Here is a 57,671-nt window from a genome sequence, read left to right on the forward strand (position 1 = left end):
GTTACAAGTGTGATTGAAAGTATTACGGATGGATTTTTTACTTTGAATAATACATGGGAATTCACGTACGTAAATAAGCATCAATATTTTCCACAAAGAAAAACAGCAAAAGATGTATTAGGCAAGAATATATGGGAGATTTTCCCGAGTAGCGTTGAAGAAGTTATGTATAAGGAACTTCATCGTGCAATGTCAGAGCGAACTACAGTTTATTTTGAATTTTTTTCTACCTCTGATGAATATTGGCACGAAGTTATTGCATACCCGTATGATGATGGTATTTGTTGTATTTTTAAAAACATAACGGAAAAAAAGCAATATGAGCAGGAATTGAAAAGGTTATCGAACATAGATTTAATAGGGCAAATGGCAGCAGGTATCAGCCATGAGATTAGAAATCCAATGACAACAGTACGAGGGTTTTTGCAGTTATTAAAAGAAGAGCACACCTATGAGAAACATAATAAGTACTTTAATTTAATGATTGAAGAACTTGACCGTGCCAATTCTATTATTACTGAATTTCTCTCAATGGGTAATACAAAGAAATTGGATTTGCAGATGTTAGATTTAAATTCAATTATCCACGATATTATTCCTTTAATAAAGATTGATACGTATAATCAAAATAAATATATTCAAGTCGATACAAATGACATTCCGGAATTACTTTTAAATCGTAATGAGATACGGCAATTATTAATAAACCTATACCGTAATGGCTTAGAAGCGATGAGCACAGGGAAAGTTCTAACCATTAGCACCTACAAGGAAGGTCAAAATTGTGTGGTGCTTGCAGTGCGGGATCAAGGAAAAGGTATCAGGCCTGAAGTATTTGAGAAACTGGGTACTCCATTTTACACGACCAAAGATAATGGAACTGGATTGGGGTTAGGCATATGTTATGCCATTGCTGCCCGTCATAATGCAAAAATAGAAATTCAAACAGGATCGGAAGGCACTACCTTTTTTGTTAAATTTAATTATGAAAATAATGAATAATAACCTCATTTAGATTAGTTATGGTGAACTGTACCACAAATAAAAAGGAAAACCTAAGTAAACACAATCAATATATTTCACCTGAATTTTGCGTAACATTCATGTTTGAGTTGCCCACTAAATTAGAGTTGCATAAAAAGAAATGGACTAACCTATATCAGGTTAGTCCATTTTCAAGTGTGTTAATTAATAGTAAATCCCCATCCCATATTAAATCTAGTATCATTATAATTTAATTGGGTTAAAATGGATAATTTTAAGTACCTAGACAATATATGTTGCTGTTTTAGAATCACCCCAACAAGCATTAATCCACCGAAGACTACAAAACCTCCCTCTAAAATGTTAAAGTAGTAACTTAACGACATTAATTTACACATGCTAAAAGCATTACTATAATCAACATTTCAGGAGGACAAACAATGGCTATAAGTAATAATGATATATTAATTCGAGTAAGATATGCTCTGGATATAAAAGATACAGATATGGTGGAGATATTTAAACTTGGTGGCGTTGAAGTAACAAAAGAAGAAGTGCGAAAGATACTGACAAAATTAAAAAACAGTTACTATGATGAAGTTGATGATATTGATGTAGTTGAATATGATTACGAAATAAAATGCAATAATGTTATGTTAGAGTCATTTTTGAATGGTTTTATTACTTTTAAAAGAGGAAAACAAGATCCAAAACCAGGGCAATCGGATAGACAAGCGATGTCTTTAAAGAGTAATGGAAGTGTTAATAATCTCGTTCTAAAAAAATTGAAGATAGCACTATCATTAACAAGTGAAGATATGCTTGATATATTAGAAGACGTAGGAGTCATTGTAACAAAAGGAGAATTAAGCGCTCTATTAAGAAAAGAAGGCCATAAGAATTACAAAGAGTGCGGTGATAGATACGCAAGGAATTTCTTAAAGGGATTAGCTGTAAGCTATAGAGGATAAGAAATAAGCATTGTAACATTTATGATAAAACAGTAAATGATATAATAGGTAGAGTAGGACGTTAGTAGCCTGCTCTTTTTTATTTGTAAAAATAATTATGAACGAATACGTTAGGTGATGAAATGGTACATACATATTTAGGTGAGACAATTAATTTTCATATAACTTATAAGAAGAAAAAATCAGTACGTCTTTTTGTAGATTCTTACGGAAATGTTGAGGTGCAAGCCCCGAAAGGTACACCTGTTGAATACTTAGTCCAATTGTTAGAGGAGAAATGGGATTGGATTCAGGCAACACGTAAGGAAATGCAGGAGCGAGCGCTTGGACCACAGGAAAAAGATTATGATCAAGGAGAGGGTTTTCTGTATTTAGGAAACACATATCCGATACAGGTTTCTCAAGATGTAAGTATTACGCAAGACAATGCAGTGTTTGAAGGGGATAAGCTACATATTTATGTGAAAGAGCTTAAGGATGAGAAAATCCAGCAAGCTTTGAAGCGATTTTATTATAAGCAGTGTAAGGCGGTAGTGGAAAAGAGTATTAAAGCGCATCAAAGCAACTTTAAAACAAAACCGCGTTCTATTCGTATTACAGATAGTAGTCGTACGTGGGGAACTTGTGATTCAAATCTACAACTAACATTCAATTGGAAACTAGCAATGGCACCACAGCGGGTAATTGACTATGTAGTTGTTCATGAAATGTGTCATATGGTCCATTTAAATCATGATCGATCTTTTTGGCGACTTGTCGGGAAGATAATGCCTGATTATAAGGAAATGGAGAACTGGTTAGCGTTATCTAGTTGGAAGATGACGGTTTAGGAATGAGATGTATTTTGAGCTTATTCTAAATAACTTAATGCTTTATATCCGTATTCTATTAATAGAGAATAGGTTTTACGAATGAAAAATATTTTAGGGAATTAATATTTTTTTCTCAACTCAACAAAAGTTTAGTAAAATTTATATATAATTCTGCTAAATGTAGAGGGAATATTGGAGGATATGGAAATGCAAGAACCATTTATTCAAATTGTAAGCTTGACTTTGTTATTTTGCATAATTTTCGGTATGATTTTTGGCATAATCTGTATTGCTTTAATTGGTAATGTGATTGATGGCATCGCAAAGATATTTATAGACAAATTTATAGTTGATTGGACAGCAGAAAAGGATTGGAAAACTAGGATTTGGACACTTGTTTTAGCTATGTTTTTTATGGGAAGTATCTTTCTTACAATGGGTGGTATAGATAATTTTATTACTGATAAACCTGTTTTTAAAGAAACAACAAACATCGTTACGGTAGGGCTAACCTTGACGGGTCTGTTCGATTTGTTTATCCGAGGCAAAAGAGGCAGAGACTTTAGTGTTGGAGAATTCTTTGCTTATGCAGGCACAACAATTCTTGTTTTAATTGTTTTAAGTTATTGCTTAAGCGATAACTATAATCTTGTCACGAAGAACCTAAAAGATGTATATCTTCTATTAACCATATCTTTTGTGATATTAACAAAATTAGCGACTAAATATTATGATAAAAGGGATAAAGAAGAAAATTTAACTAAATAACAAGAAATAAAATAATTAGGAAGTTTGGTTAAAAGAAGGACAGTGGTAGAAAGTCATGATGAAAAATCAATAAAACAAAAAATCTAGGGTTGATAGTATAACTCTAGATTTTTTATATTAATACTTATTTACGTTAACTATTTTTCTTTTAGCTAAACAAAGTATTTAATTCAGTTGTTAATAATTTAGGGAAATGCTTGTATAGAAAGATCCTTTAAGTTTGGTATGTAATAAGTAAAGTTACTAGAAGAAGTTATATGAATAATTGAATAGTAACGGTTTAATAATTGTACTACTGTATGAGATAACTAATGAACGAATTTATAGGATATATATAGGATTAGGGAAACATAATATTTGCAGGAGGAGAATGAATATGAAGTATAGGGTGATTGAATTATTTGCTGGGATAGGTGGAATGACTAAAGCCTTTATAGAAGAAGGATTTCAAGTTATCTGGGCAAATGACATAAGGCATGATGCTTGTGAAATTTTTCGACATAATAATGTTGCAGTAGAAATTGTTGAAGATGATATAAATGAAATAGAATTAAAAAATATTCCTAATTTTGATGTTTTAACTTCAAGTTTTCTCCTTCACACTAAATCATTTGCGGATAATAATTTAATGAAGAAAGTTGTGGAGATTATTGCAGAAAAGCAGCCTAAGGCTATTCTGTTAGAAGGTATAAAGTGGAATTTAAGAGTAAATAATGGTGAAACATTTAATCAGTTTATAAAAGTTCTTAATGAACTAGGGTATCAGGTGGCTTATAAGGTATTAAATGTTAAAGAGTATGGGGGGGAGCCTCATAATAAGGAGAGAGTATATATAGTTGGATTTAGAGATGAAAGAAATTTTGAAGTGTTTTCTTTTCCAGAACCTCAACCTTTAAAGAAGGGGGTGCATGAAATTATAAATGTTTTTGATAGAAAAGAAGATTGTTATTATTATAGTGAAAAGAAGCACCTTTATCCTGTTCTTAAGGAAAATATTAAGAATCAGCATTTGATTTATTCTGTGCAAATGGTCCCAGGAACAAGAGAAATTAAATTTCGGCATAGTGATATATGTCCAACACTCAGTAATAGATGGAGGAATTATTTTGTTAGAGATAACTATGGGATTAGGAATCTAACTATTGAAGAGTACCTTGATTTTCATGGTCTATTGGAACTGAAACTAGAGAGTATATCTAAAGAAAAAATATATCAATTAGTTAGTAATGTGTCTATAGTATCAATTATAAAGTCAATTGCTAATCGAATTGGACAAGTGTTAGCTCGAAATGAATGCAGATATGATATGGATTTAATAGAGTATGAACAACGAAGTTCAAGATATCAGAAAAAAGTTGAAAAGGAAAATTTAGATATTGGGTATTTTAATAAGCAGATTAATAATAAGCAGAATATAGTAAATCTGAAAAACGATATATTAATAAGCGATCAGAATAGTTTTGAAAATTTAATTCGAATTGTTGAAAATGAGGGTAATTCTCAAAAAAAAGGAAGAGCCTTAGAGTGTCTAATAAAGAAATTTTTTGAGCAAGTAGAAGGTTTTAAGGCTGTTGCAAACGAAAAAACTCAAACTGAAGAAATTGATATATATATTACTAATGAATCAAAGAGTGAAATTTGGCGTAAAGAGTCACAAATCTTCATATGTGAGTGCAAGAATTGGGATAAAAAGATAGGTAAAAATGAACTTATTATATTTAAAAGTAAAATAGAGAATAGGAGAAAAAGAGCTAAATTGGGTTTTTTTATTGCTTGGAAGGGATTTGCTAAAACATTTACTTTAGAGAGTTTAAGGGGATCACAAGGAGATATAGTAATTGTTCCAATAGAGGGATGGCAAATTAAAGAAGCCATTAAAAGTAATAGAATTGAAGATTATTTAAAAGATTGGTATTTCAAAGCAGCTATGTTGTAATTTTATAAATACTTTTGAGTAGATAGGAAGGAAATTTTTTGTTTGCTAATTTCCTAATAAAAAAAGTAGTGTTTGGGAGGATTTTACTCCCAAACACAAATGGAGCACTAGGTTTAAATATATCATGTTATTTTCTGAAATTTATGATATAAACTCCATTAGAATGCTCCATCTCATATCCACGATACCCCTCTGAAAGCAACGCCTGCTGTCCACTAGCATCACTCATAGGAACGCTTTTAACATCGGTCCAATCTCTTTCTATATCTTTACGCAATTCCTTCACAAAAACATACCGCATACTACCGCCATATTTCTCCTTCAATACAGCAATTTCCATACCTTGCGCGAATTTATCCTTTAAACTAGGAATGTTAAAAGGTGCAACGGTGCAGCAAACATAGTCGTACTGGCTGTCTTCTTTTTGTAATTCATCCATGATGAATGTGGCTAATATTTTTTGCATGCCATTTCCTCGGCAGTTTGGATGAACGTTTGAGATTTCTTGATAGATGACGCGGTGTAGCTGACTTTCTGGTAGACCAATATCAAGCCCTAAATGTTCATCGTCGATAGGAGGGACTAGTAGGGCACGAAATGCGATGAGCTCGTTTTGTATAAACGCACCGATCATCATGCCATTTCCTTCTAGAATGTATTGAAATTCTTCTAGCGAGAGTGGTTGTAAACGACCTTTATCTTCTAGCGCTTCAACTACAACGTTTTGTAATGATAAAATTTGTTCCATATGTTCTAAAGATAGTAATGTAACGTGAAATGGATCGTTGTTTTGTTTTAATTTTCCTTCGTAAAGAGTCGTCATGTGTTAGTCCTCCTTTAGCGTACAACGTCTTGAAAGACGGTTAATTCTTGTAATGTATTTTCGTTTATTTCAATGCCGAGTCCCGGCTTTTCGTTTAAGCGAATAAATGGTACGTCGTAATGTAAGTTTCCGATGTCTTTCGTGAATTTTAATGGTCCCGTTAGCTCGACGCTAGTAATGATTTTTTTTGAGAAAGCGACATGGAATCCTGCGGAAGAGGCAACAGATGATTCGACCATGGATCCAACTTGGCATTCAATGCCTGCCATTTCAGCTTGATGAGCGAGTTTTACAGCTGGATATATGCCGCCGCATTTCATTAGTTTTATATTCACTTTATCAGCTGCGTCTAATTTAATAATTTGGCGCATTTCACGAGAGCCTTTTAGTCCTTCATCAATCATAAGCGGAAGATCTGTTTTCGAACGAATGTGAGCCATTGCGTCAATATCGTCTGCGACAACAGGTTGCTCAATCCAATCGATGTTTAAATGACCTAATGAACGAAGTGCCGTTAATGTGTTGGCGCTATTTTTCCATCCTTGGTTTACATCAACGCGAATCGCAATATCATTTCCTACACGTTCACGTACCGCTTCAATTCTTTTTACATCTTCTTTTACATTCGTACCGACTTTCATTTTGAAAGATTGGTAACCTTTTTGAATCATGGAAGCAGCTTCTTCAGCCATGTCTTCTGGATCGGCGATACTTAAGACGTGAGTGACAGGAAAGTCTTCATGGTAGCGTCCTCCAATTAATTGATATACAGGTTGATTTAGTTTTTTACCCAGTATATCAAAACAAGCGATATCAATCGCAGCTTTCGCAGTAGGAATACCGTAAATTGTATTGTCCATCATATCGTGTATTTTTTCGATATTCATTGGATTTTTCCCAATTAGAGCAGGAGCTAGTGTATGTTTTAAAACATGGAAAGTACTTTCCCATGATTCACCTGTAACGTGATCATCAGCAACGCCTTCACCGTAACCGATAATGCCTTCATCTGTTTCCATTTTGACGATAATAGAAGGCATATCAGAATAAGAACCATAACTAATAACAAACGGATCGCGAAGTGGTAAACGAATTGCGTAAAGATGAATAGCTGTAATTTTCATTGAATAAAGACCCCTTCCTGTTTACAATGGTTTTGTACATTTGATATAGTTGACGTTAAATAGTCGTTAATTAATGATAAGGAGTTAGAGAAAATGATGATAAAAATTGCAGTTGTCGGTTCAAAAGAGTTTATGGAGAATCTTTTACCTATTGCTCATAAACTAGAAGAAATAGAGATTGATCCATATATTTACCTTCATCCGGCAGAATCTTCTGAACTATTAAAGCGTTTAAAACCTTGTGATGCTATCTTTTTCTCGGGTGCCCTACCTTATTATATGGCAAAAGAAATAAGAGAACAATTACCAATTCCAAGTGTATATTTGCAGCAAGACGAGACAACTGTCGCATCTTCACTCCTTTCTATAATATACCATCAAAGTATTCAACCTCATAAAATTTCAATTGATTTAGTAGATCGTTCGTTTATTACAAATGTGTTCCATGACATCGGTCTGAAAGAAACGCCGCAAGTGATGGATTATGAAAATATGTTATGGAGTAATGATGAAATTAAGAGAATCATTGATTTTCATTTAGCTAAATATCAATCTGGAGAGGTTGATTTAGCTTTAACTAGTATTCACGCTGTCTACGATGAACTTCAAAAAATAGGGATTCCTTCAGAGCGTATGATAGATCCAACGCAATCAATTATACATGGGTTAAAAGATGCAAAAATAAAAGCTGAGTTAGCAAAAAGCCATTCAGCTACTGTTGGTGCTTGTATTATATCCTTTATAGAGTTACAAGAAAGCTCGCTTGAACAATTAAATGTAATTTCAAAAGAATTACGTGGTTCATTTAAACAAGTTGATGAAATGACTTTTATTTTGTATACAACTCGTGGTGATATTGAATTGAGTATAAAAACAAATACGATAGATCGTTTATTTATGAATATAGAAGGCGCAGTATCTATTGGATTTGGTTACGGAAAAACAGTAAATGAAGCGGAACAAAATGCAAAAATTGCTCGAGGTTTCGCAAAGAATAATCCGATAGAAAGCTGCTTTTATATACTAACAAGTGATAAAGAATTATTTGGTCCGTTCCCGAAAGAACAGAGAGTACAAAGTTTAAAAAACGATAATCCTGAATTAATGAAAATAGCGAAGGAAACGAAGCTTAGTCCTGCAAACTTGTCAAAAATCATTCAATTTAGTCAATCGCATCCATCATTGAAATTTACAGCGGCGGATCTTTCTGAGTACTTACAAGTGACTCGGCGATCGACGGAAAGGCTGTTAAAGAAATTAGTTGATTACAGATATGCCAATATTTGCGGCGAGGAAATGCCCTATCAACAAGGGCGCCCTCGTGCAATATATGAGCTAAATTTACCGTTGTATTCGTTTCAAAAATTTTAAGCTTCTAGTTGTGCTTTTTGTTTTTTTAGTAGGTCTGCTTTTTCAATATCAGATAGCTTCGTAATTGTGAAGCCAGTTATACCATAAATGATTGAGATAATAGGTACGATGAAATTCAATATAGCATAAGGAGCATATTCGAATGCACCGACTCCAAGTGTTGCGAGTATAAATACACCACATGTATTCCAAGGTACGAAAACAGAAGTTAATGTTCCACCATCTTCTAATGCTCTGGATAAATTTTTAGAATGTAGTCCTTTTTCTGTGTACGCATTTGCATACATTCTTGAAGGAACAACAATCGAAATATATTGTTCAGAGCAAGTAAGATTCGTTGCAAAGCAAGATGCGATGGTAGAAGCGATAAGTCCTTTTGATGATGTCGCTAATTTTAAAATTTGATTTACAATTGAGCGAAGAATGCCAGTATGTTCTAGTACTCCGCCGAAAGTCATAGCGACAATTGTCATAGAAACTGTATTCATCATAGAGCTTAAGCCACCACGGTTAAATAGTTCATCTACTAGCTTGTTTCCAGTGTCTATGACAAATCCACTTTGGAGTGCACCGACAGCTGATGAGACAGAGCCACCTTGAATAAAGACTTGTGATAAGAATCCTAAAATAACACCTACGAGAATAGCTGGTATGGCAGGGACTTTTTTAGCGACCAATACCATAACGACTACGGGTATAATTAATAGGAAAGGCGAAATAACAAAGTTTTGTTGCAATACTTGTAACGTTTGATCGATGCTTTTTGCATCGATATTGTTATCGCCGAAGCTTCTTCCTAAGAAAGCATAGACGATAAGAGTAATAATTAAACCTGGAATTGTAGTAAATAACATATGACGAATATGTGTGAATAAATCTGTATTTGTTAATCCCGCTGCTAAGTTTGTCGTGTCTGAAAGCGGTGACATTTTATCGCCAAAATAAGAACCGGAAATTATAGCGCCAGCAACCATTGGAGCTGGGATTCCCATACTTAGGCCAATTCCCATTCCAGCAACACCGATTGTTCCCATTGTAGACCAAGAGCTACCGATTGCTAATGCAACGATAGAACAAATAATTGTAATTGAAACTAAAAATAGTGATGGAGTTAAAAGTTTTAAGCCGTAATAAATCATAGTAGCGACGATTCCGCCGCCAATCCAAGCACCGATCGTTAAACCTACAAGAATAATGATAACGATAGCGGGTAATGCAAGGCGAATTCCTTTATACATCGATTCTTCAATGTCATTCCATTTGTAACCGTATCGCCAAGCGACGATCGAAGCAACGGTTGTACCGATAATAAGTGGGACGTGAGGGCTTTGTTCTAATACAACAATTGTAACCATCATAACTGCAACTGTAATGATAATAGGGATTATTGCTATGCCAAAAGGTATTTCTCTTTTCATAAACTGCCTCCTCATTATGTATGTTTGTATTTTTAGAATTGTCGCAAAATAGACGTTATTAAGTTATAATAACTAAAAATAGATGTAAGCGTCAATATAAAAACAGAAAATATCGAATCTTCTATTTGTATGGATATCTTTATAAGATGAGTTGAAATCGGGTATTAACGGTATTGAAAAATAAACAATTGACTTTTTTCTTAAAATTCAATATGTTCATAAAAACATCTGTTTTTCATAAGTATAATTAATCTGAATGGTTTGTAATTAGGGGAAGGAGAATGAAGCTTTGAAAACATTAGAACTACAAGAGCGTTTAACTGAAATTTTTCAGCATTTACATGAAAACCCTGAAGTAAGCTGGAAGGAATATGAAACGACAGCTTATATTACTAACTTTCTAAAAGAAGAAGGAATTTCATATAAAATATTTGATGATTGCCCTGGCGTGATTGCTGAAATCGGAAGAGGGAATCCAGTTATCGCGATTCGTGCTGATATGGATGCACTATGGCAAGAAGTAGACGGAGAATTTAAAGCGAATCACTCGTGCGGCCACGATGCTCATATGACAATTGTAATGGGCCTTATTTTACAATTGAAAAATATGAGATGGGATAGTGGTACTGTTAGATTTATTTTTCAGCCGGCAGAGGAAAAAGGAAATGGTTCCTTAAAGATGGTAGAGAAGGGCGCCGTGGATGATGCTGATTTCTTATTTGGTGTTCATTTAAGGCCGATTGAAGAACTGCCTTTGAAACAAGCAGCCCCATCTATTCGTCACGGAGCTGCAGCATTTTTAGAAGGGATGATTCATGGAGATGATGCACACGGGGCACGCCCACATCAAGGTATAAATGCAATTGATGTCATTTCGATGATCAATATTGGATTGAAAAATATATGGTTACCGCCGCAGACGTCTTATTCTGTTAAGATGACGAGATGCCAAGCTGGTGGTGATAATCTAAATATTATTCCAGGTAACGGGCACTTTAGTTTAGATGTAAGAGCAGAAAATAACATATTACTAGATGAATTGAAGCGAAAAATAGAGCAAGTAATTCAGTCAGCTGAATCAATGGGATCTAAACTTTCTTATGAGTGGATTGATCTCGCACCAGGAGCTGAAGTGTCAGAAGAAGCTGAGCGTTTCATGCGGAAAGGCATTCTTGAAGTGTACGGGGAAGAGGGATGTACTGGACCACTGTATACGACAGGAAGCGATGATTTCCATTACTATACAGTGAAAAGACCCCATTTAAAAGCTGTCATGCTTGGACTAGGGGCGAACTTACAACCTGGATTACACCATCCGTATATGAAGTTTGATCATAGCTGTATAATGGATGGAGTAGAAATATTGAAACAAACTGTATTGAAAGTATTAGAAGACAGGGGCTAGAAAGCTCCTGTTTTTTTGGTAGGAATTTGTTGTTAAGTCGATATATTCGATTTCGCGATAATATAATTTCATGTACCAATTAATTTGATAAAAATGAGAATTCAGTACGTGGTGTATAATAATAGTAATATATTCTTAATAGGAGCAAACGAATGAACGAACAATATTACGATGCTGTATTAAATATAAAAACTGTCGGTGAGCAAAAAGGATTTAATAAGTCTATGCATTATCACCGTTATGAACCGACGCCATATAGCGGATTAGATGAGTTATTGAATCAATATGAAATAACAAGTAGCGATCGAATTGTAGACTTTGGGTGCGGAAAAGGGAGATTGAATTTTTACATGCACCATAAGTGTGGTGCTTCGGCCGTTGGGATTGAAATGAATGAAGAGTTTTATAAAGAAGCAATGGATAATCGTGATCGTTATGCGCGAAAAGTGAGAAACAGTAAAGATAAAATTCGGTTTGAATGTTGTTTAGCGCAGGAATATGAGATTGATCCGCGTGATAACCGGTTTTATTTCTTCAATCCATTTTCTGTACAAGTGTTTATGAACGTAGTAAATAACATTTTGCTTTCAGTAGAAGCGGTGGAGAGAGAAATTGATATTATTTTATACTACCCTTCTGAAGATTATATTTTCTTCTTGGAGAATCAGACTGCATTTGAATTGAAGAAGGAAATAAGATTACCGGGTGCTTATGAGAAGAATGGGAATGAGAGATTTTTAGTTTATACATTAGGATTATAAAAAAAGCAGGTGCCTTGGCACCTGCTTTTTTAAAACTCACGTTTATATAATTAGTTACGGATTAAGTAATCAAATGCACCTAAAGCTGCATTCGCACCTGAACCCATAGAGATGATGATTTGTTTGTACGGATTATTTGTACAGTCACCTGCACCAAACACTCCTGGTACGTTTGTAGCGCCGTGCTTGTCTGTTACGATTTCACCGCGAACGCGTTCAACTGTTTCGCCTAACCAGTCTGTGTTTGGCACAAGACCGATTTGAACGAATACACCTTGTAATTCAACATGGTGTACTTCTTCAGTTTCACGATCGATGTAAGAAATACCGTTTACTTTGTCAGTACCAGTAATTTCCTTCGTTTGAACGTTTTTCAGAACAGTTACGTTAGGTAAGCTGTTAAGACGTTCTTGTAATACAGCATCAGCTTTTAATTCTGGCATGAATTCAAGAACAGTTACGTGCTTAACAATACCTGCTAAGTCAATAGCTGCTTCAATACCAGAGTTACCACCGCCGATAACCGCTACATCTTTTCCGATGAATAATGGACCGTCACAGTGTGGGCAGTATGCTACACCTTTGTTTTTGAACTCAGCTTCACCCGGTACACCAACATTACGCCAGCGAGCACCTGTTGAAACGATTACGCTCTTACTTTTCAGAATAGCGCCGTTTTCAAGTTCCACTTCAATAAGTTCTTTTTTCTCTAAACGTTTCGCACGTTGTAGATTCATTACATCGATGTTGTATTCTTTTACGTGCTCTTCAAGACTTGCTACTAGCTTAGGACCTTCAGTGCGTTTTACGCTGATGAAGTTCTCAATACCCATAGTATCCATTACTTGACCACCGAAGCGCTCAGCAACGATACCAGTGCGGATGCCTTTACGTGCTGCATAAATTGCTGCACTTGCACCAGCTGGGCCGCCACCAACAACAAGAACATCGTATGGATCTTTATCAGAAAGCTCTGATGCATCTGGACCGTTACCCATTTTAGCTAAAATTTCTTCAAGTGTCATACGACCGCTTCCGAAAGATTCGCCATTTAGGTAAACAGTTGGTACTGCCATGATGTCTTTACTTTCTACTTCCTCTTTAAATGCAGCGCCATCAATCATAGTATGTGTAATACCAGAGTTTAGAACGCTCATTACGTTAAGAGCTTGTACAACATCAGGACAGTTATGACAACTTAGGCTGATATAAGATTCAAAATGATATTCGCCTTGAATGTTTTTGATTTGATCGATTAATTTTTGTTCAACTTTTGGAGCACGTCCACTAACTTGTAGTAAAGCTAACACTAATGAAGTAAATTCGTGTCCTAATGGAATACCAGCGAATACGACACCAGTTTCTTCACCAGGGCGATTTACGCTAAAGCTTGGTGTTCTCTCTAGTTCAACTTTTTCTACTGTAATCTTAGATGACATAGTAGCTAATTCATCTACTAGAGATAACATATCTTTAGATACGTTATCGTCTCCTGCGCTTACTTTAAGTAAAATATCGTTCTCCATTAACTGAAGGTATTGGGATAGTTGTGTTTTTATATCTGCATCTAGTATCATTTTGATCGAACTCCTTAGATTTTGCCTACAAGGTCAAGGCTTGGTTTAAGTGTTGCAGAACCCTCTTGCCATTTAGCTGGGCAAACTTCACCTGGGTTGTTACGTACGTATTGAGCTGCTTTAATTTTGTTAACAAGGATGCTTGCGTCACGGCCGATACCGTCAGCATTGATTTCCATAGATTGGATAACGCCGTCTGGATCAATGATGAATGTACCACGAGCAGCAAGACCTTCTTCTTCCATTAAAACGTTGAAGTTTGTAGTGATTGTGCGAGTTGGGTCACCAATCATAATGTATTCGATTTTGCCGATAGTTTCTGAGCTATCGTGCCATGCTTTGTGAGTGAAGTGAGTGTCTGTAGATACAGAGTATACTTCAACGCCTAAGTCTTTTAGAGTTGCGTATTGGTTTTGTAAGTCTTCAAGTTCAGTTGGACAAACGAATGTGAAGTCTGCTGGGTAGAAACAAACTACGCTCCATTTTCCTTTTAAACTTTCGTCAGTAACTTGGATAAATTCTCCATTATGGTAAGCATTAGCTTTAAACGGTTTTACTTCTGTGCCGATTAATAACATATTAAAATTCCTCCTAAAGGTTGGTTTTGAGCATCGGAAATTAGTTTGCTCATAAAATATATTTTTTAATTAACTATAATAATTCTAATTCGATATTAATTATCATATAGAAGTGGTTATTTTGTCAAGAGAATAAACCAACTTTATACCAATTTAATTAATATTTATTCTCAATTAAGGCTGCTAGGGAATTAGAAGGTAATTTTCAAGTCATAAATTTTCAATGAGTGTTTGAAAGAGTAGTGTGTATGTTAGGACATGGTGTAAGTATAAATTCTTAGGAAGGAAATATTTCTTAGAAGTTGTGGATTTGAAAAGGAACTGCTTACTTCTATTTTACAAAGAATTGTGCAATAAATAAAACAAAATGTATCGGAATCTTTGTGAACAATTATTGTCATCTTAAATATATATAATAAGGAGTATATTGCAATGAGAAATAGAAACATTGACGCTCATTTCTAACAAGATATAATAAAAGCGAGATATGTATTGCAATAGAGAAGATATAGTATAGATTGAAAAAGTTTCAGTCTATTATTTTTTACGGCTTTTAGAAAACGTTTACATTTAGTGTGGAGGGGAAACCATGTCTAAGTTCACGAAGTATTTTTTAATGGAAGCTAAAGATGTGATTGCATATGTGCAAGAGAAATTACCTAAGTTCGAGCATGCAAAGGGGCTAAAGTGTAAAGAAATAGGTGATGGTAATTTAAATTATGTGTTCCGCGTTTGGGATGAACAGAAGAACATTTCTGTCATTGTAAAGCAAGCTGGGGATACAGCGCGTATTTCAGATGAGTTTAAGTTGTCGACGAATCGAATCCGTATAGAATCAGATGTTTTGCGATTAGAAGGAGAGTTAGCATCTGGACTCGTGCCAAATGTATATTTGTTTGATAGTGTGATGAATTGTTGCGTGATGGAAGATTTATCAGATCACACAATATTGCGTACAGCACTCATAAATCATCAAATGTTTCCGAGGCTTGCTGATGATTTAACTACTTTTATGGTAAACACTCTTCTATTAACATCAGATGTTGTAATGAATCATAAAGAAAAGAAGGAACTCGTGAAAAATTATATAAATCCTGAGTTATGTGAGATTACAGAGGACCTCGTATATTCAGAGCCATTTACAAATCATAATAAACGCAACGAATTGTTTCAATTAAACGAAGGATGGATTAGAGAGCATATTTATAGTGATAAAGAGCTTCGTATGGAAGTAGCAAAACTTAAGTTTTCTTTTATGACGAATGCACAAGCGCTGCTTCACGGTGATTTACATACTGGTTCTGTTTTTGTAAAAAGTGATTCTACAAAGGTTATTGATCCTGAATTTTCTTTTTATGGACCTATGGGATATGACGTTGGGAATATAATGGCGAATTTAATGTTTGCATGGGTGAATGCAGATGCAGTGATGCAATCTGGTATTGAGAAAGATACATATATGAACTGGATAGAATCTACCATGATAGATGTAATTGATTTATTTAAGAAGAAGTTTTTAGATGCTTGGGATATTCATGTGACAGAGATTATGGCGAAGGAAGAAGGCTTTAACCGAGTTTATTTACAATCTGTATTAGAGGATACAGCTGCAGTGACGGGTCTTGAGTTAATTCGTCGTATTGTTGGTCTAGCGAAGGTAAAGGATATGACTTGTATTGAGAATGAAGAGGCGCGTGCTAGAGCGGAGCGAATTTGTCTTCAGACAGCGAAGAAGTTTATTTTACAAGCGAATCAATATAAAACAGGTAGCAGCTTTGTAGAAACGTTAAAAAAACAGTCAATGCATAGTGCGAAATAAGGGGAGAAGATGATGGCAGAGCAATTAATACCAATTCAGTGGAAAGATGATGCTTTAGTGTTATTGGATCAAACGGTATTACCGAACGAAGTAGTCTATGAATCTTTTAAAACGGCTGAGGGTGTGTGGGATGCGATTCAAGTAATGAAAGTACGAGGAGCGCCGGCAATAGGTGTTTCAGCAGCCTACGGTGTGTATTTAGGAGTAAAGGAAGTTGCGGAAAGTTCGGCGGAAGAATTCATAGCGGAAGTAAAAAAGGTATGTGCATACTTAGCGACATCAAGACCGACGGCAGTAAATTTATTTTGGGCGCTTGAAAGAATGGAAAGTGTCGCGAAAGAGAATGCTCACTTATCAATTGCGCAGTTGAAAGATAGATTATTAGAAGAAGCAAAAGAGATTCATAGAGAAGATGAAGAAATTAACCGTCAAATTGGAGAACATGCATTAACATTATTCCATGATGGCATGGGGGTATTAACGCATTGTAATGCAGGTGCGTTAGCAACGACTAAGTATGGCACTGCGACAGCTCCAATGTACTTAGCGAAAGAAAAAGGATGGGGCTTAAAAATCTATTCCGATGAAACACGCCCTAGATTACAAGGTTCAACGTTAACGGCATTAGAACTGCAGCGAGCGGGAATTGATGTAACGGTCATTACAGATAATATGGCGGCAATGGTCATGTCACAAGGGAAAATCGATGCAGTAATCGTTGGATGTGATCGTGTAGCAGCAAACGGGGATGTAGCAAATAAAATTGGAACATTAGGTGTTTCGATTTTGGCTAAATATTATAACATTCCGTTTTATGTAGCAGCACCAACGCCGACAATTGATTTGAAAACACTGACAGGAAAAGAAATTCCAATTGAAGAAAGGGATGCTTCTGAAGTGATCAATCGTTTCGGACAATACTCTGCTCCTCAAGAAAGTAAAGTATACAATCCGGCATTCGATGTCACGCCATATGAAAATGTAACAGCGATTATTACGGAAAAGGGAATTGTGAGAGCACCGTTTATGGAGAATTTAAAAAAGCTATTTCAATAAGTAGATAGTTTTTAGAAAAATAGTCATCATAAGTTTCTTACTAGGGGGATGTATATGTTACTGCAAAAAGAAAGAGAAGAAGTTGTAGCGTACGGAAAGAAAATGATTTCTAGTGGTTTAACAAAGGGGACTGGCGGTAATATTAGTATTTTTAATCGTGAACAAGGTCTTGTTGCAATTAGCCCAAGTGGTCTAGATTATTATGAAACGACGTCTGAAGATGTAGTTATATTGAATTTAGATGGTGAAGTGATAGAAGGAGAGAGAAAACCATCAAGCGAATTAGATATGCACCTTATCTATTATAGAAATCGTGAAGATATAAATGCGCTTGTACATACACATTCTCCTTATGCCAAGACAATCGCATCATTAGGATGGGAACTTCCTGCTGTATCATATTTAATTGCTTTCGCAGGCCCGAATGTACGCTGTGCACCATATGAAACATTTGGTACGAAGCAATTAGCAGAGGCAGCTTTCGAGGGCATGATTGATCGCCGTGCAGTTTTACTTGCGAACCATGGTTTAATGGCCGGAGCGAATAATATAAAAATGGCGTTTACTATTGCAGAAGAAATTGAGTTTTGTGCTCAAATCTATTACCAAACGAAAAGTGTTGGGGAACCAAAATTATTGCCAGAAGACGAGATGGAGAATTTGTCGAAGAAGTTTGAAGGGTATGGACAGCAGTAAAATGAAATGAAAACACCCTCAAGAAAAAATCTTGAGGGTGTTTCTTACACTTTCTTAAGCAACAAATACATAAAGTAAGGTGCACCAATTAAAGCAACGACAATACCAGCTGGAATACCGCTAGGTTCGACGATATTTCGTCCAATTGTATCCGCTAGTAGTAATAACCATCCGCCGATTAAAACGGCGATAGGGATGAATATTTGATGTCTTGGACCTACTAAAGATTTGGCGATGTGAGGAGCCATAAGTCCGATAAAGCTAATGCCTCCTGTTACGGAAACAGCAGCGGCAGCAAGTGCAACGGCTGCGATTAATAAGTATCTTCGTTCTTTTTCAATTTCAATTCCAACACCGATTGCTACTGGTTCGTTTAATGCTAGTATATTTAATCGATTTGCTTTATAGAAGACAAATGGGATTAATACGATTAGCCATGGAAGCATTGCTAAAACAAATGTCCAGTCATCTCCCCAAATGTTTCCGGCAATCCATTTAGCGATAAAGTCTACTTTCATACGATCTGCAGATGAAATAAGTACAATCATCGCGCCAGATAGTGCAAAGGAAAAACCGATGCCGGTTAATGTTAATCTTATTGGCTGAAGGCCTGTGGATTTGCTATATGAAAATACGTAAATTAGAACAGCTGTTAGAAACGCACCGATAAATCCAACGACTGGTAGTAGGTAAAGGAATGAACCTACGTCTATCGGGAAGTATAGAAAGAAAAAAGCAACTGCAACACCAGCACCAGCGTTAATGCCGAGAATACCAGGTTCAGCTAAATCGTTTCGGGTAATACCTTGTAATACAGCACCTGATAAAGCGAGTGCCATACCAGCTAATAATGTAATGACGATTCTAGGTAGCCTTAAAGAATATAAAACGAATTCTTCTTTAAATGTACCTTGTCCCATAAGTGTTGGGATTAATCTGTCATAGGAGAGAGCGGCAGAACCGAGTCCCATTCCAATTACAATTGTTGTGATGGTAAGTATGAGTAATGCAAGTATGATAAGGCGTTGTTTCTTTAGAATAGATTGCATCATGAGAAAGTTCTTCCTCCTTTACGTACAATAAATAGGAAGAATGGTAATCCTACAATTGCGACGATTGCAGCAACTGGTGTTTCATACGGAGCGTTAATTGTACGTCCGATTGTGTCTGCGAGCAGCATAAAGGAAGCACCAGCAATCGCTGACATCGGTATAACAAAACGGTAATCTGGTCCAACGATTGGACGAACCATATGGGGTACCATAAGGCCGATAAATGCCATGTTTCCGACAAGTGCTACAGAAGCACCAGCAAGCAAGATAATAATGATAAATAAAATCGTTTTAATAACGATTATTTTTTGACCGAGTCCAACGGCAACTTCTTCACTGAAACTAAGAACTGTTAATTTCTTTGCAAGTAAGATAGCGATAAATATACTTATTGAAATAACCGGAATAATAATTTTTAATTGGCTCCAACTCGTTCCAATTACGCCCCCAGCCGTCCACATTGATACATCTTGTGAAATTTTAAAGTAAATGCCAACACCTTCTGAGATTGCAAGTAGAAATGCTGAAACAGCAGCACCAGCTAATACAATTCGAAGAGGGGAAAGTCCGCCCTTTTTCACCATGCCAATTCCAAATACCATAATAGCGCCAATTGCAGCACCGATAAAGCAAGCTAGTGTTAAGTAAAGGTAGCTTATAGAAGGATTGAAGGCAAGTGTTAGTGCAAGTGCAGCATTTGCGCCACCAGTTAGGCCAAGTAATCCAGGATCGGCAAGTGGGTTTCGCGTTAATCCTTGCATAATTGCACCAGAAACAGCGAGTCCAGCTCCTACAAAAATAGCAGCAACTTCACGTGGTAAACGTATTTCACGAAGGATGGATAGCTTATCTCCTTTAGCAGAGGAAGTAAGTGCTAACCATACGTCTTTTATAGAAGTATCTGCAGCGCCTAACACCATTGCAAACATAAAAATAAGAAAGAATGCAATGATACTCAAAATTAATTTGTATGTAAAAGCGTTGGAACGTAGGTTGTCTTGCTCTTTTTTCATTCGTTTCACATCTTTTCTTTTCATAGAATAAAGGAAGAGGAATTCTTAAATTAAGAATTCCTCATGTTTGTATTATTGACCAAGAAAGCTCTTCTTGAAGAAGTCTAGTTGGAAATCTAATGTAAGTGGATCATTGAAATAGAATTCCATCATGTTTGCTTCATATACACGATTATTTTTTACTGCTGGAATGTTTTTATATGATTCTGTCTCTTGGAATGAGTTATCAGTATCTTTGTTTTTACTTACGATTAAGTAATCACCAGCAAACTCAGGTAATACCTCAGTAGATAATGCGTAGTATCCTTCTTTTAAAGCTTTTACTTTTTCAGGCATTTTTAACTTCATTTCTTGGTAAAGAATTTCTGTTCCGCGGCCCCAGTTTTCGCCGTATACGTAAAGCTGTTTGTTGAAGTTTTCAACAACAGAAACTGTTGCATCTTCACCAATCTTCGCTTTAATGTCTTTTCCAGCTGTTTGTGCGCGTTTCTTGAAATCATCAACCCAAGTTTTTGCTTCTTTTTCTTTATTTAATAATTTACCGATTTCTAAGTGTTGTGTTAAGTAATCAACTTTTCCGTAAGTGTATGTTACAGTAGGAGCGATTTTCTTTAACTTATCAACATTTTTAATATTTGATAAACCAATGATTAAATCTGGATTTAATTCTGCAATCTTTTCAACATTTTCATCTGATACTTCAGCAACATTTTTAAGCTTGCTATCGAAACGTGGGTTTTGTTTAGACCATGAATCTACCCCAACAAGATTTACACCTAATGACATTACGTTACCAGCGAATGATGATAGGACAACAACACGTTGTGGATTTGCTGGAACTTCTACTTTACCATTTTCAGATTGGTATGTAATTGTTTCTGATTTCTTACCTTTTGCGTCGTTCTTCTTGTCTGTTGAACCGTTGCTACAAGCACTCATAACAAGGACGAACAGAACTGTTAGTGAAATAAATAATTTTTTCATCGTCTTTCTCCTTTTGATAGATGATATGTGATATACAATAAATTGTTTAGCTTTGATTTTTTGAAAAGTTAGTGGTAATACAAAAGTCTTATTAACAATCTTGAACTTGAGATTTTACCATGTAGTATTCACCATAGTAATAGAAGAAGATGTAATCTCGCAGTTGCTAATAATTAATAAATTGATAATGATTATCACTATTGATTCTTTAAATACTATAATTTTATATAGGTGTATTGTCAATAGTGATTTTGATTGTAAAATTTATAAAAACAAGTTATATTTTATTGAGAATGATAATCAATTATTAGTAGCTGAGGAGTGACACGAATGAATCAAGAAGAATTGTTTGATGTAACTGTGATAGGCGGAGGACCTGCAGGGCTTTATTCAGCTTTTTATAGTGGACTAAGAGAGATGAAAACGAAAATAATAGAATTTCAACCACAGTTAGGTGGAAAAATACATGTTTATCCGGAAAAAATGATTTGGGATATTGGCGGATTATTACCGGTTACTGGTGAGAAATTAATTGAGCAACTTGTACAACAAGGATTAACATTTCAGCCTGAAGTTGTATTGAATACAAAAATAGAATCAATTATTCGTAATCAAGATGGGATTTTCACGTTGAAAACAAGCTCTGGGGAAGAACATTTTTCAAAAACAGTGATCGTCGCAACTGGGAGTGGTATATTGAATCCACAAAAGTTGTCAATTGAAGGTGCTGAGAGATTCGAAGTCTCAAATTTAAATTATACAGTTAAATCGTTAAAACGCTTCAAAGATAAAACGGTAATTATTTCAGGTGGAGGGAACTCTGCAATTGATTGGGCGAATGAATTAGAACCAATCGCGAAAAAAGTGTACTTAACATATAGAAAAGAAGAATTATCTGGTCACGAAGCACAAGTAAAACAACTTATGAATAGTTCAGCAGAATGTTTCTTTAATACATCGATTACAAAATTAATTGCTGGTGATAACCATGAAGCGATTGAATATGTAGAATTAACAAATCATGAAACGGGAGAGATTTCTCAGTTATCTATCGAAGAAGTTATTATTAATCATGGATATGAACGTGACATTACATTATTGGAAAATAGTGAGCTAGATGTCGCAATTGTAGATAATTACTTTATTGCAGGGAATGCAAATAGTGAGTCCTCGGTAGACGGATTATATGCTGCTGGAGATATTTTAAAGCATGATGGAAAATTACATTTAATTGCAGGAGCATTCCAAGATGCTGGAAATGCTGTGAATAAAGCGAAACAATTTATTCAACCTGATGCAAGTGAGTACGGAATGGTTTCTTCCCATAATGAAGTATTTAAGAAGAGAAATCGAGAATTGATTAAGCAGATGATGAAATAATAAAGGAACAAGTATACCCCCATTTACATCTCTATTTCTATGGACGAGAGATACAAATGGGGTTTTTCCTGTTTACTATATTTTCAATCATTTTCATGACACCGTTTTCATTAGTCCATGTCATATGAATGTATTTCTATAAAAAGGGAATACAAAGACTTGAACATTTTATTTGTAAATCTTTCTAGGAAACAATGAATCTATAGTTGGTTTGTGCGGACCATTATTAAATTATGCTGTCCCTTTTTCCTGTTCATTAGGAAATGGAATATTTTGTATAGAAACAATATATTGTTTTCCATGTTGTCGAGCTAATGATTCTAATATTTGACGAACGCGTTTTGTAAGATTGCCTTGTTTTTTTATAGCTTCACAATATGCATCATAGAAAACGTATTTAGCCCAAAGGAAATCATCTTGTTGGAATAAGAAATGATTTTTGTACCATTCACCAATCGTATGATAACAATTATTTTCATGTACTGCTGCACTTTGTGAAAGAATACGATCGGATAAAGACTTAGATAGATGAGAAATTGTGTTTTCTGTTTCAACTCGTAATGTTTTTTCTAACATTGTAATGATGTGACGAGTAGCCATATGTTAACTCTCCTTTGTGTAAATGGGTAATACCATTCTATATTTAAAAAAATACTTACTATACTATTATACAATATATGGAATGCATCTACCTGCTTTTTAATTTGTATTTACAAAATCTTTTTTATTTGTTTACAAAAATAAAGTAAGATACATTATGTATATGAAAAAATAATAAAGGAATGAACACATTGTATATAACGATAGAAGAGGCTGCGGAGTATTTGAAATTACCAAAATCGTATGTTGAAGACTTAATTCAGCAAAAGAAAGTTCGTGCATTGTTTGATGGAGAGCAATATTTAATAAATAAGGAACAGTTTAATACACATTTAGAACAAATGGAGAAATATAAGCAGTTAGTGGAAGAAATATTAAATGAACCAATTCCAGAAGATATGGATGTTAAAGACGAAGATTAAATTTATAAAAAGCCCCCGTATTAAGATATGCAGAAATGTATCTTAATACGGGGGCTTTTTATATTAAGGGATGAAAAAGTCATCCGAAATCCTAGAGTTACTTTAAGGGAAAGAAGATTTTATGGGGATTAGTATTATTAGTTAAAAGCATATTTTTTCATAGCGGGGACAAACATAGCGAACATAACCTGTACAGATACATATACTATCAGTGCAAAAGCTTATAAATTAATGGAAGGGGTTTTCTCGTGAGTTTATTTCATTGTGATTTTTTGAAAGACTTAATTGGATCTTACGTGAGAGTAAACAGGGGTGGTCCAGAATTTCAAAAAGGAATAATAGTCGCAGTATGTTCGGATTACTTTGTATTAAAGAGTGAAAAAGGAGAGCTTTCTTACTATCAGCTTCGCCATCTAAAAAGTGTTACAAAAAATACGAAAGATTGTGAAGCAGATGATTATGGATGGTTGGAATATGAAGATGACTTTGAAAAGCTACTTCAAAGCTTCAAATATCGCTGGGTGAAAATTAATCGGGGTGGCCCAGAAAAAATTGAAGGTATTTTACAAGATGTTTCTTGTGATTATGTGACATTAATTGTAAAAGAAGAAGTTATATTAATCTCAATAGCTCATATTAAGAGTGTTAGTTATAGCCCAGTAGTGTGCGGAGAGAGCGAAGAAAGTAACAGTGAAAGCAACAGTGAAAGCAATAATTCAGGTCGAACTCGTGCACAAAGACAATCAAGTAGAGGAAGATAATAAGGAAGGAGGATACGAACTTGGAGAGCGTATTATGCTGTGATCAAATTAAAGGTTTAGTCGGTGAGAATGTAAAAGTAAATCTGCGCGGACCAGAAAGTCGAGTAGGTGTACTGTTATCGTTAGGAAAAGATTACCTTACACTACAATTACCTCATGGAGAAGTAGTGTATTATCAGCTGAAACATGTGAAGAGTCTAGTCAAGAAAGTGAAAGAAACAAAATGTGACGATTACTATGGTTCAAGTTTCTATTCTGATGAAGATACTTTTTTTGATGTATTAAAAGACCTGAAGTATAAGTGGATAAAGATTAATCGCGGTGGACCAGAGTGTGTAGAAGGTTTATTAAGTGAAGTGCATGAAGAATGTATTATACTAGTAAACTGTGATGAAGTTATTTATATAATTAATTATCATATTAAGAGTGTGAGTCAAGTAGTGAAATGTAAAAAGAATGAAGATGAATAATGTTTAATAAATAAGAGGGGCATTATGATTGGAAGTAAAGAACGATTTCATAGTTCGCTACAATTATGAACGATATATGAAAAGGATCTCTTACTATTAAAAGACAGAACATTGCCCTGATTATTTTTTTAGAAATGGAAGGCAGGAAAAGTAGTATTTTATAGAAAGGAGGATATAGATGAATGAGTTAAACAAAAATATTGGAGAAAATATATACGTTAAATTAATCGGTGAAAAAAGATTTAAAGGTGTATTAATTGATGTAGGAAATGATATTGTAGTTCTTTACAATGGACAAGACTATGTATATATATCTTTATACCATATCCAGTATTATAAATTTTTAAGAGAGCATGATGAAGAAATATTAAAGCCTGGTGTGGACTCTGTAATTAAGAGGGAATCACCTTCAATTTCTTTGAGAAAAGTATTAATCACATCTAAAGGGATTTTTACAGAAATTTATGTGGCAGGAAATGTTCCGATACACGGTTATGTTACAAGTGTGATGAACGATTATATTGTTTTTTATAGCCCTGTTTACAAAACTGTATATATATCTTTAAAGCATTTGAAGTGGTTAATTCCTTATAAAGAGAACCAAGTACCTTATTCCCTCAATAAAAATGAACTCCCCGTAAATCCATTAAATATTACTCTAGCTAGAACTTTTGAAGAACAGCTTATTAAAATGTCAGGGAAAATTATGGTGTTTGATTTAGGCGAGGAATCTAATAAAATCGGAAAGATGACGAAAATTGATGAAGGGCATATTGAAATATTAAAAGCACGTGATGCAAAAATGTACGTGAATATTCAACATGTGAAATCTGTCCATTGTCCGTAGGCTAGTTGAAAGGGCTGGCTTTTTCTTTTATATATAGGGAAGAAAAGGTCGAGCCTATTTGTTTAATTCGATTTGGATATGAGGGGGAAATGAATTGAATATCATATAGGTATGTTAGTGTGATCTTTGAAGGGGAAATCTTGTACTAAAGGTGTACGAGCTACCTTTTTGTGTATTCAACTCACTTTTGAGGAAGTGCTGCTCAACTACTTTATTAAAGGGGTTTTGTTTGTGGAGCAGTTTCCAGATTCGTTTTCGATTACATTACTTGGCAGTGCTGGTGGAGCAGCAAAAGCAGTGTTAGCAATTTTGAATCAAGCGGTAGTAAATGAAAAAGATCCAATTTATGAAGTGATAAAGAATGTGAACTTCCATTTGGTGGATATAAAACAAAAAGATAAAAGTTATTATGATGAGTTGTTTCCAAATTTGAAAGAGCAATTTTTTTTATATGAAATAAACCTTCAAGATGTAGTCAAATTTAAACATCATTTAAAGGAAAAAAGAACGAAGGTTGTTATTGATGTTTCAGGTGCAGATACAATTAGGGTACTGAGTTGTTGTAATGACCTTGGCATTTGTTATATTAATTCGGCTTTGGAAAATGAGGCAGTAGATCAAGACGATAGTTTACTTGGTTTTCAGCTTACGGCAAGGTATACGAGGTTTGAGAAGGAGAAAGAAACATTTACAAATACAAGAGCGATTATAGGCTCAGGTATGAATCCTGGTGTTGTTCAATGGATGGTTGTTGAGCTTATGAAAGAACGTCCAAATGAAAAGCCGCGAGCATGCTATATTGTAGAACATGATACTTCATTTTTGAATGATAAAGAGCTTATAAAACCTCATACACTTTATGCATCGTGGGCAGTTGAGCGTTTTCTGGATGAAGCGATATGGAGTTATCCTATGTATATGAGTCATCATCGTCCACTTTACTTTTATGAGGATGTATATGCTTCAGAGTATAAAGTAAAGTTAGGTGAAAAAGAATTTTATGGTTGCTTAATGCCACATGAAGAAGTTTTAATTTTAGGGAAATCTTTTAATATGGAAGTGGGTTTTCTTTATCGGATCAATGAGTATACAACAAACTTAATTATACAGAACTTAGATAAAGTGGAAGATTTATGGAATTGGAATCGTAAAGTATTTAATCCAGCAGAAGATGATATTATAGGAGAAGATTTAGTCGGTGTGTTGCTCGTTTATGAACATAATGAGACATACATGTATAATGTAATGAATAGTAGCCAAGTTTTTCAAAAATATAAAACAAATGCGACGTACTTCCAAGTAGGGTGTGGAATTTATGCTGGCTTATGTAGTTTACTGTTAGATACTTTTGGACAAGGCGCTTATTATGTAGAAGAATTATTATTAAATACTGAAAGTAAGTATGGGGAATATTTAAATTTATATATGAAGGATTTTGTAGTAGGACATAATAATTTCACAGATGGATTGCTAAATGATAGGGTAAGATGGATATAAATTGTAACTGAAAAGGAAGGAGCTGTATCTCCTTCCTTTTAGTATTAGAAGGTTACATGTTGCCCTGAAAGCAATTTCATAATTATAATTTAAAGAGATAACACTTGAAATGTTTTTTTGTATTGATCAAGAGGAGTTTTTATATGAACAAATACAAGAGCTTGATTTATGAAGAAAGAGAAGCTTTAAAAGTATTTATATTATTATTCTATATTATATTCTTTTTATATGACGTTATCTATTATTTTGTTTATCCCGCTATGAATATTAATGAAGCAAGGGTAGGGTGGCCAGAAGGTGGTATGGGAATAGGTGTATATATATTAGTAATATCTTTATTTCCTATTTCAATATATCTTCAAAAACAAGGTTATGTATATTTTGTGAAATACTTATTTTTAATTGGGTACATGCTTATTGATCTTATTAATAACTTAATGATTTATTTACACAGTGATCGTGTTTTTGAAAATGGAAATATGGTTGAAATATTTTTAATTCTATTTGCACCGATTTTCGTGAACAGAAAATATTTTTATTTCGTTTCCTGTAGTGTAATTGGAAAATATGTATTTTTTACTTTGATATTACAAGATGTAAAAGTTGTGATTCCGCTTGTATTATGTATATTCTTTTTCATCATTTCACATTCTTTATTAAAGAGATTTCAATCTTATGTAAGGACAGTTGTTGAGATGATGAACAGTATGAAAGAGACAGAAAATTTAGCGGTTATTGGGACTATGTCTACAACAATCGCTCATGAAATTCGAAATCCATTAACAGCTTTAAAAGGATTTACACAAATTCAAAAAGAAAGAAATCCTGAAGATACGATGAGCTATGAGATTATGCTGCAGGAAATTGAGAGAATTAATGGGTTTGTTAGTGAATTGATGTTATTAGGAAAACCGAAACCAACAAATTATGAATGGTGTAATATAGGGGAAATCCTTTTATATGTTGTACAGTTAATGGAAAGCTATGCGACTCAATATAAAGTGAAATTTAATTTGCAAGTAGATGGAAATTTACCCGTTATAAATGGTGATGATAAGCAATTAAAACAAGTGTTGTTAAACATCATCAAAAATGGAATTGAATCGATGCCAGGAGGCGGGAATATTCAGATTCTGGCATATGAAAAAGCTGGAGAGAACTTGTGTATTTCTGTTGAAGATCAAGGTCTTGGGATAGAAAATGAGAAAATAGAAAAGATCGGAAAAGCTTTTTATACAACAAAAGAGAATGGTACAGGTCTTGGATTAATGATTACATATAAAATTATTGAAGAACATCAAGGGAGTATCGCGATTGAAAGTAGTATGGGGATAGGAACGAAAGTGGAAATTTATTTACCAACAGTGTAGTGCATTAGACGAAATTACTTTTCAGAAAAGTGTTCTTGTTGTGTAAATATAAACATTTTATAAAATGTTTCAAGAAGGGTTTTTTTTATAAAAAACTTCGTTTATAATGGAGGAAAATATCGACATAGAGCTTTTAGCTCATGTAACGGTTCAGTAGTGTTATGAAAAGAAAAGAAGGGGTGCACGCGCATCCTTTTTTCTATGCAGATATGATGAAAGGGGTGGTATGATGGAATTAACATTAAATTCGACTGTATGTTTACACACGATTCAATTTCGAAAAGAGCAAAAGAACTATATTGTAAAAGATACGATTACAGGAGAGACATATGAAATGCCGCCACTTTGGATTGATGCACTAGCAATGATGCGTGACGGTTTTTTATTGGGAGAAATTGAGGAGAAATTAAAAGAAGAATATCCAGCAGAAGAAGTAAATATGGTAGCATTTACGAGGCAACTGTTAGAGCTAGAACTTGTCGAAATGGTAGATGGAGAAGAGATAGCTTGTACAAAGAAGAAAGATAAAGATTATTTAGCTTGGATACGTCCAAGGGTGGAGCAATTCTTTTTTAACTTAAATAAAAAATATAAAAGCAAAGGTCAAAAGTGATCTTTGCTTTTTTTGTAGACCATGTTTAAAAAATAACAGCGAATGCCCTTGCGAAAGCACCGTCACTATTTTTAATTTTTAAAGGTGCTGCTGAGAAAAAGAATCGTTTCGCTTTAATGGCATCTAAGTTTGTTAAGTTTTCAATTAAGTAAATATTATTTCCTAACAGTATGTGATGAATCGGTGATGTTTCTGTCGTTACCTCATCAGGAGAAATAAAATCTAAACCGACAGATTTTACTTTTAATTGAACTAGTTCTTCAGCTAATTCTCCGGAAAGATAAAACGCTTCTTTCTCATAAGCTTCGGTATTCCATTTATTAGATAGATTGGAATGGAAAATGACAATATCGCCTTCTTTTATGTCGACAGTATGTAATACTTCCTTAGGTAATTTTCGCTCTTGAACATGAGTCACATCGATAAGAACAGCTTCGCCTACAAATTGATTTAGGGGTAATTGATCAATAGTGGTTGCGCCTGAAATGAAATGAGCAGGCGCATCACAATGCGTACCAACATGAACGACAGAATGAAAATTCGTAACTTGATAACCTGTTTCTTCAACGCTTGTAATGGCTTCTAGTTGGATTTTTGGTGTTCCAGGAAATTGAGACATATTATTTTCAAACGTTTGTGATAGATCAATTACTTTCATTTTACATACCTCCAATATATTTTTTCAAATAATAAAAAGCCCATCCTTCATAATCAAGAAAGATGAGCTTTACATACTAGTTGAGTTTTATCTTCCAAAATGCAATGCATTTTGCAGGAATTAGCACCTATTCAGTTTGCATAAACTGAGGTTGCTGGGCTTCAAAGGACCGGTCCCTCTGCCTCTCTTGATAAAGGTTTATTCGGTTTTAAATTCGGAATATTTGTGATATTTAAATTGTAATTCATTTCCTTTTTTCGTGCAATACAAATTAGGTGTTCACCCAAATAAAGTTGCTCGCATATTGTAGCTTATGTAAGTAGACTGTTGCGAAGGAGTGAGTGAAGTGACAGGGAATGTATTAAATTATTATGCCGGTGGAAATACAGCTAGAGGATTTCACAGCTTATACGAAGAGAATTTGAAGGGGCTAGACAGGTTGTTTATTTTAAAGGGAGGCCCAGGAACGGGAAAATCTTCTTTAATAAAGGCAATAGGGCGTGAATGGGTTGAAAAAGGATATGATATTGAACTTTTGCATTGTTCTTCTGATAATAAGTCAGTTGATGGGGTGATTATTCCGAAATTAAAAGTAGGAATTGTTGATGGAACATCACCGCATGTTATTGAGCCGAAAATGCCAGGAGTTATTGAAGAGTATATAAATTTAGGAGTTGCTTGGGACTCAGATAAATTAAGAAAGCAGAAGTTAGAAATTGAACGGTTTGTATCAGAAGCGGGAAAGGCTTTCAAATCTGCTTACGGATGTTTTAAAGAGGCATTAGTTATACATGATGAGTGGGAGAAAATATATATTAATAACATTGATTTTAATAAAGCAAATGAACTAACAGATCAGCTAATTCAGAAATTATTTGCAGATAAAAAGGGAAAACAATCGATTGTGAAACATCGTTTTTTAGGAGCTGCTACACCGAAAGGAGCAGTTGATTTTGTTCCTAATTTAACAGAAGGATTACCACATCGTTATTTTATAAAAGGACGCCCGGGTTCTGGAAAATCAACAATGCTTAAAAAGTTATCGAAGGCAGCAGAAGAAAAAGGTTTTGACGTTGAAGTATATCATTGCGGATTTGACCCGAATAGTCTTGATATGGTTATCGTAAGAGAATTAGGATTTGCAATTTTTGATAGTACCGCACCACATGAATATTTTCCAAGTCGCGAAGGTGATGAGATTATAGATATGTATGCTCTTATTGTTAAACCAGGGACGGATGAGAAGTATGCTACAGAAATTCGTGACGTTTCCATTCAATATAAAGCAAAAATGAATGAGGCAATGTCTTTCTTAGCAAAAGCAAAATCAGTTCGTGATAAATTAGAACGAATTTATATTGCTGCTATGGATTTTTCAAAAGTGGATGCATATAAAGAGGAGATTCAAAATGAGTTTGAACGCATTGCGGCTACTGTAATGGAAAAGAAAAAATAGGTGCTTTATTGAGCTGTCAGAAATTTTCTGACAGCTGTTTTGGTATATAGTAAAATTAGTCGTATATTTGTCGAATTACCAGGGAAATAATCAAAAAATGGAGATGGTATGAAATGAGAGAGAAAATTGAATTAGAACTAGAACGAATTGAAAAAGAGAATGATGTGAAAATTTTATTTGCAGTGGAATCAGGGAGTCGTGCTTGGGGATTCCCATCGAAAGATAGCGATTATGATGTTAGGTTTGTTTATATACATCCAGTAGAATGGTATTTATCAATTCATGATAAGCGTGATGTAATCGAATATCCAATTAGTGATGATTTAGACATAAGTGGTTGGGATATTAAAAAGGCATTGCAACTGTTTGCAAAGTCAAATCCAGCGTTACTCGAATGGATTCGATCGCCGATTTTTTATTCGAAAAACTCGAACCTTCCAGAACAGCTTCAGCAAATGAGTGAAAAGGATTTTAATCCGAAATCAACGATATATCATTACTTACATATGGCTTCAAAAAACTATCGTGAATTTTTACAAGGTGAAAATGTAAAGTTGAAAAAGTACTTTTACGTATTACGTCCTATTTTAGCTTGTAAATGGTTAGAAGAGAAAGGGACATTGCCCCCAGTAGAATTTGACCGATTAATTATGGAACTATCAGTAGAGCCTAGTGTATTAGATGAAATTGAAAAGTTGTTAATAAAGAAAAAAGCAGGTACGGAATTAGATGTTGGATTGAAAATTGAGGTGTTAAATCAATTTTTAGAAGAACAAATTGATTATTATGAGCAATACGTGAAAGGGATTGAAAAGGGATTAGGGATTGATATTGAGAGTTTGAATACATTATTTCGAAATATGTTGTTTGAAGTATATGAAAAAGAGCACAAGTGAGTTTGTGCTCTTTTTGTGTTTTAGGAATAAAGAAAACGGTGCTAGTTACGGTTATTCTTACAAAAGGGAGTAAATGAAAACTCACGCTGAATCTGTAATTATTCGTTATCAACTCGCTTTAATGGTTGATCTGCTGGACCTTCCATAACATCCCCATCAATTGAAAAACGGGAACCGTGACAAGGGCAATCCCAAGTACAATCACCGTTATTCCATTCAACTTCACAGCCGAGGTGTGTGCAAGTTGTATCGACGATATGTAATTTTCCTTCTTTATCTTTATAAGCACCTGCTCGTTTACCGTTGACATGTACAACAGATCCTTCGCCAACTTCAAGATCTTCTGGCTTACGTAATGCGGTTTCAATTTTTCCTTCAATTAAGTGTTTAGCAACATCAATGTTCTGAGAGAGGAAAGTTTTTATATCTGGATTTGCATGAAAGCGTGATGGTGCAAACAGTTCTTTATATGGACTGTGGACTTTTAGAATGGAGTCCTTCAGTAAATGAGCTGCTGCAGTTCCAGTCGTCATTCCCCATTTACGATATCCAGTTGCCACAAATATATTTGGATTCCTTTCGTTAATATGTCCGATATAAGGAAGCTTATCTAGCGTGATTAAATCTTGTGCTGACCATCTATAGGGAACTTCATTTACTCCAAAAGTTGCTTCAGCAAAAGAATAGAGTGCTTCGTAATGAAGCATCGTATTTATTCCTTGTCCTGTTTTATGACTCTCTCCGCCAATCAATATCAACTTTTCTCCATTGCTTGTCGTATAACGTATGGAGCGTTTTGGATCATCGATACTTAAATACATGCCCCCTGGATAATCCGTTTTTGCTTTTATTGCGAGAGCATAGGAGCGTTCTGCGTACATTCGCGTAAAGAAAAAGCTATTAGCATCATAAAAAGGAAAATGTGAACAAGAGACAATATATTTACAAGTGATACGATGGTCACCCTTTGAAATTACTTGTGGATAATCTCCTTTTTCCACATCAATAGCTGTTGTTTGCTCATAAACCTTTCCGCCCATCTCCACAAACTTTTCTAAAAGTACTTTTAAATAAAGGAGGGGATGGAATTGCGCTTGATTTTTCATCACAAGTGCAGATTGTACGGGAATAGGAATCGACAGGGATTGAACATAGTCGCAAGGAATATTTAATTTTTGATAGGCTTCATATTCTTTCGTTAAATTTCGCAGGCCATTATTGGTAGTTGTATATAAATACGAATCTTCATTTGTGAAATTACAGTCGATTTTATATGTTTGTACAGTCTCGTTTATGAATTGTAGAGCTTTACTATTTGATTCGTAGTAAAGCCTGGCTTTTTCAACACCAAAATTGTTTATTAATTCATCATAAATAAGATCATGTTGAGCTGTTACTTTTGCGGTTGTATGCCCAGTTGTTCCATTTAAAACAGAACCAGAATCAATTAAAACGACTTTCATTCCTTCTTTAGCGAGTAAATAGGCGGTGGTAATGCCTGTAATACCAGCTCCGATAACAGCAACTTCTGTCTTTATATTTTCGGATAAATGAGGAAAAGTAGGAAATTGAGTAGATTCAATCCAATAGGATGATGGTAACTGCGGAAATGTGTCATCTGTCATTTTGAAAACCTCCAAATTAGAACAATTTTCCTTTTAATATTTCCATATTATATGGAATTCATGTATGTTGTTTTCGTAGCGTTCTATTTTTACCAAACGAAAGAAAAAATATTTTAATATAATTATTTTATTGGGGCAGTATGAAGAAGTAGGATTTATATAAAGCTAAATTCAAGTGATTCCATTTGTTGATTACATAGAGAGTTCTTTAATAAGATAGAGTCTATGTTGTTTAAGTGGATATGTATATATACCTGATAAATCCTTATGAAATCTATGCTTTTTCTTTAGTGAAATAAAGTATAATTATAAAAATATAACCAACTTTTATTACTAGGTCATAAAAGTTGTTGACAATATAGAAATTCTATTGTTATGATTCATCATGTGGAAAGGTTGATAGAGAGTAAAAAGAGAAATGTTTTTCATTGATAATAAAAGCGAAAATTAAGTGACGATAGAGTGAGTATATTTTCCTTATGATAAATGCTTTTTGGATCACGTAGTAAAATCAATCTGGAAGCAAGAATTGATATATGCAAGTTGCGCGGGGCGCGGCATAAGAAAGGGGCAAAAGGATGAAGGAGCTTCATACGTTTGGGTGGTATGCAGCACGTGTAGCACCACATTTGCCGAAAAAAGCATTTAAACCAGTTCCTAATCGATTATTTGGTGGACTGGCTTATTTACTTGTGGCATTGGCTGGTTTAATAACGATCGGTGTATTTGAATTGAATGTGTGGGCAAATCTAGGAATTGCAATTGTTCTTGGATTATGTTTTGCTTCACTTGGATTTTTAGGACATGAAATTTTACATGGAACAGTTGTAAGAAAGGCATGGCTTCGTGATTTTTTAGGTGCGATAGCATTTATGCCATTATCAACTGGCCCAAAACTTTGGAGAAAGTGGCATAATGCAACGCATCATGTTCACACACAGCATGAAGAGAATGATCCAGATGCATGGCCGACATTTGAGAAACTGAAAAAGAGTAAGTTTTTGAGTTGGGTATATCGCATGCCTCTTCATGTACGTTCATTCTTTAGTTTCCTGTCACTAACAATTCAATTTACGTTACATTCGACTCGAATGTTCTTTCATTTTATAAAAGAATTTAAGTCATCCAATCAAAAATCTGTATGGCTTCAACTTCTTTTGCCCTGGACAGTTTGGATTAGTTTATTGTTTATTATGGGACCTACAAAGTGGTTCTTTGCATACGTGATTCCGTTGTTAATTGCTAACTTTATTGTAATGGCGTATATCGCAACAAATCACCGCTTAAATCCAATTGTTCCAGTAAATGATCCGTTAGCAAACTGTTTATCAGTAACAGTACCGCGCTGGGTAGACGTTTTACATTTCAATTTCTCATACCATACAGAACATCATCTGTTTCCTGCTATGAGTTCTAAATACTATCCATTAGTAAAAGATAAAATTAAAGAAATGTGGCCGGAACGCTATCACGAAATGCCGATGACAAAAGCTTTGGCAGCACTTTGGAATACACCACGTGTGTATTATCACGGAAGTGAATTAGTTGATCCGCATAGGGAGCATTTCTATGGTTCTTTAGGAAATGGATTGGATCCTCATAATATTTCATATCGTGAGGAACATATAGAGGAAAAAGAGACTATAAAAAAAGTAAATCAATAATAGACATATTTTACGATGAAAAAGCAAGCTCTCTTAGAGCTTGCTTTTTGTTATAAAGAGACTTCTTTCTTGTTCTTCGTCTTGACCTGGACAGAGTTATTTTCTTTTCGTTGAAGTCGTTTTTCTAAAAGATTAACAAAATAAGTAAATAGAAGAACAAGTACGAGGTAATATAAACCAACAATTATATATGTATCTAATTGTTGGAAGTTACTTGCAGCAATTGATAAACCTGATCCCCATAATTCGGACAATCCTACGTAAGCAACAAGAGAAGAATCTTTTAATCCAATAATAAATTGGTTCCCTAGAGGGGGAAGAGACAGACGAAATGCTTGTGGTAATATAATTCGGCGCATAGCTAAAGGGTAAGGCATACCTAAAGAGCGAGCAGCTTCCAATTGTCCACGGTCAACGGACTGAATGGATCCGCGGAAAATTTCAGTAATATATGCACCGTTATGGATTGCTAAAGCAATTGCTCCTGCCCAAAAAGGAGTGAAGACAATAATCGATGTAATACCGAAATAGAGAATGGCAATTTGAACAATTAAAGGTGTACCACGAATAATGGCGATATATACATGAGCAATACTATTTAAAACCTTATTGTTAGAGATTCGAAAGAAAGCGACTAGTAATCCAATTAGTGAACCGAGTAATAGGGATGTTAATGTTAATTGTAATGTGACAATAGTAGCCTTTAAGAGTGTGGGATAGGTAGAGATAAAAATTTCAAACATATGTGTCACCTCATATTGTATGGATTTTAGTAGTGAATGAAGTGCCCCACATACAAAGTGGGGCATAATGTATGAAACATTTGACTAGCTAATTTACTTCGTTTTTTCCTCTTCACCGAGAATATTACGCCCAAACCATTTTTTACTGATCTTTTCATACGTACCATCTTTAATGATTTCATCTAAAGCTTTATTTACTTTCTCAACCATTTCTTTATCATCTTTACGAATAGCAATTCCCATTTCATCAAGATTTAATGGTTTTCCAGCTTCTTTTATATTTGATTTACCTTCTTTGATCATACGTAAACCGACCATTTGATCAGTGATTACTGCATCAATACGTCCAGGCTCTAAGTCCATAAGTGCAGTAATATCGCTATCATATTCTGTGATTTGATCTGTATGTTTTGCAACAAGGTCTTTAAAGGTACTAGCTTTTACAACACCAATTTTCTTACCTTTCAAATCTTCTGGAGAAGAGATAGATGTATTCTTTTTAGCCACAAAAATTTGGGCACCAGAACGATAATAAGGATTGGAGAAACTAACAGCTTTTAAGCGTTCTTCTGTAATTGCCATACTGCCCAATATAGCATCATATTTTTTCGATTGTAGACCTTGAATTAGCGTTTCCCATGGATTTGTAATAGGAGTGGGTTTCATATTCATTTTTTTCGCAAGTGCCTCACCAATTTCCACATCAAAACCGGCAAGCTTTCCGTCATTTTCTTTATAGTTAAAAGGTTTATATAAGCCACTCATCGCATAACGAAATTCTTTTTCACCATTTGAAGAAGTAGTAGCACTTTCCTTACTACAGGCTCCTAGTATGAAGGATGTACATAATGTAATACTCGCAACAATGGTTAATAGTTTTCTTTTCATAAAACCCCTCCTATATATTGATCATACGGATGGTTTTAAGTATGTTACTGAGATATTTTATTTGGACAATTAGTTGTGCACCGTATGGATGTATTTCTTTCCATTTGAAACAGAAGTTACATTATAAAACGTTACGTAAAAATTGTTTTGCTCGTTCATGTGATGGAGCTGAAAAGAATTGTGCTGGCGGAGCGTCCTCTACAATCTTTCCGTCATCCATAAATATGACGCGATCAGCTACATCTCTTGCGAAATTCATTTCATGAGTAACAATAATCATGGTCATTCCTTCTTCAGCAAGTTCTTTCATAACTTGCAATACTTCTCCAACAAGTTCAGGGTCTAAGGCTGAGGTAGGTTCATCAAATAGCATAATTTTAGGATTCATAGCAAGAGCTCGTGCAATCGCAACGCGTTGTTTTTGACCACCTGAAAGTAGGTGAGGAGTTACATCCGCTTTATCTTGTAGGCCGACTTTTTGCAAAAGCTGATTTCCGATATCCTTTGCATTTACTGTTTCTAATTTTTTTACATGAATAGGTGCTTCTATGATGTTTTCTAGTGAGGTCATATGAGGAAAGAGGTTAAAGTGTTGAAAAACCATACCGACATTTTCACGGACTTTGTTTAAATTTGAATGCTTTGGATCAATTCGTTCACCTTGTAAGTGAATTTCACCTTCATCGTACATTTCTAAAAAGTTAAGACAGCGAAGTAATGTACTTTTACCGGAACCACTGGCACCAATTAAAACAACAACTTCTTTTTCTTTTACTTCTAAATCAATTCCTTTTAAAACATCAAGCGAGCCGAATGATTTTACTAGATTTCGAACTTGAATCATACAAAACCCCCAGTCAAAAATATATTTTACAAATGTTTCCCCTTATTTCTGTTATTAGTCATAAATTGTCAGAATCCTTTATTTTTTTCGTATAATTTGATATTCAAAGAAATAATGGTTTTTAAAATCCCTATATCTTTCTATAACGAAAATATGGATAATAATATATAGGTAGTACTTATATTGCTTATAAGAAGGGGGAAAGAAGAGATGGGAAAAGAAAGAAAAACATTTTCTTTTGGCTTACGTACACAACTTATGCTATTCACTACAGTTTTAGCTTTAATTACATATTCAACAAGTTTAATTTTCATTTACGTTATATATGATTATTTTCAAAGTTATGTAAGTCAAACTGTTTATAATATTATCGTTATGTTATTAGGTGTAGTATGGTCTGGAATTTTAGCGTATGGGGCAGCGATATTTTTAATTAAACCACTTCGAAAGTTGGAAGAAGCAGCAAGGAAAGCGGCTGAAGGTGATATTCGTGAAGATGTCCCATTGCCAAAGACCGATGATGAGATTAAATCTTTAAGTGTTGCATTTAATATGATGCTAGGGAACTTAAGGGGCATGGTAAAAAATATCGATACTACATTTTCGTATACAAATAATCAAGTTCAGCAAATTAGAAGACAAACATGGGAAGCGACAAAGCAAGCACGCGGTGTGTCTGAAACTCTTGCAGAGATTTCTTCTGGCGCCGAGCAATCAGCAGCTTCCATTCAGGCGATTGTTTCAACTGTCGATACAACAACCTCTATTGCGAGTGAAGTAAAAGAAAAAGCAAAACAGTCCGACGAGTTGTCTTTAGAAATGGTTCAAGCTTTAGGACAAAGTACACGTGTCTTTACTTCTTTAATTCAAGGCATTCAAACATTGGCAAAAGAGAATGAAGATTCGATGCAAAATGTACAGAAGTTAGAAGAACGAATGAAACAAGTTGAACATATTGTTTCTGTTGTGAGTGAGATTGCTAGCCAAACAAATTTATTAGCACTCAACGCTTCTATTGAGGCAGCTCGTGCAGGAGAGCATGGAAGGGGCTTTGCGGTTGTAGCAGAAGAAGTACGTAAACTTGCTGATGAAAGTGATCATTCCGCAAGAAACATATCGCAGTTATTACGTAATATGCAAGATGAAGTACAGCAAGTCGCATTGAAAATGACAGAGCAGGTGAAGACAGCTAAAGAAGAGGCGAAACGCGGAGAAGCTACAGAATTAATTTTAAAAGAAATGTCATCAAGTGTTATGGAAGTAGCCGATACAACTAAGCAAATTAGTAGTTATATGAATGAACAAGTGAGTCATATTCATCAAACAGGAGCACAAACAAAGGCTGTAGCAGCAATTGCGGAAGAAACGTCAGCTGGTTCACAAGAAGTGGCACGTGTGACATTGCAACAGTCTAAAAATATGATAGCAATCGATCAATTATTAAAAGACTTAGAGAAGCAATCAGCGGATTTGAAACAAACGATTGAACGATTTTCAATGTAAAAGAGAAGAACAGAATGCTGTTCTTCTCTTTTTTTAGCTAGATTTAATATCTACAGTTAAAAAGTATAAACTATGAACGTTTCCGCAACATTCTTTTCTGTCCCTTTCGGATGAAAATTATAGCGAGCTATAATATTAAAAGGGGTGTCTTTTATGAAAAAAGAAAAAAGACAACGATTAATTAAACAATTTGTAAAGGAGTATGAAATAGAGAAGCAAGAAAGATTAGTAGAATTGTTAGCAAAAAAAGATGTATTAGTAACACAAGCTACAGTTTCTCGAGATATTCGTGAGTTAAACTTAACGAAGGTACCTTCTCAAGAAGGATTAATGATATATAAATTTTTCTCAGAAGAGCATTTACAAACTGATATAAAGTTAAAGAAAAAATTACGAGAGGTTGTTGTAAAAATTGATTGTGTAGATCAATTAATGGTTATTAAAACATTACCCGGTAATGCACATGTTATTGGTGCTTTGTTTGATGAGTTAGATTGGAAAGAAAAAATAGGATGTATATGTGGAAATGATACATGCCTTATAATTTCTCAGTCGAAATCAGATAGGGAGATTTTAGAAGAAAGGTTAAATTTAATTATTTAGATGCAAAATCCTGTTTTTAATAAAAATTAAAAACAGGATTTTTTTAAAAATACGGAAGTTAAATATTCAGCATATATGCGTAATATATGTATTTTTTTATTGAAAAAGCGGGATGGAATGTTATAAAAATACAAATTTATATGATTTTAAAAAAATAACTTGTTTAATATTTCACAATGATAATGTGGATGTTTTCACAAAAATGAAAGCGCGTAGCATTTATTATGTACTTGTAAGACATCAAACATATTTAAAAGGAGGTACAACAAATGAAGCATCCGATACATGTTACTTCAGAAATTGGGGAATTACAAACAGTTTTATTAAAACGACCTGGTAAAGAAGTGGAAAACTTAACGCCAGATTATTTGCAACAATTATTATTTGACGATATTCCATACTTACCAATTATTCAAAAAGAGCATGATTATTTTGCACAAACATTACGCAATCGGGGTGTTGAAGTTCTTTATTTAGAAAAACTAGCTGCTGAGGCATTAGTAGATAAAAAACTTCGAGAAGAATTTGTTGATCGTATTTTAGAAGAAGGACAGGCTGACGTAAATGTTGCACATCAAACTTTAAAAGAATATTTACTTTCCTTTTCAAATGAAGAATTGGTTCAAAAAATTATGGGTGGTGTACGGAAAAACGAAATTGAAACAAGTAAGAAGACACATTTATACGAATTAATGGAAGATCATTATCCGTTTTACTTAGACCCAATGCCTAATTTATATTTTACTCGTGATCCAGCAGCTAGCGTGGGCGATGGTTTAACGATAAATAAGATGAGAGAACCGGCGCGTAGACGTGAATCATTATTCATGGAGTACATCATTAAATATCATCCAAGATTTGCAAATCACAATGTGCCAATTTGGCTAGATCGTGATTATAAGTTTCCGATTGAAGGTGGCGATGAGCTAATTTTAAATGAAGAAACAATTGCAATTGGAGTATCTGCCCGTACGTCAGCTAAAGCAATTGAACGTTTAGCTAAAAATCTTTTTAGCCGACAAAATAAAATTAAGAAAGTGTTAGCAATAGAAATTCCAAAATGCCGAGCATTTATGCATTTAGATACAGTGTTTACAATGGTTGATTATGACAAGTTTACAATTCACCCAGCCATTCAAGGGCCAAAAGGAAATATGAATATTTATATTTTAGAAAAAGGTCCAGATGCGGAAAATCTTAAAATTACACATCGTACTTCTTTAATGGAAGCATTAAAAGGGGTATTAGGTTTAAGTGAATTAGTTCTTATTCCTTGTGGAGGAGGAGATGCAATTGCTTCCGCCCGTGAACAATGGAATGACGGTTCTAATACATTAGCAATTGCGCCAGGTGTAGTTGTTACATATGATCGCAACTATGTATCCAATACTTTATTAAGGGAGCATGGTATAGAAGTCATTGAGGTGCTAAGTTCGGAATTATCTCGTGGTCGTGGGGGTCCACGTTGCATGAGTATGCCAATTGTTCGTAAAGATATTTAGTATAAATAACGGAGAAAGTAGGGATGAAGTATGTTAATGACTAGACCAAATTTAAAAGGAAGAAGTTTTCTAGCTGAAAAAGATTTTACACAAGAAGAATTATTATATTTTCTAGATTTAGCAGCAGAATTAAAAGAGAAAAAGAAAAACGGTGTCCCACATCATTATTTAGAAGGTAAAAATGTAGCGCTATTATTTGAAAAAACCTCTACTCGTACGCGATGTGCATTTACAGTAGCGTGTACGGATTTGGGGGCGAACCCTGAATATTTAGGGAAAGGTGATATTCAGCTTGGGAAAAAAGAATCCGTAGAGGATACAGCAAAAGTGTTAGGACGCATGTTTGACGGAATTGAGTTTCGTGGATTTAATCATGAAACTGTAGAATCTTTAGCACAAAATTCTGGTGTGCCGGTTTGGAATGGATTAACAGATATGTGGCATCCAACACAAACACTTGCAGATTTATTAACAATTAGAGAACATGTAGGGAAATTAGAAAATGTGAAGCTCGTTTACGTTGGAGATGGACGAAATAATGTTGCTAATAGCTTACTAGTTGGTGGAGCGATCGTTGGAATGGATGTACGTATTTGTACACCGGAATCTTTATGGCCAGAGCAAGAAGTAATTGATTTAGCAAAAAAATATAATGAACAGGTAATGATAACAAGTAATGTGGAAGAAGCTGTTGCGAATGCAGATGTAATTTATACAGATGTATGGGTGTCTATGGGTGAGGAAGAAAAATTTGCTGAACGTGTCGAGTTATTGAAACCTTATCAAGTAAATATGAAAATGATTAAAGAAACAGGAAATGAAAATGTGATTTTCTTACATTGTTTACCCGCATTCCATGATGTTGAAACGATGTATGGTGAGGAAGTTTATGAGAAATATGGGTTGAGGGAAATGGAGGTAACTGACGAAGTATTCCGCAGTAAACATTCAAAAGTATTTGATCAGGCTGAAAATAGAATGCATACAATTAAAGCGGTTATGGCAGCTACTTTAGGAAATATGGAGTAAGAAGAAAGGGAGTCTTCCTTTCTTCTTTCTCCTCCTTTAGACACTATCATTCACTATGGCTTTCGTATTGTTATTGCAATTAAAGAGAGGTGAGTGGAATGGATGAAGATAAGAAATTAGGGTTGTTTACATTAACGGCGCTTGTAGTGGGGTCTATGATTGGCGGTGGAGCATTTAATTTAGCAAGTGATATGGCAAAAGGTGCTGGTGCTGGAGCCATTATTATTGGTTGGGTTATAACAGGAATTGGGATGATTGCGCTTGGATTATCTTTTCAAAATCTAACTGTAAAACGGCCAGATTTAGATGGCGGTATTTTTAGCTATGCAAAAGCAGGATTTGGTAATTTCATGGGATTTAATAGTGCGTGGGGATATTGGCTATCTGCCTGGCTTGGTAATGTAGCTTACGGTACATTATTGTTTTCTTCATTAGGGTATTTCTTCCCAATCTTTGAAGGCGGTCAAAATGTAGCATCCATTATTGGTGCAAGCGTATTATTATGGTGTGTTCACATGTTAATTTTACGTGGAGTTCAATCAGCAGCACTTGTGAATTTAGTAACTACAATCGCAAAATTAGTACCTGTATTTGTATTTATTGTTATAGGAATCTTCGCGTTTCATATTGATACGTTTCTAGATGGATTTTGGGGACAAACTGGTTCTTTTTCATGGGGAGCGGTTGGCAGCCAAGTTAAAAGTACAATGCTTGTAACTTTATGGGTGTTTATTGGGGTAGAAGGGGCTGTTGTTTTATCTAGTCGAGCAAAAAATAGAAGTGATGTAGGGAAAGCAACGGTTATTGGCTTAATCGGTACACTCATCATTTACATTTTAATTACATTACTGTCTCTTGGACTTATGCAGCAAGCAGATATTGCTAATTTGAAAAATCCGTCTATGGCTTATTTATTTGAAAGTGTTGTTGGAAAATGGGGGGCTATCTTTATTAATTTAGGTTTAGTCATCTCTGTATTAGGTGCTTGGTTAGGCTGGACTTTACTCGCATCTGAAATTCCATATTTGGCGGCTAAAGACGGAGTATTTCCAAAATGGTTTGCAAAAGAAAATAAAAATAAGGCTCCAATAAATTCATTATGGATAACAAATGGCTTAATTCAAATGTTCTTATTAACATTCGTCGTTTCCGATCAGGCGTATAACTTTGCATTCTCTTTAGCATCTTCAGCTATTTTAATCCCATATGCTTTTTCAGCATTTTATCAACTGAAGCATAGCTTAAAGTCTGAAGAAGTGGATCGAAATAAAAATATAATAATTGGTTTGATAGCAAGTATTTATGGTGTGTGGTTAGTTTATGCAGCTGGTTTAGAGTATTTATTATTAACAATGACCTTATATGCGCCAGGTATTTTTATTTTTTACAATGTTCAAAAGCAAAAGAGTTCGAAGCAAATATTTACTCGAGTGGAATTAGCATCATCGGTAGCAATTGGTGCTTTAGCATTCTTTGCGATTTATGGATTAATTACAGGCAGTATTACTTTATAAAGCGCTGTGAAAGCGAAATTAACTGGAGGGCTGAAATATGGCACGAAGAAAAATTGTAGTTGCACTAGGGGGAAATGCGATACAGTCTGGAAAAGCTACTGCAGGGGCACAGCAAGAAGCATTAGAAAAAACAGCGGAACAACTTGTGAAAATAATGGAAAATGATGTAGATATAGTAATTGCGCACGGAAATGGCCCGCAAGTGGGGAATATTTTATTACAGCAAAAAGCTGCAGAAACGGAAAAGACACCTGCAATGCCATTAGATACTTGTGGTGCAATGAGCCAAGGGATGATTGGATATTGGATGGAAAATGCGATTGAAAAGGCATTGAAAAAACGGAATATAAAAAAAGACGTAGCAACGGTTATAACACGCGTTGTCGTGGATGAAAAAGATGAGGCATTTAAAAATCCAACTAAACCAATTGGTCCTTTTTATACGGAAGAAGAAGCAAGAAGATTAATGGAAGAAACAAAAGCAGTGTTTAAAGAGGATGCTGGCAGAGGGTGGAGACGTGTTGTTCCATCACCGAAGCCTGTAAGTATTCATGAGCATAAAGTAATTAATTCTTTAGTTGAGGATGGAAATATAGTGATAGCTGTTGGTGGTGGTGGAATTCCAGTAATTGATTCCGAAGAAGGGTTAAAAGGAACTGAAGCGGTTATCGATAAAGATTTCGCTGCGCAGAAATTAGCTGAATTAGTAGATGCTGATACGCTCGTAATTTTAACTGCAGTTGATCATGTGTATGTAAATTATAATCAACTGAATCAAAAGAAATTAGAGCATGTCACAGTGAATCAATTAGAAGAATACATTGAGGAAAAACAATTTGCTGCGGGAAGTATGCTTCCAAAAATTGAAGCTGCTATTAATTTTGTTAATACAAATCCAAAAAGAAAAACAATTATTACGTCTTTAGAAAAAGTATATGAAGCACTAGAAGAAAAAGCTGGTACTATTATTTCTAAACAGAATGTATGCATGTATGTTTAAATAATTGTGTGCGCTATTTATTAGTAAAAAAAGAATGAAGTTAGTAACTTCATTCTTTTTATTTATTAATATTTTTTGTACTCATTGTTCATAAAGTTTTCATGATGAAATCTTAACATATAAGTTAATTATGATAAAATTTAATTTGAATACGCTTTCTTGATTTTTCGCTCCAACATACAGCAAGAGAGAGGGAATTTTATGAATAGACGGAACGTAGTTAAAGACTTAAAACAATTTGAATTATTTGCTCATTTAACAGAAAAGAAATTGAAAGGTTTGGCGGAGTTTGTCTATTGGCGAACTTATAAAAAGGGTCAATTTTTATTTTTAGAAGGGGATTCAAGAGAAAGAATTTACTTCATGTTAGATGGTTTTGTAAAGTTAGAGCGGGTAAATCAAAGTGGAAATTTATTATATGATGACTATGTAAAGCGGTATTCTATTTTTCCTTATGGTGGTATGTTTACAGACAGAGGATATAACTATACGGCAGAAGCGATGACAGATGTAGAGGTATATTATATTCCGACAGTAATTTTCGAAGATATGGTGAAATCTAGTAGGACGCAATTAATGTACGTTGTTCAGCAATTATCATCAATATTAAAACTAAACGAAAATCGAGTGCAAAATATTACAATTCCTAATGCACAAGATCGAGTCATTCAAACATTAAATTATTTAATGCAAGATTTAGGAGAACAGAGTGGCGAAACGATTGTAATTTCATGCCCACTTACAACAATTGAAATATCAAAAATATCTGGGACGTCCCGAGAGACGGTTAGCGGCGTATTAAAACAATTAAAAAACGATAGTATTGTTACAATTCTGGATAAAAAAATTACAATACATAATCCAACATATTTTGAGGAGATCTCTATGTGAAAATTGCATATTGATTTTCTAATTCATATTGTATATTAATAAGGTTCTTTATATATTTATAAGGAACTTTTTTACGTTATCCTCTATAAAATGATTGTATATTATGGTAATAATAGCTAAAATCGATAATAAAAAAGCAAAAGGAAGGGGAGAAGGAATGGTTCGAATTGAGTATGATCGATTAGTAGCTATTTGTTACAGTATAGGGGTTTTGTTATTATTAAAAATTCCAAACGATAATGAATTAATTGGGGAAAAACTATTCAATTTCTATAAGGTTCCGGTATATACATATATTTATATGGGTTATAAAGTTTCAAATATATTAATTGTTTCTTTCGTACTACATATAATCGCATTTATATTATTTGTAAAATGGCTAGTAAAAAAGAAATCTAGTACATTTAGAACAATGAATAAGATAAAAGTAGTAGGCATTAGTATTTTGATTTTAATGATGCCGTTTATTTTAAATAACATTCTCCATACATTGAATAAAACATGGTACTACGCAGGAAAAACAGGGGTAGAGGCGATAGAATATAAAAAAGAAGATAGCCAGTGTAGAATGGAGAAAAATGGAGAGGGTATCGAACAAAAATGCATTGTGACTTTAAAAAATTATCGTAATCATTCACAGGCATTAAAAGTTGTTTTATATGATAATGCAAACGAGAATTCAAAAGGTTATCCAGTACCGAAACCAGTCTATTTACAAAAACATGAGACAAAACAATTCGAATTTCAAATTCCTGTTGCTTATAATAGCGGTATTGAAAAAGATAAAGTACCAAATATTAAATTACATTCATTGCATAAAAATGATGAGAAATACAATTAATCCGTAATTGAAAGTTTATGAGTAGGAGCAATAATTTGAAAAGATATAGAAAATCAACTTGAATCATCCAACATGCTGTGAGGTAACGGCATATTGGATGGTTTTTTATTTTATCCCCTTTTTTACGTATGAAAGGGTGGGATACTTTGTTGAAAACGAAAAACATTACAAGGGTCATACGCTGTCTTCACTTTATGCAACCTTTGAAAATTAGAGCCATAATAACTAGTTTGCCAATTTTTTATGTCGATATCGGGCCAATTGACATAGTCTCCTAATGTGTAAGGATCTAAGCTTTCCCGTAAATCTTTAACCCAGCGTATATTTCGATTTTCTTCATCGTTGCATTTCCAAGAAGTAATATATTCTTGAGCAATAATTGCCTTGCGGTGGAAATAAGCTGTTTCATTAGGCGAAATGTTTTCTACAGCACCTACGAGTGATTGGTGCCAAATACTCGCATCTTTATTTGGTGCATGAGAAAGAAAATATTGTAAGATTTGAATACCTTTAAGAGGGATAGGTTTATATACGTAGGAACCAGAGCGTTTGAATTTTTCAGGAATATTGCCGCTATTAAAGAATTGAACAGCCTTTATATACGGGACTTCATCTATAAAGAGAGAAGGATTACCAGTTTCAAGAAGAGGAGATAATAGATGATAGAGTTCAGAAGGAGAGCCGACAAATTCACCTTTCACCTCGATTTTATTTCGTTGTTTAGAGAATAATTCAATTGATGAAGTGAGACGTTCATCTATATAAGGTGCCCAGTTTTGCCAAGCTTGAAATGCAGCAATAAAGTCTTTCCATTCCCATGTAAGTGAGAAAATTGATACGTTTTTAATAGGGTGGACTCGAAAGGTTAAGGAAGTAATAATCCCGAAATTTCCACCGCCACCGCCACGGCATGCCCAAAATAGGTTAGGGTTTTCTTGTTCATTTGCACGAATGATTTTTGCACCAAATTTCCCGCACGCTTGTACCATTTCGACTTCTACTAATTGATCACATGTTAGTCCAAATAAGCGTGAAAGCATGCCAATGCCACCGCCGAGTGTTAACCCCACAATTCCGACACTTGCACTTGTGCCAGCTGGTATTGTAACACCATATTTCCAAAGTTTTTTGTACACAGTGCCAAGATTTGCACCCGCTTCAATTGTTGCTGTTAATTTTCCTGTACTAACCGTAATTTGCTTCATTTCACTCACATCAATAATAAGCCCGCCATTTAAAAGAGAGAAATTTTCGTAGCTATGTCGTCCACTTCTTAAGCGAAATGGTATATGACGCTCACGTGCCCATTTTAAGGCGTTACACACATCATTTTTATTTTGACAAAAAACAATAATACAAGGAAATTTTGGAATGCTTAAATTTAAATTTATTCGGGCTATGTCATACCCAGGATCCGAGGGAACGACGATACGACCAGTTAATTTTGTTTGTTTCAATTTATATCTCCTTTCTGAAATAATATGAGCTTGTATTAGTATATGAAGAGTGTATTTAACACGCATGGACGAGAAGAAGAGAAGGGTTAGATTTATCCCGTTATTTGCGAGCGGTAAGACAATCCGGCTGAAAAAAAGAAGATAGGGCTGCTCGTAAAATCTCGATTGGTAAGGGCTAATAATCAGCGGGGAATGGACACCTCCTTAACGATTAAAGTTTCACTTTATCTTTGTGAGAAATAAATAAGGCATAAGAATAAGGAAACTACATAGAGTTCAATGAAAACAGTTGCAAACTATTCATATTTTGTTATGATAGTGTTACGAAAACGTTTGCATAAAAAATCCGATGGGATGCAAAAGGAGAGAATTAGTATGAATAAGACATGGTGGAAAGAAGCTGTCGCTTATCAAATTTATCCACGTAGCTTTATGGATTCAAATGGTGATGGTATTGGAGATTTACAGGGGATTATTGCAAAGCTGGATTATTTAAAAGATTTAGGTATAGATGTAATTTGGATTTGTCCAATGTATAAATCACCTAATGACGATAATGGTTATGATATTAGTGACTATCAAGATATTATGGATGAATTTGGTACGATGGAAGATTTTGATATGCTACTAGATGAAGTTCATAAGCGTGACATGAAGCTTATTATTGATTTAGTTATTAATCATACAAGTGATGAACATCCATGGTTTATTGAATCAAGTTCTTCTAAAGACAATCCGAAGCGTGATTGGTATATTTGGCAGGATGGTAAAGACGGCGCGGAACCAAACAATTGGGAAAGTATCTTTAATGGTTCTGCATGGGAATATGATGAAGTGACAGAGCAATATTATTTACATTTATTCTCGCGTAAACAACCAGATTTGAACTGGGAGAATAAAGAAGTTCGTGAAGTTTTATATGATACTGTTAATTGGTGGCTTGATAAAGGTATTGATGGTTTCCGCGTCGATGCGATTAGTCATATAAAAAAAGAAGATGGTCTGAAGGATATGCCAAACCCAAAAGGGTTAAAGTATGTGCCTTCTTTTGACAAACATATGAATGTAAATGGTATTCAGCCATTACTAGAAGAATTAAAAGAAAACACATTTGCTAAATACGATATTATGACTGTTGGAGAAGCAAATGGTGTGAAAGTTGAAGATGCTGATCTTTGGGTTGGAGAAGAGAATGGTAAATTCAATATGGTATTCCAATTTGAGCATTTAAGCTTATGGGATGCAGAAAAGAAGAAAGATCTTGATGTTGTTGAGTTGAAAAAAGTATTAACAAAGTGGCAAAAAGGTTTAGAAAATAAGGGATGGAATGCTTTATATATTGAAAATCATGATAAGCCACGTATTGTGTCTACTTGGGGAAATGATAAAGAATATTGGCGTGAAAGTGCAACGGCTTTAGGAGCGATGTATTTCTTTATGCACGGCACACCGTTTATTTATCAAGGACAAGAAATTGGTATGACAAATGTTCAGTTCCCGAATATTGAAGATTACGATGATGTAGCAATTAAAAATTTATATCGTGAGAAAATTGCAGAGGGCGTATCACATCAAGATATGATGGAAATTATATGGGCTTCTTGCCGCGATAATTCACGTACACCTATGCAGTGGAATGATGAAATGAATGCTGGCTTCACAACAAGTACACCTTGGTTTAGCATGAATCCAAATTACAAAGAAATTAATGTTGAAAAGCAAAAAAATGAAGAAAAGTCTATTTTCAATTTCTATAAGAAAATGATTGCCTTGAAAAAAGAGCACGATGTACTGAACTACGGTACGTACGATTTACTTTTAGAAGACGATCCACAAATTTATGCATATACACGTACGCTACAGGATGAAAAAGTCATTGTAATTAGTAATATCTCAAAAGAGGAAGCTGTGTATAATGAGAGTTTATTCGCATTAGAACGCAAACGTTTGCTTTTAAATAACTATGAAGTTGCGGAACATGAACAAATAATTACAATCACGTTGAAACCTTATGAAACAAGGGTTTATCGCATTTCATAATGAAAAAGGATGCTCCTTGAGCATCTTTTTTTATGAAAAAAAATAAATTTCTATTGCAATGTGAAAACGCTTTTATTAAAATAGATTTATGAAAACGGTTGCGTAAAGGAGAAAAAGAAACATAAGGAATCGTTTTCATAAGAGAAACAGAAATTATAATTTAAATCATTATGTTGTTATAAATAAAGGGGAGGAAAAACAGATGAAAATTACGTCTTTTGATTTTTGGCAAAAGTTCGGGAAAGCGTTACTAGTTGTTGTAGCTGTAATGCCAGCAGCTGGTTTAATGATTTCCATCGGTAAGTTAATTGGGATGTCTGCTGGGGATGTTAACGCAGTTCATACCATTGCTCGAGTAATGGAAGACATCGGTTGGGCAATTATTACAAATCTACACATCTTATTCGCAGTAGCAATTGGGGGATCTTGGGCGAAGGATCGAGCAGGTGGTGCATTTGCAGCACTATTAGCATTCGTCTTAACAAACAGAATTACAGGAGCTATATTTGGTGTAAACGCTCAAATGTTAACGGATTCAAAAGCGACAGTTTCTTCATTTTTAGCAGGAGATTTACTTGTAAAAGATTACTTTACTTCTGTACTTGGTGCACCAGCATTAAACATGGGAGTTTTCGTAGGGATTATCACAGGTTTCTTAGGAGCTACTTTATATAACAAATACTACAATTATAATAAACTGCCACAGGCATTAGCATTCTTTAATGGAAAACGATTCGTACCATTCGTTGTAATTGTTTGGTCTACAGTCACTGCGATTGTATTATCACTTGTATGGCCATTTATCCAAAGTGGATTAAATGAATTTGGTCGCTGGATTGCAGCATCTAAAGATAGTGCACCAGTTATTGCACCGTTTGTATATGGAACGTTAGAACGTTTATTATTACCATTTGGATTACATCATATGTTAACGATTCCGATGAACTACACAGAGCTAGGCGGAACATATACGATGTTAACAGGCTCAAAGGTTGGACAAATTGTAGCGGGACAAGATCCGTTATGGCTTGCATGGATTACAGATTTAAATAACTTATTAGCAAATGGAGATACGAAAGCATATAACGATTTATTAAATAACGTTGTACCAGCTCGTTTCAAAGCTGGACAAGTTATCGGCTCAACGGCAGCGTTAATGGGGATTGCGTTTGCGATGTTCCGTAATGTTGATAAAGAAAAACGTGCAAAATATAAACCAATGTTCTTATCAGCTGCATTAGCAGTATTCTTAACAGGTGTAACAGAACCAATTGAATTCATGTTCATGTTTATTGCACCAGTATTATATGTTGTGTATGCAATTACAACAGGACTTGCATTCGCATTAGCGGATTTAATTAATTTACGTGTTCATGCATTTGGATTTATTGAGTTAATTACACGTACACCAATGATGATCAATGCAGGTTTAACGAGAGATTTAATCAACTTTGTCATTGTTTCATTAGTGTTCTTCGGCCTTAACTTTACGTTATTCAACTTCTTAATTAAAAAATTCAATTTACCAACGCCAGGGCGTGCAGGTAACTATATTGATAATGAAGATGAGTCAACAGAAGGAACAGGAAATGTACAAGATGGTTCATTAGCAACAAAAGTTATTGATTTATTGGGCGGAAAAGATAATATTGCTGACGTAGATGCTTGTATGACACGTTTACGTGTAACAGTAAAAGATTTAGATGCCGTTGCACCAGAAGTACAATGGAAACAAAATGGTGCTTTAGGACTTATTGTAAAAGATAAAGGTGTACAAGCAGTATATGGCCCGAAAGCTGACGTATTAAAGTCAGATATTCAAGATATGTTAGGTGCGTAATAATATGAAATTGCTAACTTTAAATTGTCACTCTTGGCAAGAAGAGAATCAAATTGAAAAAATAAAGTATCTTGCTAAAGCAATTCAAGAAGAAGATTATGATGTGATCGCATTGCAAGAAGTAAGTCAGTCTATACAAGCTGGAAATGTATGCGGTAACAAGAAAAAAGATAATTTTGGACTTTTACTGCTAGAAGAGTTAAGAGCATTAAATGTAAAAGAATACAATATTATTTGGGATTTCTCTCATATTGGATATGATGTGTACGAAGAAGGATTAGCAATTATAACAAAGCACAACATTGTAAAGGAAGATACGTTCTTTGTCTCAGAAAATAAGGATATAACGTATTGGAAAACACGCAAAATTGTAAGTGCAACAATTGCTTATAATGATAAGAATATAACGTTTTATTCTTGCCATCTCGGTTGGTGGAATGATGAAGAAGAATCATTCAAAGACCAAGTTGATCGTTTAATGGAGCGTGTAAATAGCAATGAACTTTCCTTCTTAATGGGTGATTTTAATAACAATGCTCGTTTGGAAGGAGAGGGCTATGAGTATATGATGCAAAAAGGTTTATATGACACATATGAACTAGCGATAAAGAAGGATGAAGGAACAACTGTCCAAGGCGAGATTGCTGGTTGGGATGAAAATAAACAAAACTTACGAATCGACCTAATATTAAGCAATCAAAGTAAAACAGTTAATTCTTCAAAAGTCATTTTTAATGGAACAAATCGAAATGTAATTTCTGACCATTTCGGTGTAGAAGTACAATTAGATATATAATAGAAGAAATCCTCACAGATAATGAAAAGCTGTGAGGTTTTTTTGATAAATACAAGTATTCCCAAGAGAAAATACTTGTATTTTTTATGACATTTCCTATATATTTGTTATTATTGAATGTAAAACTAATTTGGTCATTTTGTATGCATACTTTTTTTACTTCGTTATATAATGAAGTAAGTGAAATATTTAATGGGAAAAATAGTATGTTTTCGTTTAATCCACGATGTAGAAAGTGATATAATTACAAAATGTATGTATCATTTTCTAAAGAAGGAAAAATATATAATTAGGTGATAACTTTTATGAAACAAATTTGGCGTATTTATAAGACAGATTTACGGAATGTAGCCAAACATTGGGCTGCAATTGTTATTGTTTTAGGGTTAATGATTTTACCATCGTTATATGCATGGTTTAACATTAAAGCTTCTTGGGATCCTTACGGAAATACGAAAGGAATCCAAATTGCAGTTTCTAACCAAGATGTTGGATCAAATTTAAGAGGGAAAGATATTAACATCGGGGAAGAAATTGTAGATTCACTTAAGAAGGACAAAAATTTCGGGTGGAAGTTTGTTGATGAAAAGCAAGCAATTTATGGAGTAGAGCGTGGAGATTATTCCGCAAGTATTACTATTCCAAAAGATTTTTCTGAAAAGATTGCAACGGTCTTGAATGAAAATCCACAGAAACCAGAACTTGATTACTATGTAAATGAAAAAGTAAATGCGATTGCACCGAAAATTACAGCTAAAGGTGCATCGGGTCTTACAGAAGAGGTTAGTAAAAACTTTGTTAAAACAGCAAACGGTGAGATTTTTAAAATCTTCAATGACCTTGGAATCGATTTAGAAACAAACTTACCAAGCATCGAAAAAGTAAAAGATCTTGTATTTAAGTTAGAAGCACAGTTCCCAGAAATGAATACACTTGTGGATAAGGCATTAGATGATGCGACTCGGGCAGAAGATGTTGTGAAAGTAGCACAAAAAGAGTTGCCAGTTGTAGAAAGTGTTATGAATGATGGGCAAGAGGCGTTAGGGAATTTAGATAAATTCTTTGCGAGAAATGATGAAACATTGAAGCGTGCACCTGGAACAATTAAGAATAATTTAATTGTAATGCAACAAGGTTTAGATAGTGCGGCAGCAATTACGGATTTCTTAAAAAATCCATCATTTGATTCTAATCTGACACTTCCAGATCCGGCTAAATTCCCAGTGTTGCCTAATATAACTATTCCGCAAGTACCACAAATACCAGAAATTCCAGCGTTACCGCAAGTGAATGGTGAGGGGTATAAAAATATTGCTAAAAATATTGATCAAACTGTAAATAATGTTTTTAGTTCGATACGTGTCGGAACAACTTATGCACAAGGTGTTATAAACGGGTTGCAAAATGGTAATTTGGATCCGGAAAAAGCGAAACAAGATCTTAATAAGGTTTCTGAGACGCTGCAAGGTCGAGCAGATAGTGTTTCATATTTAATTGATGTCTTTACTAAATTTAAAGAGTCTGCATCAACTGATTTTGGAAAAGAATTCTTCCAAAAGAGAATAGAAAAATTAACAAACCTTAAATCAGCTATTGAAAATGCAAATGGTGGCGTTAAAGATATTGCCAATATTATTGGTACAGGGCAAGAAGTGAAACAAGATGTAAGAGACGCTACTAATAAAAAATTAGATGCAATAAATAACTTGGTAAATCAAGCAGAAGCAGATTATAATGCTACGTTTGTAGCAGATTTCGAAAAAGCAGTAAGCACAGCTGAGCAATTGAAAAACAAAGCTGAAAATGTAAAAGAAGATGCTCAGCAGTTAAGAGGGAATTTAAATCAAGATATAAAAGCAGCAAATGATTTAGTAAACCAAACAAATGAAGCATTAGACAATGGTAGAGAAAAATATGATAAGGCTGTAAATGATTACAGCAGATTAAAAACGGAGCTTGAAAAAGCAAGAGAAGACTTAAGTAACAAAGGTGTTAATGGATTAGATTCTACAAAAGTAGCCTTAAATGATTTAAATGGACAGTTCAAAGCAGGATGGAATTTAGTTAATGATATGATTCCGGTTATGGAAAGTACAAATAAAGTTTTGGGCGATGTGAATAGTGATAAAAATCTTAATGGCACAATTGCTAAGTTAAATAAAGTAAAAGATGGTTTGCAAAAAGGAATCGATTTAACTGATAAAGGAATTGACGCTATTAATAAAGGTCAAAAACCAGCAGCAGATGTTATTGAAAGTATTAATCAAGTGTCTAAAAATGTTTCGGGCCAAATTGGTGACATTTTAGCTAAATATGATTCAGAAATCGTTCCAAACTTTAACGCAGCAATTGCTCGTACAAAAGAGATGTCTAAAAATACATCTCAAATTTTAGGCGAGGCAGATAAGAAGCTTCCAGATGTGAAAAAATTACTTGAAGATTCATCAAAAGGCTTAGTAGATGGTCAAAAGAAAATTGCAGATATTAAAGCTGAAATGCCAGCTACTGAGAAAAAGATTAAAGAATTAGCAGATAAAATTCGTGATTTTGAATCTGAAGAGGATATAAAAGACATCATACGCTTATTAAAGAATGATGTTGAAAAGCAAAGTGACTACTTTGCAAATCCAGTAAATTTAAAAGAGAATAAATTATTTGCAATGCCGAACTACGGTTCAGCAATGTCACCATTCTATACAGTGCTTGCATTATGGGTAGGCGCATTATTAATGGTTTCATTATTAACGGTAGAAGTACACGAAGAGGGCGCGAATTATAAGAGCCATGAAGTTTACTTCGGACGTTTATTAACATTCTTAACGATAGGTCTTTCACAAGCGTTTATCGTATCAATGGGAGATATATTCTTACTCGGTACGTACGTAGTCGATAAGTTCTGGTTTGTGTTATTTAGTTTATTTATTGGGGGAGTATTTGTTTGTATCGTGTACTCACTCGTTTCTATTTTCGGAAACGTTGGGAAATCGATGGCGATTATTTTACTTGTACTACAAGTAGCAGGATCGGGCGGTACGTTCCCAATTCAAATGACACCACCATTCTTCCAAGCGATTTATCCGTTCTTGCCATTCACATATGCTATTAGTGCAATTCGTGAAACAGTAGGTGGAATGCTTTGGGATATAGTAACTAGAGATTTACTTGTGTTAAGTGCTTTCGTAGTAATCATGGTTGTGGCTGCATTATTACTGAAAACACCAATTAACAAATCAAGTGAAAAGTTTGTTGAGAACGCAAAAGGAAGTAAAATTATTCATTAAAAATAAAAGGTTCCTACCGATAGTGGTAGGAACCTTTTTGTTTAATCAAATTTTAATTTCTTTAATGCTTCTGCGAATGGATTGTTTAATGGTTCTTCTTCTTTGTTCTGCTGTTTCATATATTTTTGAACGTCGCGTTTATCAGCTTTGCTGCCGGATTCTTTTTTACGTCTCTCTTGGAATGTAGAAAGTTTCTCACGATAGCCACATTTACATGCGAAAATTTGGCCTGCTCCTTCACCACGAAGTTCTAGTTTCTTTTTACACTGAGGACAGCGTGCATTTGTAGTGCGGGATACATTTTTACGGTGACCACATTCGCGATCTTGGCATACAAGCATTTTACCTTTTTTACCGTTTACTTCTAACATTGGTTTACCACAGTCTGGACAAGACTTCGTTGAAATGTTGTCGTGTTTATATTTCTTATCACTCGATTTAATTTCAGCAACAATTTCTTTCGTATAGTTCTTCATTTCTGAAATGAATACTTCTTTCTTTAATTTTCCTTTAGCGATAGCTTCTAACTTTTGCTCCCATTCACCAGTTAGTGTAGGAGATTTCAGTTCTTCTGGCACTAAATCAAGTAACTGACGGCCTTTTGAAGTAATGTGAATATCTTTACCACGTTTTTCAAGCAAGAACGAATTGAATAACTTGTCGATAATATCAGCTCGTGTAGCTACAGTACCTAATCCACCAGTTGACTTTAACGTGTCAGCAAGTTGTTTGTTTTGCGTATCCATGTATTTTGTTGGGTTTTCCATCGCTGAAAGTAATGTTGCTTCATTAAAACGTGCAGGTGCTTTCGTTTGACCAGATGTTTGGACAATTAGTTTTATGTTTAATGTATCGCCTTTTTCGATGCGAGGTAAGATTTGTTCTTTTACATCATCGCTTGCATCATCATCTTCAAATCGATTTTCATAAACCTCTTTCCAACCAGCATGTAAAATCGTTTTTCCGCGTGCGATGAACGTTTCGTCACCAATTTTCGTGCACAATGTTAGTTGCTCATATTCAAAGGCCGGGAATAAAACAGCTAAGAAACGTTTTACAACTAAGTCATAAATTTTACGTTCTTTATCTGTGAAAGCTGAGAAGTTTACATAGCTCTCTGTTGGAATAATTGCGTGATGATCACTTACTTTACTATCATCAACAAATGATTTATTAGATTTTACAGGTTTCTGCAATACTTTATGTGCTAAAGGACGGTATTCTCCAACTCCGCAAGCCTTCAGACGCTCTGGAAGTGTTCCGACAATATCAGATGAAATATAGCGTGAATCTGTACGAGGGTACGTTAAAACTTTATGCTGTTCATATAATTTTTGCATAATGTTTAATGTTTCTTTCGCAGAGTAACCAAATATTTTATTCGCATCACGTTGTAGCTCAGTTAAATCGTAAAGACCAGGAGCGAACGATTTCTTTTGTTTTTTATCAATGTCTACAACAGTAGCATTTTGCTTACTAATTTTGTTCACGA

At 34.5% G+C, this 57,671-nt stretch carries 50 protein-coding genes and 1 riboswitch (2 of these 51 cut by a window edge); of the genes, 34 read left to right on the forward strand and 16 right to left on the reverse strand.

Annotated elements, in window-relative coordinates; translation table 11 throughout:
- From QCI77_RS01960 to dcm, 5 genes are all read left to right on the forward strand, one after another.
- Window positions 1-1,002 carry the 3' end of a GAF domain-containing sensor histidine kinase gene (locus QCI77_RS01960; RefSeq protein WP_353824444.1) on the forward strand. 1,014 nt of this gene lie to the left of the window's left edge, so only the last 1,002 of its 2,016 coding nucleotides appear in the window; its start codon lies beyond the left edge, outside the window; the stop codon is at window positions 1,000-1,002.
- A gap of 422 nt (window positions 1,003-1,424) precedes the next feature.
- Entirely contained in the window at window positions 1,425-1,955 is a 531-nt protein-coding gene (locus tag QCI77_RS01965) for a YehS family protein (RefSeq protein ID WP_353824445.1), read from the forward strand.
- A gap of 122 nt (window positions 1,956-2,077) precedes the next feature.
- On the forward strand, window positions 2,078-2,785 hold the full coding sequence (locus tag QCI77_RS01970) for a M48 family metallopeptidase (protein WP_353824446.1): 708 nt from the start codon (window positions 2,078-2,080) through the stop codon (window positions 2,783-2,785).
- A gap of 189 nt (window positions 2,786-2,974) precedes the next feature.
- On the forward strand, window positions 2,975-3,535 hold the full coding sequence (locus QCI77_RS01975) for a hypothetical protein (protein WP_353824447.1): 561 nt from the start codon (window positions 2,975-2,977) through the stop codon (window positions 3,533-3,535).
- Window positions 3,536-3,911: 376 nt separating this feature from the next.
- Window positions 3,912-5,471 carry a DNA (cytosine-5-)-methyltransferase gene (gene dcm, locus QCI77_RS01980; protein ID WP_353824448.1) on the forward strand — a complete coding sequence of 520 codons (1,560 nt, stop codon included), beginning with the start codon at window positions 3,912-3,914 and terminating at the stop codon, window positions 5,469-5,471.
- A gap of 127 nt (window positions 5,472-5,598) precedes the next feature.
- Here dcm and QCI77_RS01985 read toward each other — a convergent pair whose 3' ends face one another.
- Together QCI77_RS01985 and QCI77_RS01990 are read right to left on the reverse strand one after the other, a co-directional pair.
- Window positions 5,599-6,294, reverse strand: a complete 696-nt coding sequence (locus QCI77_RS01985) for a GNAT family N-acetyltransferase (RefSeq protein ID WP_353824449.1) — start codon at window positions 6,292-6,294, stop codon at window positions 5,599-5,601.
- A gap of 14 nt (window positions 6,295-6,308) precedes the next feature.
- Window positions 6,309-7,418 carry a mandelate racemase/muconate lactonizing enzyme family protein gene (locus QCI77_RS01990; RefSeq protein ID WP_002191784.1) on the reverse strand — a complete coding sequence of 370 codons (1,110 nt, stop codon included), beginning with the start codon at window positions 7,416-7,418 and terminating at the stop codon, window positions 6,309-6,311.
- Window positions 7,419-7,511: 93 nt separating this feature from the next.
- Here QCI77_RS01990 and QCI77_RS01995 point away from each other — a divergent pair, with 93 nt between their 5' ends.
- Entirely contained in the window at window positions 7,512-8,789 is a 1,278-nt protein-coding gene (locus tag QCI77_RS01995) for a hypothetical protein (protein WP_016126495.1), read from the forward strand.
- Here QCI77_RS01995 and nhaC read toward each other — a convergent pair.
- Window positions 8,786-10,207 (reverse strand): Na+/H+ antiporter NhaC, encoded by a 1,422-nt coding sequence (gene nhaC / locus QCI77_RS02000; protein WP_002010164.1) that lies wholly within the window; start codon window positions 10,205-10,207, stop codon window positions 8,786-8,788. The two genes, QCI77_RS01995 and nhaC, sit on opposite strands and share 4 nt — an antisense overlap.
- Before the next feature lie 289 nt (window positions 10,208-10,496).
- Here nhaC and QCI77_RS02005 point away from each other — a divergent pair, with 289 nt between their 5' ends.
- Window positions 10,497-11,612: a M20 peptidase aminoacylase family protein gene (locus QCI77_RS02005; RefSeq protein ID WP_002124929.1), complete on the forward strand. Its 1,116-nt coding sequence runs from the start codon at window positions 10,497-10,499 to the stop codon at window positions 11,610-11,612.
- A gap of 152 nt (window positions 11,613-11,764) precedes the next feature.
- Window positions 11,765-12,373 (forward strand): SAM-dependent methyltransferase, encoded by a 609-nt coding sequence (locus QCI77_RS02010; protein WP_016103219.1) that lies wholly within the window; start codon window positions 11,765-11,767, stop codon window positions 12,371-12,373.
- 50 nt (window positions 12,374-12,423) lie between these two features.
- Here QCI77_RS02010 and ahpF read toward each other — a convergent pair whose 3' ends face one another.
- Together ahpF and ahpC are read right to left on the reverse strand one after the other, a co-directional pair.
- Window positions 12,424-13,950, reverse strand: coding sequence for an alkyl hydroperoxide reductase subunit F (gene ahpF / locus QCI77_RS02015; RefSeq protein ID WP_012260245.1), 1,527 nt, complete (start codon window positions 13,948-13,950; stop codon window positions 12,424-12,426).
- 14 nt (window positions 13,951-13,964) lie between these two features.
- Window positions 13,965-14,528 (reverse strand): alkyl hydroperoxide reductase subunit C, encoded by a 564-nt coding sequence (gene ahpC, locus QCI77_RS02020; protein ID WP_000924420.1) that lies wholly within the window; start codon window positions 14,526-14,528, stop codon window positions 13,965-13,967.
- A gap of 589 nt (window positions 14,529-15,117) precedes the next feature.
- Between ahpC and mtnK the strand changes: the two genes are divergently transcribed.
- From mtnK to QCI77_RS02035, 3 genes are read left to right on the forward strand one after another with little or no spacing between them, the layout of a single operon-like run.
- Window positions 15,118-16,347 carry an S-methyl-5-thioribose kinase gene (mtnK, locus tag QCI77_RS02025; protein WP_002140217.1) on the forward strand — a complete coding sequence of 410 codons (1,230 nt, stop codon included), beginning with the start codon at window positions 15,118-15,120 and terminating at the stop codon, window positions 16,345-16,347.
- Window positions 16,348-16,359: 12 nt separating this feature from the next.
- Window positions 16,360-17,403, forward strand: a complete 1,044-nt coding sequence (gene mtnA / locus QCI77_RS02030) for an S-methyl-5-thioribose-1-phosphate isomerase (RefSeq protein ID WP_353824450.1) — start codon at window positions 16,360-16,362, stop codon at window positions 17,401-17,403.
- A 54-nt stretch (window positions 17,404-17,457) separates the two neighbouring features.
- Window positions 17,458-18,099 (forward strand): L-fuculose-phosphate aldolase, encoded by a 642-nt coding sequence (locus QCI77_RS02035; protein ID WP_353824452.1) that lies wholly within the window; start codon window positions 17,458-17,460, stop codon window positions 18,097-18,099.
- A gap of 44 nt (window positions 18,100-18,143) precedes the next feature.
- On the opposite strand, the gene QCI77_RS02040 is transcribed toward QCI77_RS02035, so the two are convergent.
- The 3 genes from QCI77_RS02040 to QCI77_RS02050 are packed head-to-tail and all read right to left on the reverse strand — an operon-like array spanning window position 18,144 to window position 21,148.
- A complete protein-coding gene (locus QCI77_RS02040; RefSeq protein WP_016103222.1) occupies window positions 18,144-19,151 on the reverse strand; it encodes a FecCD family ABC transporter permease in 1,008 nt (335 codons plus the stop codon).
- On the reverse strand, window positions 19,148-20,188 hold the full coding sequence (locus QCI77_RS02045; protein WP_002091286.1) for a FecCD family ABC transporter permease: 1,041 nt from the start codon (window positions 20,186-20,188) through the stop codon (window positions 19,148-19,150). Before QCI77_RS02045 ends, QCI77_RS02040 begins: the two co-directional genes overlap by 4 nt.
- Before the next feature lie 48 nt (window positions 20,189-20,236).
- The gene (locus tag QCI77_RS02050) at window positions 20,237-21,148 is read right to left on the reverse strand and encodes an iron-hydroxamate ABC transporter substrate-binding protein (RefSeq protein WP_353824453.1); all 912 of its coding nucleotides are present in this window, start codon (window positions 21,146-21,148) and stop codon (window positions 20,237-20,239) included.
- Between the two features lie 330 nt (window positions 21,149-21,478).
- Here QCI77_RS02050 and QCI77_RS02055 point away from each other — a divergent pair, with 330 nt between their 5' ends.
- On the forward strand, window positions 21,479-22,528 hold the full coding sequence (locus tag QCI77_RS02055) for an NAD(P)/FAD-dependent oxidoreductase (RefSeq protein ID WP_044444295.1): 1,050 nt from the start codon (window positions 21,479-21,481) through the stop codon (window positions 22,526-22,528).
- 231 nt (window positions 22,529-22,759) lie between these two features.
- Here QCI77_RS02055 and QCI77_RS02060 read toward each other — a convergent pair whose 3' ends face one another.
- Window positions 22,760-23,128 carry a hypothetical protein gene (locus QCI77_RS02060; RefSeq protein WP_002010187.1) on the reverse strand — a complete coding sequence of 123 codons (369 nt, stop codon included), beginning with the start codon at window positions 23,126-23,128 and terminating at the stop codon, window positions 22,760-22,762.
- Between the two features lie 182 nt (window positions 23,129-23,310).
- On the opposite strand from QCI77_RS02060, the gene QCI77_RS02065 reads away from it, so the two are divergent.
- The 7 genes from QCI77_RS02065 to QCI77_RS02095 all read left to right on the forward strand — a co-directional run bounded on the left by QCI77_RS02065 (window position 23,311) and on the right by QCI77_RS02095 (window position 29,108).
- Window positions 23,311-23,550, forward strand: a complete 240-nt coding sequence (locus QCI77_RS02065) for a helix-turn-helix domain-containing protein (RefSeq protein WP_002010190.1) — start codon at window positions 23,311-23,313, stop codon at window positions 23,548-23,550.
- A gap of 248 nt (window positions 23,551-23,798) precedes the next feature.
- Entirely contained in the window at window positions 23,799-24,311 is a 513-nt protein-coding gene (locus tag QCI77_RS02070; protein WP_353824454.1) for a spore coat protein, read from the forward strand.
- A 20-nt stretch (window positions 24,312-24,331) separates the two neighbouring features.
- A complete protein-coding gene (locus tag QCI77_RS02075; RefSeq protein WP_002091281.1) occupies window positions 24,332-24,781 on the forward strand; it encodes a hypothetical protein in 450 nt (149 codons plus the stop codon).
- Window positions 24,782-24,959: 178 nt separating this feature from the next.
- The gene (locus tag QCI77_RS02080) at window positions 24,960-25,628 is read left to right on the forward strand and encodes an LSm family protein (protein WP_002016710.1); all 669 of its coding nucleotides are present in this window, start codon (window positions 24,960-24,962) and stop codon (window positions 25,626-25,628) included.
- Window positions 25,629-25,859: 231 nt separating this feature from the next.
- Window positions 25,860-27,125 (forward strand): S-adenosylmethionine decarboxylase related protein, encoded by a 1,266-nt coding sequence (locus QCI77_RS02085; protein ID WP_353824455.1) that lies wholly within the window; start codon window positions 25,860-25,862, stop codon window positions 27,123-27,125.
- Window positions 27,126-27,268: 143 nt separating this feature from the next.
- Window positions 27,269-28,495, forward strand: coding sequence for an ATP-binding protein (locus QCI77_RS02090; protein WP_044444297.1), 1,227 nt, complete (start codon window positions 27,269-27,271; stop codon window positions 28,493-28,495).
- Window positions 28,496-28,724: 229 nt separating this feature from the next.
- Window positions 28,725-29,108 (forward strand): hypothetical protein, encoded by a 384-nt coding sequence (locus tag QCI77_RS02095; RefSeq protein WP_033708170.1) that lies wholly within the window; start codon window positions 28,725-28,727, stop codon window positions 29,106-29,108.
- Window positions 29,109-29,133: 25 nt separating this feature from the next.
- Here QCI77_RS02095 and QCI77_RS02100 read toward each other — a convergent pair whose 3' ends face one another.
- Window positions 29,134-29,766: a cyclase family protein gene (locus QCI77_RS02100; RefSeq protein WP_113770338.1), complete on the reverse strand. Its 633-nt coding sequence runs from the start codon at window positions 29,764-29,766 to the stop codon at window positions 29,134-29,136.
- Between the two features lie 84 nt (window positions 29,767-29,850).
- Window positions 29,851-29,963, reverse strand: a riboswitch (SAM riboswitch).
- Window positions 29,964-30,112: 149 nt separating this feature from the next.
- Between QCI77_RS02100 and QCI77_RS02105 the strand changes: the two genes are divergently transcribed.
- Entirely contained in the window at window positions 30,113-31,222 is a 1,110-nt protein-coding gene (locus QCI77_RS02105; protein WP_113770339.1) for a PRK06851 family protein, read from the forward strand.
- A 113-nt stretch (window positions 31,223-31,335) separates the two neighbouring features.
- Window positions 31,336-32,118: a nucleotidyltransferase domain-containing protein gene (locus QCI77_RS02110; RefSeq protein WP_002191799.1), complete on the forward strand. Its 783-nt coding sequence runs from the start codon at window positions 31,336-31,338 to the stop codon at window positions 32,116-32,118.
- A gap of 98 nt (window positions 32,119-32,216) precedes the next feature.
- Here the strand turns inward: QCI77_RS02110 and QCI77_RS02115 are convergent, their stop codons facing one another.
- On the reverse strand, window positions 32,217-33,743 hold the full coding sequence (locus QCI77_RS02115) for an FAD-dependent oxidoreductase (RefSeq protein ID WP_113770340.1): 1,527 nt from the start codon (window positions 33,741-33,743) through the stop codon (window positions 32,217-32,219).
- A 578-nt stretch (window positions 33,744-34,321) separates the two neighbouring features.
- Here QCI77_RS02115 and desB point away from each other — a divergent pair.
- Window positions 34,322-35,407: a Delta(10) desaturase DesB gene (desB, locus tag QCI77_RS02120; protein ID WP_002091268.1), complete on the forward strand. Its 1,086-nt coding sequence runs from the start codon at window positions 34,322-34,324 to the stop codon at window positions 35,405-35,407.
- Window positions 35,408-35,457: 50 nt separating this feature from the next.
- Here desB and QCI77_RS02125 read toward each other — a convergent pair whose 3' ends face one another.
- The 3 genes from QCI77_RS02125 to QCI77_RS02135 form a co-directional block, all read right to left on the reverse strand.
- Window positions 35,458-36,150 (reverse strand): amino acid ABC transporter permease, encoded by a 693-nt coding sequence (locus QCI77_RS02125; RefSeq protein WP_113770341.1) that lies wholly within the window; start codon window positions 36,148-36,150, stop codon window positions 35,458-35,460.
- A 93-nt stretch (window positions 36,151-36,243) separates the two neighbouring features.
- Window positions 36,244-37,038: an ABC transporter substrate-binding protein gene (locus tag QCI77_RS02130; RefSeq protein WP_002016697.1), complete on the reverse strand. Its 795-nt coding sequence runs from the start codon at window positions 37,036-37,038 to the stop codon at window positions 36,244-36,246.
- A 121-nt stretch (window positions 37,039-37,159) separates the two neighbouring features.
- Window positions 37,160-37,882 carry an amino acid ABC transporter ATP-binding protein gene (locus QCI77_RS02135; RefSeq protein ID WP_113770342.1) on the reverse strand — a complete coding sequence of 241 codons (723 nt, stop codon included), beginning with the start codon at window positions 37,880-37,882 and terminating at the stop codon, window positions 37,160-37,162.
- A 210-nt stretch (window positions 37,883-38,092) separates the two neighbouring features.
- On the opposite strand from QCI77_RS02135, the gene QCI77_RS02140 reads away from it, so the two are divergent.
- The 8 genes from QCI77_RS02140 (at window position 38,093) to QCI77_RS02175 (ending at window position 46,765) form a co-directional block, all read left to right on the forward strand.
- On the forward strand, window positions 38,093-39,385 hold the full coding sequence (locus tag QCI77_RS02140; RefSeq protein WP_113770343.1) for a methyl-accepting chemotaxis protein: 1,293 nt from the start codon (window positions 38,093-38,095) through the stop codon (window positions 39,383-39,385).
- Between the two features lie 153 nt (window positions 39,386-39,538).
- Window positions 39,539-39,988, forward strand: coding sequence for an arginine repressor (argR, locus tag QCI77_RS02145; protein ID WP_033708744.1), 450 nt, complete (start codon window positions 39,539-39,541; stop codon window positions 39,986-39,988).
- Window positions 39,989-40,257: 269 nt separating this feature from the next.
- Complete coding sequence (gene arcA, locus QCI77_RS02150; protein ID WP_107887808.1) at window positions 40,258-41,490, forward strand: arginine deiminase; 1,233 nt, start codon at window positions 40,258-40,260, stop codon at window positions 41,488-41,490.
- A 30-nt stretch (window positions 41,491-41,520) separates the two neighbouring features.
- On the forward strand, window positions 41,521-42,519 hold the full coding sequence (argF, locus tag QCI77_RS02155) for an ornithine carbamoyltransferase (RefSeq protein WP_002029543.1): 999 nt from the start codon (window positions 41,521-41,523) through the stop codon (window positions 42,517-42,519).
- Between the two features lie 98 nt (window positions 42,520-42,617).
- Complete coding sequence (gene arcD / locus QCI77_RS02160; protein ID WP_000343045.1) at window positions 42,618-44,033, forward strand: arginine-ornithine antiporter; 1,416 nt, start codon at window positions 42,618-42,620, stop codon at window positions 44,031-44,033.
- Window positions 44,034-44,070: 37 nt separating this feature from the next.
- A complete protein-coding gene (gene arcC / locus QCI77_RS02165; RefSeq protein WP_002139469.1) occupies window positions 44,071-45,033 on the forward strand; it encodes a carbamate kinase in 963 nt (320 codons plus the stop codon).
- 201 nt (window positions 45,034-45,234) lie between these two features.
- The gene (locus tag QCI77_RS02170; protein WP_001081901.1) at window positions 45,235-45,924 is read left to right on the forward strand and encodes a Crp/Fnr family transcriptional regulator; all 690 of its coding nucleotides are present in this window, start codon (window positions 45,235-45,237) and stop codon (window positions 45,922-45,924) included.
- A gap of 157 nt (window positions 45,925-46,081) precedes the next feature.
- Entirely contained in the window at window positions 46,082-46,765 is a 684-nt protein-coding gene (locus QCI77_RS02175) for a hypothetical protein (protein ID WP_060751225.1), read from the forward strand.
- Between the two features lie 122 nt (window positions 46,766-46,887).
- Here QCI77_RS02175 and QCI77_RS02180 read toward each other — a convergent pair whose 3' ends face one another.
- The gene (locus QCI77_RS02180) at window positions 46,888-48,222 is read right to left on the reverse strand and encodes an FAD-binding oxidoreductase (RefSeq protein WP_353824456.1); all 1,335 of its coding nucleotides are present in this window, start codon (window positions 48,220-48,222) and stop codon (window positions 46,888-46,890) included.
- 375 nt (window positions 48,223-48,597) lie between these two features.
- Between QCI77_RS02180 and QCI77_RS02185 the strand changes: the two genes are divergently transcribed.
- The 4 genes from QCI77_RS02185 to QCI77_RS02200 all read left to right on the forward strand — a co-directional run bounded on the left by QCI77_RS02185 (window position 48,598) and on the right by QCI77_RS02200 (window position 56,179).
- On the forward strand, window positions 48,598-50,262 hold the full coding sequence (locus QCI77_RS02185) for a glycoside hydrolase family 13 protein (RefSeq protein ID WP_002140237.1): 1,665 nt from the start codon (window positions 48,598-48,600) through the stop codon (window positions 50,260-50,262).
- 202 nt (window positions 50,263-50,464) lie between these two features.
- Window positions 50,465-52,102 carry a PTS transporter subunit IIBC gene (locus tag QCI77_RS02190; protein ID WP_044444308.1) on the forward strand — a complete coding sequence of 546 codons (1,638 nt, stop codon included), beginning with the start codon at window positions 50,465-50,467 and terminating at the stop codon, window positions 52,100-52,102.
- 4 nt (window positions 52,103-52,106) lie between these two features.
- On the forward strand, window positions 52,107-52,898 hold the full coding sequence (locus tag QCI77_RS02195; protein ID WP_353824457.1) for an endonuclease/exonuclease/phosphatase family protein: 792 nt from the start codon (window positions 52,107-52,109) through the stop codon (window positions 52,896-52,898).
- Window positions 52,899-53,203: 305 nt separating this feature from the next.
- A complete protein-coding gene (locus tag QCI77_RS02200; RefSeq protein ID WP_113770346.1) occupies window positions 53,204-56,179 on the forward strand; it encodes a YhgE/Pip domain-containing protein in 2,976 nt (991 codons plus the stop codon).
- 41 nt (window positions 56,180-56,220) lie between these two features.
- Here the strand turns inward: QCI77_RS02200 and topB are convergent, their stop codons facing one another.
- Window positions 56,221-57,671, reverse strand: the 3' portion of a protein-coding gene (topB, locus tag QCI77_RS02205) for a DNA topoisomerase III (RefSeq protein WP_113770347.1). Its footprint extends 739 nt past the window's final position; only the last 1,451 of its 2,190 coding nucleotides appear in the window; the start codon falls outside the window, past its right edge; it ends in the stop codon at window positions 56,221-56,223.

This window comes from Bacillus cereus group sp. MG9, from assembly GCF_040459995.1.
Classification (GTDB): Bacteria; Bacillota; Bacilli; order Bacillales; family Bacillaceae_G; genus Bacillus_A; species Bacillus_A mycoides.

Bases quoted from the DNA above. Each gene is read 5' to 3' on its own strand.
- QCI77_RS01965 (WP_353824445.1), top strand. From the start codon at position 1,425: ATGGCTATAAGTAATAATGATATATTAATTCGAGTAAGATATGCTCTG.
- QCI77_RS01970 (WP_353824446.1), top strand. From the start codon at position 2,078: ATGGTACATACATATTTAGGTGAGACAATTAATTTTCATATAACTTAT.
- QCI77_RS01975 (WP_353824447.1), top strand. From the start codon at position 2,975: ATGCAAGAACCATTTATTCAAATTGTAAGCTTGACTTTGTTATTTTGC.
- dcm (WP_353824448.1), top strand. From the start codon at position 3,912: ATGAAGTATAGGGTGATTGAATTATTTGCTGGGATAGGTGGAATGACT.
- QCI77_RS01985 (WP_353824449.1), bottom strand. From the start codon at position 6,294: ATGACGACTCTTTACGAAGGAAAATTAAAACAAAACAACGATCCATTT.
- QCI77_RS01990 (WP_002191784.1), bottom strand. From the start codon at position 7,418: ATGAAAATTACAGCTATTCATCTTTACGCAATTCGTTTACCACTTCGC.
- QCI77_RS01995 (WP_016126495.1), top strand. From the start codon at position 7,512: ATGATGATAAAAATTGCAGTTGTCGGTTCAAAAGAGTTTATGGAGAAT.
- nhaC (WP_002010164.1), bottom strand. From the start codon at position 10,207: ATGAAAAGAGAAATACCTTTTGGCATAGCAATAATCCCTATTATCATT.
- QCI77_RS02010 (WP_016103219.1), top strand. From the start codon at position 11,765: ATGAACGAACAATATTACGATGCTGTATTAAATATAAAAACTGTCGGT.
- ahpF (WP_012260245.1), bottom strand. From the start codon at position 13,950: ATGATACTAGATGCAGATATAAAAACACAACTATCCCAATACCTTCAG.
- ahpC (WP_000924420.1), bottom strand. From the start codon at position 14,528: ATGTTATTAATCGGCACAGAAGTAAAACCGTTTAAAGCTAATGCTTAC.
- mtnK (WP_002140217.1), top strand. From the start codon at position 15,118: ATGTCTAAGTTCACGAAGTATTTTTTAATGGAAGCTAAAGATGTGATT.
- mtnA (WP_353824450.1), top strand. From the start codon at position 16,360: ATGGCAGAGCAATTAATACCAATTCAGTGGAAAGATGATGCTTTAGTG.
- QCI77_RS02035 (WP_353824452.1), top strand. From the start codon at position 17,458: ATGTTACTGCAAAAAGAAAGAGAAGAAGTTGTAGCGTACGGAAAGAAA.
- QCI77_RS02040 (WP_016103222.1), bottom strand. From the start codon at position 19,151: ATGATGCAATCTATTCTAAAGAAACAACGCCTTATCATACTTGCATTA.
- QCI77_RS02045 (WP_002091286.1), bottom strand. From the start codon at position 20,188: ATGAAAAGAAAAGATGTGAAACGAATGAAAAAAGAGCAAGACAACCTA.
- QCI77_RS02050 (WP_353824453.1), bottom strand. From the start codon at position 21,148: ATGAAAAAATTATTTATTTCACTAACAGTTCTGTTCGTCCTTGTTATG.
- QCI77_RS02055 (WP_044444295.1), top strand. From the start codon at position 21,479: ATGAATCAAGAAGAATTGTTTGATGTAACTGTGATAGGCGGAGGACCT.
- QCI77_RS02060 (WP_002010187.1), bottom strand. From the start codon at position 23,128: ATGGCTACTCGTCACATCATTACAATGTTAGAAAAAACATTACGAGTT.
- QCI77_RS02065 (WP_002010190.1), top strand. From the start codon at position 23,311: ATGAACACATTGTATATAACGATAGAAGAGGCTGCGGAGTATTTGAAA.
- QCI77_RS02080 (WP_002016710.1), top strand. From the start codon at position 24,960: ATGAATGAGTTAAACAAAAATATTGGAGAAAATATATACGTTAAATTA.
- QCI77_RS02090 (WP_044444297.1), top strand. From the start codon at position 27,269: ATGAACAAATACAAGAGCTTGATTTATGAAGAAAGAGAAGCTTTAAAA.
- QCI77_RS02095 (WP_033708170.1), top strand. From the start codon at position 28,725: ATGGAATTAACATTAAATTCGACTGTATGTTTACACACGATTCAATTT.
- QCI77_RS02100 (WP_113770338.1), bottom strand. From the start codon at position 29,766: ATGAAAGTAATTGATCTATCACAAACGTTTGAAAATAATATGTCTCAA.
- QCI77_RS02110 (WP_002191799.1), top strand. From the start codon at position 31,336: ATGAGAGAGAAAATTGAATTAGAACTAGAACGAATTGAAAAAGAGAAT.
- QCI77_RS02115 (WP_113770340.1), bottom strand. From the start codon at position 33,743: ATGACAGATGACACATTTCCGCAGTTACCATCATCCTATTGGATTGAA.
- desB (WP_002091268.1), top strand. From the start codon at position 34,322: ATGAAGGAGCTTCATACGTTTGGGTGGTATGCAGCACGTGTAGCACCA.
- QCI77_RS02125 (WP_113770341.1), bottom strand. From the start codon at position 36,150: ATGTTTGAAATTTTTATCTCTACCTATCCCACACTCTTAAAGGCTACT.
- QCI77_RS02130 (WP_002016697.1), bottom strand. From the start codon at position 37,038: ATGAAAAGAAAACTATTAACCATTGTTGCGAGTATTACATTATGTACA.
- QCI77_RS02135 (WP_113770342.1), bottom strand. From the start codon at position 37,882: ATGATTCAAGTTCGAAATCTAGTAAAATCATTCGGCTCGCTTGATGTT.
- QCI77_RS02140 (WP_113770343.1), top strand. From the start codon at position 38,093: ATGGGAAAAGAAAGAAAAACATTTTCTTTTGGCTTACGTACACAACTT.
- argR (WP_033708744.1), top strand. From the start codon at position 39,539: ATGAAAAAAGAAAAAAGACAACGATTAATTAAACAATTTGTAAAGGAG.
- arcA (WP_107887808.1), top strand. From the start codon at position 40,258: ATGAAGCATCCGATACATGTTACTTCAGAAATTGGGGAATTACAAACA.
- argF (WP_002029543.1), top strand. From the start codon at position 41,521: ATGTTAATGACTAGACCAAATTTAAAAGGAAGAAGTTTTCTAGCTGAA.
- arcD (WP_000343045.1), top strand. From the start codon at position 42,618: ATGGATGAAGATAAGAAATTAGGGTTGTTTACATTAACGGCGCTTGTA.
- arcC (WP_002139469.1), top strand. From the start codon at position 44,071: ATGGCACGAAGAAAAATTGTAGTTGCACTAGGGGGAAATGCGATACAG.
- QCI77_RS02170 (WP_001081901.1), top strand. From the start codon at position 45,235: ATGAATAGACGGAACGTAGTTAAAGACTTAAAACAATTTGAATTATTT.
- QCI77_RS02175 (WP_060751225.1), top strand. From the start codon at position 46,082: ATGGTTCGAATTGAGTATGATCGATTAGTAGCTATTTGTTACAGTATA.
- QCI77_RS02185 (WP_002140237.1), top strand. From the start codon at position 48,598: ATGAATAAGACATGGTGGAAAGAAGCTGTCGCTTATCAAATTTATCCA.
- QCI77_RS02190 (WP_044444308.1), top strand. From the start codon at position 50,465: ATGAAAATTACGTCTTTTGATTTTTGGCAAAAGTTCGGGAAAGCGTTA.
- QCI77_RS02195 (WP_353824457.1), top strand. From the start codon at position 52,107: ATGAAATTGCTAACTTTAAATTGTCACTCTTGGCAAGAAGAGAATCAA.
- QCI77_RS02200 (WP_113770346.1), top strand. From the start codon at position 53,204: ATGAAACAAATTTGGCGTATTTATAAGACAGATTTACGGAATGTAGCC.